Origin of the sequence: Streptomyces sp. NBC_01506 (genome assembly GCF_045040295.1) — a bacterium.
Taxonomy (GTDB): Bacteria; Actinomycetota; Actinomycetes; order Streptomycetales; family Streptomycetaceae; genus Streptomyces.
The window spans coordinates 173,015-230,232 of the sequence record NZ_CP109422.1 but is presented as its reverse complement, the minus strand read 5'-3'; the positions used below and the strand labels follow the sequence as shown (position 1 = coordinate 230,232).

50 protein-coding genes and 1 pseudogene are annotated in these 57,218 nt (G+C 71.2%); 26 read left to right on the top strand and 25 right to left on the bottom strand.

The annotated features are described in order from the left end of the window. Window positions 1-102: 102 nt before the first annotated feature. Both OG329_RS01015 and OG329_RS01010 read right to left on the bottom strand, forming a co-directional pair. On the bottom strand, window positions 103-1,449 hold the full coding sequence (locus OG329_RS01015) for a hypothetical protein (protein WP_405791828.1): 1,347 nt from the start codon (window positions 1,447-1,449) through the stop codon (window positions 103-105). A gap of 158 nt (window positions 1,450-1,607) precedes the next feature. Next, window positions 1,608-2,402: a nucleotidyltransferase domain-containing protein gene (locus tag OG329_RS01010; protein ID WP_405791826.1), complete on the bottom strand. Its 795-nt coding sequence runs from the start codon at window positions 2,400-2,402 to the stop codon at window positions 1,608-1,610. A gap of 225 nt (window positions 2,403-2,627) precedes the next feature. Here OG329_RS01010 and OG329_RS01005 point away from each other — a divergent pair, with 225 nt between their 5' ends. After that, entirely contained in the window at window positions 2,628-3,716 is a 1,089-nt protein-coding gene (locus tag OG329_RS01005) for a glutathione S-transferase family protein (RefSeq protein WP_405791824.1), read from the top strand. A gap of 112 nt (window positions 3,717-3,828) precedes the next feature. Here the strand turns inward: OG329_RS01005 and OG329_RS01000 are convergent, their stop codons facing one another. From OG329_RS01000 to OG329_RS00970, 7 genes and pseudogenes are all read right to left on the bottom strand, one after another. After that, on the bottom strand, window positions 3,829-4,551 hold the full coding sequence (locus tag OG329_RS01000) for a Clp protease N-terminal domain-containing protein (protein WP_405791822.1): 723 nt from the start codon (window positions 4,549-4,551) through the stop codon (window positions 3,829-3,831). 9 nt (window positions 4,552-4,560) lie between these two features. Beyond that, a complete protein-coding gene (locus OG329_RS00995; protein WP_405791821.1) occupies window positions 4,561-5,859 on the bottom strand; it encodes an epoxide hydrolase family protein in 1,299 nt (432 codons plus the stop codon). Next, window positions 5,856-6,296 carry a hypothetical protein gene (locus OG329_RS00990; protein WP_405791819.1) on the bottom strand — a complete coding sequence of 147 codons (441 nt, stop codon included), beginning with the start codon at window positions 6,294-6,296 and terminating at the stop codon, window positions 5,856-5,858. The genes OG329_RS00995 and OG329_RS00990 overlap by 4 nt, the downstream gene beginning before the upstream one ends. A gap of 68 nt (window positions 6,297-6,364) precedes the next feature. Continuing rightward, window positions 6,365-7,252 carry a sigma-70 family RNA polymerase sigma factor gene (locus OG329_RS00985; protein ID WP_405791817.1) on the bottom strand — a complete coding sequence of 296 codons (888 nt, stop codon included), beginning with the start codon at window positions 7,250-7,252 and terminating at the stop codon, window positions 6,365-6,367. A 138-nt stretch (window positions 7,253-7,390) separates the two neighbouring features. Then, a pseudogene (locus OG329_RS00980) lies at window positions 7,391-8,092 on the bottom strand (nucleotidyltransferase domain-containing protein); the annotation flags it as partial. 5 nt (window positions 8,093-8,097) lie between these two features. After that, window positions 8,098-8,817: a TetR/AcrR family transcriptional regulator gene (locus OG329_RS00975; protein ID WP_405791816.1), complete on the bottom strand. Its 720-nt coding sequence runs from the start codon at window positions 8,815-8,817 to the stop codon at window positions 8,098-8,100. Window positions 8,818-8,845: 28 nt separating this feature from the next. Beyond that, window positions 8,846-10,051, bottom strand: coding sequence for a Cmx/CmrA family chloramphenicol efflux MFS transporter (locus tag OG329_RS00970; RefSeq protein WP_405791814.1), 1,206 nt, complete (start codon window positions 10,049-10,051; stop codon window positions 8,846-8,848). 459 nt (window positions 10,052-10,510) lie between these two features. Here OG329_RS00970 and OG329_RS00965 point away from each other — a divergent pair, with 459 nt between their 5' ends. From OG329_RS00965 to OG329_RS00950, 4 genes are all read left to right on the top strand, one after another. Next, window positions 10,511-11,506 (top strand): phosphotransferase enzyme family protein, encoded by a 996-nt coding sequence (locus OG329_RS00965; protein WP_405791812.1) that lies wholly within the window; start codon window positions 10,511-10,513, stop codon window positions 11,504-11,506. Between the two features lie 63 nt (window positions 11,507-11,569). Further along, on the top strand, window positions 11,570-11,881 hold the full coding sequence (locus OG329_RS00960) for a hypothetical protein (RefSeq protein ID WP_405791810.1): 312 nt from the start codon (window positions 11,570-11,572) through the stop codon (window positions 11,879-11,881). Between the two features lie 87 nt (window positions 11,882-11,968). Then, entirely contained in the window at window positions 11,969-16,444 is a 4,476-nt protein-coding gene (locus OG329_RS00955; RefSeq protein ID WP_405791808.1) for a HEAT repeat domain-containing protein, read from the top strand. Next, on the top strand, window positions 16,441-16,980 hold the full coding sequence (locus tag OG329_RS00950; protein ID WP_405791806.1) for an AAA family ATPase: 540 nt from the start codon (window positions 16,441-16,443) through the stop codon (window positions 16,978-16,980). Before OG329_RS00955 ends, OG329_RS00950 begins: the two co-directional genes overlap by 4 nt. Before the next feature lie 33 nt (window positions 16,981-17,013). On the opposite strand, the gene OG329_RS00945 is transcribed toward OG329_RS00950, so the two are convergent. After that, complete coding sequence (locus tag OG329_RS00945; RefSeq protein ID WP_405791804.1) at window positions 17,014-17,649, bottom strand: histidine phosphatase family protein; 636 nt, start codon at window positions 17,647-17,649, stop codon at window positions 17,014-17,016. A 183-nt stretch (window positions 17,650-17,832) separates the two neighbouring features. Here OG329_RS00945 and OG329_RS00940 point away from each other — a divergent pair, with 183 nt between their 5' ends. Then, a complete protein-coding gene (locus OG329_RS00940; RefSeq protein ID WP_405791803.1) occupies window positions 17,833-18,927 on the top strand; it encodes a medium chain dehydrogenase/reductase family protein in 1,095 nt (364 codons plus the stop codon). 22 nt (window positions 18,928-18,949) lie between these two features. Here the strand turns inward: OG329_RS00940 and OG329_RS00935 are convergent, their stop codons facing one another. Next, window positions 18,950-19,816 (bottom strand): alpha/beta fold hydrolase, encoded by an 867-nt coding sequence (locus tag OG329_RS00935; protein ID WP_405791801.1) that lies wholly within the window; start codon window positions 19,814-19,816, stop codon window positions 18,950-18,952. 67 nt (window positions 19,817-19,883) lie between these two features. Then, entirely contained in the window at window positions 19,884-20,912 is a 1,029-nt protein-coding gene (locus OG329_RS00930; protein ID WP_405791799.1) for a LacI family DNA-binding transcriptional regulator, read from the bottom strand. A 272-nt stretch (window positions 20,913-21,184) separates the two neighbouring features. Here OG329_RS00930 and OG329_RS00925 point away from each other — a divergent pair, with 272 nt between their 5' ends. From OG329_RS00925 to tpg, 6 genes are all read left to right on the top strand, one after another. Then, the gene (locus tag OG329_RS00925) at window positions 21,185-22,579 is read left to right on the top strand and encodes an extracellular solute-binding protein (RefSeq protein ID WP_405791797.1); all 1,395 of its coding nucleotides are present in this window, start codon (window positions 21,185-21,187) and stop codon (window positions 22,577-22,579) included. 121 nt (window positions 22,580-22,700) lie between these two features. Further along, on the top strand, window positions 22,701-23,771 hold the full coding sequence (locus OG329_RS00920; protein WP_405791795.1) for a carbohydrate ABC transporter permease: 1,071 nt from the start codon (window positions 22,701-22,703) through the stop codon (window positions 23,769-23,771). 18 nt (window positions 23,772-23,789) lie between these two features. Then, on the top strand, window positions 23,790-24,719 hold the full coding sequence (locus OG329_RS00915; protein WP_405791794.1) for a carbohydrate ABC transporter permease: 930 nt from the start codon (window positions 23,790-23,792) through the stop codon (window positions 24,717-24,719). A 106-nt stretch (window positions 24,720-24,825) separates the two neighbouring features. Then, on the top strand, window positions 24,826-26,289 hold the full coding sequence (locus OG329_RS00910; protein WP_405791792.1) for a GH1 family beta-glucosidase: 1,464 nt from the start codon (window positions 24,826-24,828) through the stop codon (window positions 26,287-26,289). Between the two features lie 136 nt (window positions 26,290-26,425). Further along, window positions 26,426-28,579 carry a telomere-associated protein Tap gene (gene tap / locus OG329_RS00905; protein ID WP_405791790.1) on the top strand — a complete coding sequence of 718 codons (2,154 nt, stop codon included), beginning with the start codon at window positions 26,426-26,428 and terminating at the stop codon, window positions 28,577-28,579. Between the two features lie 5 nt (window positions 28,580-28,584). Then, entirely contained in the window at window positions 28,585-29,142 is a 558-nt protein-coding gene (gene tpg / locus OG329_RS00900) for a telomere-protecting terminal protein Tpg (protein ID WP_405791788.1), read from the top strand. Window positions 29,143-29,206: 64 nt separating this feature from the next. Here tpg and OG329_RS00895 read toward each other — a convergent pair whose 3' ends face one another. Beyond that, entirely contained in the window at window positions 29,207-30,037 is an 831-nt protein-coding gene (locus OG329_RS00895; protein WP_405791786.1) for an oxidoreductase, read from the bottom strand. 90 nt (window positions 30,038-30,127) lie between these two features. Here OG329_RS00895 and OG329_RS00890 point away from each other — a divergent pair, with 90 nt between their 5' ends. Continuing rightward, entirely contained in the window at window positions 30,128-31,048 is a 921-nt protein-coding gene (locus tag OG329_RS00890) for a LysR family transcriptional regulator (protein WP_405791784.1), read from the top strand. A gap of 11 nt (window positions 31,049-31,059) precedes the next feature. Further along, entirely contained in the window at window positions 31,060-31,707 is a 648-nt protein-coding gene (locus tag OG329_RS00885; protein WP_405791782.1) for an HAD-IA family hydrolase, read from the top strand. Window positions 31,708-31,734: 27 nt separating this feature from the next. Here OG329_RS00885 and OG329_RS00880 read toward each other — a convergent pair whose 3' ends face one another. Together OG329_RS00880 and OG329_RS00875 are read right to left on the bottom strand one after the other, a co-directional pair. Beyond that, the gene (locus OG329_RS00880) at window positions 31,735-32,421 is read right to left on the bottom strand and encodes a class I SAM-dependent methyltransferase (RefSeq protein WP_405791781.1); all 687 of its coding nucleotides are present in this window, start codon (window positions 32,419-32,421) and stop codon (window positions 31,735-31,737) included. 67 nt (window positions 32,422-32,488) lie between these two features. Further along, window positions 32,489-33,460 (bottom strand): NAD(P)/FAD-dependent oxidoreductase, encoded by a 972-nt coding sequence (locus OG329_RS00875; RefSeq protein WP_405791779.1) that lies wholly within the window; start codon window positions 33,458-33,460, stop codon window positions 32,489-32,491. An 83-nt stretch (window positions 33,461-33,543) separates the two neighbouring features. Here OG329_RS00875 and OG329_RS00870 point away from each other — a divergent pair, with 83 nt between their 5' ends. After that, window positions 33,544-34,134 (top strand): helix-turn-helix domain-containing protein, encoded by a 591-nt coding sequence (locus tag OG329_RS00870; RefSeq protein ID WP_405791777.1) that lies wholly within the window; start codon window positions 33,544-33,546, stop codon window positions 34,132-34,134. Here the strand turns inward: OG329_RS00870 and OG329_RS00865 are convergent. After that, window positions 34,073-34,870, bottom strand: a complete 798-nt coding sequence (locus OG329_RS00865; RefSeq protein WP_405791776.1) for an SGNH/GDSL hydrolase family protein — start codon at window positions 34,868-34,870, stop codon at window positions 34,073-34,075. The genes OG329_RS00870 and OG329_RS00865 overlap by 62 nt on opposite strands. A gap of 65 nt (window positions 34,871-34,935) precedes the next feature. Here OG329_RS00865 and OG329_RS00860 point away from each other — a divergent pair, with 65 nt between their 5' ends. Together OG329_RS00860 and OG329_RS00855 are read left to right on the top strand one after the other, a co-directional pair. Continuing rightward, a complete protein-coding gene (locus OG329_RS00860; protein ID WP_405791774.1) occupies window positions 34,936-35,505 on the top strand; it encodes a PadR family transcriptional regulator in 570 nt (189 codons plus the stop codon). A gap of 101 nt (window positions 35,506-35,606) precedes the next feature. Then, on the top strand, window positions 35,607-36,806 hold the full coding sequence (locus OG329_RS00855) for an SUKH-4 family immunity protein (RefSeq protein ID WP_405791772.1): 1,200 nt from the start codon (window positions 35,607-35,609) through the stop codon (window positions 36,804-36,806). Between the two features lie 21 nt (window positions 36,807-36,827). On the opposite strand, the gene OG329_RS00850 is transcribed toward OG329_RS00855, so the two are convergent. The 3 genes from OG329_RS00850 to OG329_RS00840 all read right to left on the bottom strand — a co-directional run bounded on the left by OG329_RS00850 (window position 36,828) and on the right by OG329_RS00840 (window position 38,741). Continuing rightward, on the bottom strand, window positions 36,828-37,124 hold the full coding sequence (locus OG329_RS00850; RefSeq protein ID WP_405791771.1) for a hypothetical protein: 297 nt from the start codon (window positions 37,122-37,124) through the stop codon (window positions 36,828-36,830). Continuing rightward, window positions 37,121-37,312 carry a toxin-antitoxin system HicB family antitoxin gene (locus OG329_RS00845; protein WP_229701224.1) on the bottom strand — a complete coding sequence of 64 codons (192 nt, stop codon included), beginning with the start codon at window positions 37,310-37,312 and terminating at the stop codon, window positions 37,121-37,123. The genes OG329_RS00850 and OG329_RS00845 overlap by 4 nt, the downstream gene beginning before the upstream one ends. A 91-nt stretch (window positions 37,313-37,403) precedes the next feature. Then, complete coding sequence (locus OG329_RS00840) at window positions 37,404-38,741, bottom strand: PLP-dependent aminotransferase family protein (protein ID WP_405801603.1); 1,338 nt, start codon at window positions 38,739-38,741, stop codon at window positions 37,404-37,406. Between the two features lie 337 nt (window positions 38,742-39,078). Here OG329_RS00840 and OG329_RS00835 point away from each other — a divergent pair, with 337 nt between their 5' ends. After that, window positions 39,079-40,104 carry an alpha/beta fold hydrolase gene (locus OG329_RS00835; protein WP_405791768.1) on the top strand — a complete coding sequence of 342 codons (1,026 nt, stop codon included), beginning with the start codon at window positions 39,079-39,081 and terminating at the stop codon, window positions 40,102-40,104. A gap of 295 nt (window positions 40,105-40,399) precedes the next feature. Further along, window positions 40,400-41,410, top strand: a complete 1,011-nt coding sequence (locus OG329_RS00830) for an iron-containing redox enzyme family protein (protein ID WP_405791766.1) — start codon at window positions 40,400-40,402, stop codon at window positions 41,408-41,410. A gap of 79 nt (window positions 41,411-41,489) precedes the next feature. Here OG329_RS00830 and OG329_RS00825 read toward each other — a convergent pair whose 3' ends face one another. From OG329_RS00825 to OG329_RS00810, 4 genes are all read right to left on the bottom strand, one after another. Further along, window positions 41,490-41,759 carry a DUF6296 family protein gene (locus OG329_RS00825; RefSeq protein ID WP_405791765.1) on the bottom strand — a complete coding sequence of 90 codons (270 nt, stop codon included), beginning with the start codon at window positions 41,757-41,759 and terminating at the stop codon, window positions 41,490-41,492. A 102-nt stretch (window positions 41,760-41,861) separates the two neighbouring features. After that, window positions 41,862-42,647: an SAM-dependent methyltransferase gene (locus OG329_RS00820; RefSeq protein WP_405791763.1), complete on the bottom strand. Its 786-nt coding sequence runs from the start codon at window positions 42,645-42,647 to the stop codon at window positions 41,862-41,864. 103 nt (window positions 42,648-42,750) lie between these two features. After that, window positions 42,751-43,617 (bottom strand): helix-turn-helix domain-containing protein, encoded by an 867-nt coding sequence (locus OG329_RS00815; RefSeq protein WP_405791762.1) that lies wholly within the window; start codon window positions 43,615-43,617, stop codon window positions 42,751-42,753. Window positions 43,618-43,787: 170 nt separating this feature from the next. Further along, the gene (locus OG329_RS00810; protein WP_405791761.1) at window positions 43,788-45,422 is read right to left on the bottom strand and encodes an alkaline phosphatase D family protein; all 1,635 of its coding nucleotides are present in this window, start codon (window positions 45,420-45,422) and stop codon (window positions 43,788-43,790) included. A gap of 113 nt (window positions 45,423-45,535) precedes the next feature. Here OG329_RS00810 and OG329_RS00805 point away from each other — a divergent pair, with 113 nt between their 5' ends. Continuing rightward, entirely contained in the window at window positions 45,536-46,897 is a 1,362-nt protein-coding gene (locus OG329_RS00805; protein ID WP_405791759.1) for an NAD(P)/FAD-dependent oxidoreductase, read from the top strand. A 112-nt stretch (window positions 46,898-47,009) separates the two neighbouring features. On the opposite strand, the gene OG329_RS00800 is transcribed toward OG329_RS00805, so the two are convergent. Further along, window positions 47,010-50,249, bottom strand: coding sequence for an alpha-L-rhamnosidase (locus OG329_RS00800; RefSeq protein WP_405791757.1), 3,240 nt, complete (start codon window positions 50,247-50,249; stop codon window positions 47,010-47,012). 210 nt (window positions 50,250-50,459) lie between these two features. On the opposite strand from OG329_RS00800, the gene OG329_RS00795 reads away from it, so the two are divergent. Further along, a complete protein-coding gene (locus tag OG329_RS00795) occupies window positions 50,460-51,611 on the top strand; it encodes a DUF475 domain-containing protein (protein ID WP_405791755.1) in 1,152 nt (383 codons plus the stop codon). 7 nt (window positions 51,612-51,618) lie between these two features. Then, window positions 51,619-52,188 (top strand): hypothetical protein, encoded by a 570-nt coding sequence (locus tag OG329_RS00790; protein ID WP_405791753.1) that lies wholly within the window; start codon window positions 51,619-51,621, stop codon window positions 52,186-52,188. A gap of 66 nt (window positions 52,189-52,254) precedes the next feature. Here the strand turns inward: OG329_RS00790 and OG329_RS00785 are convergent, their stop codons facing one another. Continuing rightward, the gene (locus OG329_RS00785; RefSeq protein ID WP_405791751.1) at window positions 52,255-52,797 is read right to left on the bottom strand and encodes a GNAT family N-acetyltransferase; all 543 of its coding nucleotides are present in this window, start codon (window positions 52,795-52,797) and stop codon (window positions 52,255-52,257) included. 310 nt (window positions 52,798-53,107) lie between these two features. Here OG329_RS00785 and OG329_RS00780 point away from each other — a divergent pair, with 310 nt between their 5' ends. The 4 genes from OG329_RS00780 (at window position 53,108) to OG329_RS00765 (ending at window position 57,108) form a co-directional block, all read left to right on the top strand. Beyond that, complete coding sequence (locus OG329_RS00780; protein ID WP_405791749.1) at window positions 53,108-54,343, top strand: ROK family protein; 1,236 nt, start codon at window positions 53,108-53,110, stop codon at window positions 54,341-54,343. Between the two features lie 290 nt (window positions 54,344-54,633). After that, on the top strand, window positions 54,634-55,137 hold the full coding sequence (locus OG329_RS00775) for a flavin reductase family protein (protein ID WP_405791747.1): 504 nt from the start codon (window positions 54,634-54,636) through the stop codon (window positions 55,135-55,137). 110 nt (window positions 55,138-55,247) lie between these two features. After that, entirely contained in the window at window positions 55,248-56,591 is a 1,344-nt protein-coding gene (locus tag OG329_RS00770) for an LLM class flavin-dependent oxidoreductase (protein WP_405791745.1), read from the top strand. A gap of 58 nt (window positions 56,592-56,649) precedes the next feature. Next, a complete protein-coding gene (locus OG329_RS00765; RefSeq protein ID WP_405791743.1) occupies window positions 56,650-57,108 on the top strand; it encodes an RrF2 family transcriptional regulator in 459 nt (152 codons plus the stop codon). The last annotated feature ends 110 nt before the right edge of the window (window positions 57,109-57,218 follow it).

Genomic DNA, 57,218 nt, shown 5'->3' with positions numbered 1-57,218 from the left:
TGACTCGTCAGTTGGACCCTTGGTATGCGCGTGACGCGACCGTCCCCCGCTCGTGGCCGGTGACAGACCGCGAACGGGGGACGGGGTGTGAGGTGCGGTTTCTCAGGCGTCGTTGATGGCGCCCGACGCCGGTGAAGACCTCCGCGGCGTCTGCCGTCCGGTCCCGCGCGCCGTCTTCCGCACCGTCTTCTGACGGACCGTCAGCGCCGTGCCCGCCAGCGCCAGGGTGACCGCGGCGCAGCCCACCGCCACGAGACTCGCCCAGGCGAAGTCGGCGCCCAGACTGCTCCGGAGCAGATCGACGGTGCCGAGGCTCGACAGCGTGTGGGCTGCGATGATCCCGACAGCCGTGGCCGCGCTCGCGGCCCAGATCCGCGCCGAGTCGGCCACCGCCAGCCAGAGGCCGAACACCAGACAGAGCAGGGTGACGACGAGGGAGACCGCGTCCGCGTACCCGCCGGACCGCATACCGGCGAAGTCCGTCGGCAGATGGATCACACCGCACGCCAACAGCGCGGCGGCGGCGGGCCAGCGCAGCGGGGAACGCAGGGCGGTCGTGACCGTACGGGCTCCGGGCCGGGCGGCGGGCCGACGGTCGGCGGCCGGAGCGAGGCGCGGGACCTCGGGCGGCGGACCGGCCGGGGCGCTCGTCCACGGCGCGACGCGCTCGGGCTCGGGGTCGGGCTCGCGGTCGCGCGCTGCTTCGGGCTCGATCTCGGGCTCGGGGGGACGAGCCACGTGGGCCGCCTGGTCGGCGTGCTCCGCCAGACGGGCGGATACGTCGCGCGGGTCACGGGAGTCACGGGCGTCGCGCAGGTCGTGGAGGCTGCGCGGGTCGCGCGGGTCGTACGCGTCGCGACGGCCGTGCTCGTCGGGGAGCCGGAACAGTGTCGGCGCCGGCTCCTCGCGGTTCGGCTCGTTCTCCGGCACCTCGTTCTCCGGCTCGCCCTTCGGTTCTTCGCGCTTCGGCTCTTCGCGGTTCGGCTCCCGGCGCGCCGGCCTCCGGTGGGCGGTCGCGAAGGGCGGCTCGTTCTCGTGCGTGCCGAGGTAGGACACCAACTGCGCCACTTCCTCGATCGGCCTGCCGACGGCGGCGGCGCGCAGTGTCGTGTCGGCCTCGTCGATCTCGTGCGGCGGCTCGTTCAGCATGGCGACGAGTTGCATGACCTCGTCCACGGGGCGGGCCACGGCGGCGACCCGCAGCGCCTCGTCACCGGGGTTGGGCACCTCGCCGGTCCGCTTGAGCAGCATCACCAGCGCGGCCACCTCCTCCAGCGGCCGGTGCGTGGCGGCCGTCCAGAGCAGCGTGCGTATGGGTTCCTCACCGGAGTCGGTGATCGCGTCCCGCGCCCCGGCGCGCTCCGGCGCGCCCGGTCGAGGCAGTTCGTCGTGGTGGTCGTACTGGTCGTAGCGGTCGTTGTTGATGGGGGTGGTGGGGTCGAGCGGCATGGCGCGGCTCCCTTGGGTCGAACTTCACGGGTGGGCACACACCGTGTTGGTCACGGTGCGTGGTCAGCACGCACGCGTTGCTACAACAAACCCACACCTGTCGGTGTTGCGCCATCCGGGACGGAGATATGTGCGGCATAAGGGGGTCCCCGGCCGCCTCAGTAGGCGGACACCGAGGCGAACAACGCCTCGGCCTCGGCGATCGAACCCGCCAGCTCCCCGGGGTCCGTGCTCAGCTCCGCCGTGATCATGTCGAGGTCCCGCAGCCCCGCCCGCCGCAGCAGCGTCTTCTCGTTCGTCACCCACTCACCGCGCGCCGCCAGCACGGCGTGCGCCGTCTGCGTCGCGGCGATGGCGAGATTGCCGACGACCTCCGTGAGCCGGCCGTGCGGGACATGGTTGGCCTTCGTGTACGCGAGCGTCATACGCGCGTCGCCGAGCCAGCGCTCGGGTGCCGTCTCGCGCAGTGCCGCCGGATAGTCGGGACCGGGGAGTTCACCTCGTAGCACCCGGTTGATGCCCAGCTCGGCGACGACCAGATAGCTGGGGATACCCGCGAGATGGAACATCAGCGGCTCGACGTGGAAGCGGCCCTGCTCCGCCTCGGCCAGTTCATGCCTGACCACGGCGAGATCGCGGTAGTGCACGTCGACCGCCCGCCCCTCGATGGTCAGCCACGCGCCGCCGTTGAAGACCCCGCCGCCCCAGGCGCCGATCTCAAAGACCTCGCCGGGCCAGTCGACGGCCCGCAGATCGGCCGGGTCGAACACCTCCGCGCCGCCGACTTCGTAGTAGACGGCCAAGTCCCAGTCGCTGTCCGGCCGTTCGGTGCCCTGGGCGCGTGAACCGCCGAGCGTCACCGCCTTGACGGCGGGCAGCGCGGCGAGACGGTCGGCGGTGCGCTCGAGAAAGGCGCGGTTGTCGTCACTGGTGGCGTCACTTACGGCGTTCATGGGACGGGAAACCTCTCCGAGGTGCGTGAGGTGGGAACGATCAAGCACTGTAGAACGTACGCGCGCTCGAGCCGTCTGGCGCCCGGTTTTTTCCGGACCGGCGCCCCCGTACGTGTGTTTCCGCACGTGCTGGACAGCGTGGAACAGAGCGTACGAGAACGGTCCGCCGATGATCGAGGTCCGGCCCCGGGCTCTCAGCCAGGGCCCTACCGGGGAAGGATGGCCATGAGCGACGCAACCGGCGCCACGGGAGCCGACGGAGCGGGCGGGAAGGGTGCGGGCGGGAAAGGCGCGGCCGGGAAAGGCGCGGAAGGAAACGCCGCGTACGGCAAGAAGGCGTTCAAGCGGTCCAGGAGTCACTTCGCGGACCGCGTCACCGCCGACGCCCAGGACGGCTGGCCGGTCGAGGCGGGCCGCTATCGGCTGGTGGTGAGTCGTGCCTGCCCGTGGGCGAGCCGCGCGCTCGTGTCGCGTCGGCTGCTCGGCCTGGAGGACGCGATCTCCCTCGCCGTCACCGATCCCATCCAGGACGACCGCAGTTGGCGCTTCACCCTCGATCCCGGTGATCGCGATCCGGTCCTGGGCATCCGCTATCTCAGCGAGGCTTACGACGCACGCGAGACGGAGTACCCCGGTGGTGTCAGCGTGCCGGCGCTCGTGGACGTACCGAGCGGGAAACTCGTCACCAACGACTACCAGCAGCTCACGCTCGACCTCGCGACCGAGTGGACGGCGCTGCACCGGCCCGGGGCGCCCGACCTCTACCCGCAGCCGTTGCGCGACGAGATCGACGAGGTGATGGAGGGCATCTACCGGGACGTCAACAACGGTGTCTACCGGGCCGGTTTCGCGACGGAGCAGAGCGAGTACGAGCGCGCGTACCGCGACGTGTTCCGCCGCCTGGAGCTGGTGTCGGAGCGGCTGGCAGGGCAGCGGTATCTGGTGGGGGACACCATCACCGAGGCCGACATCCGGCTGTTCACCACGCTGGTGCGCTTCGACGCCGTCTACCACGGACACTTCAAGTGCAACCGCTTCAAGGTGGCCGAGGACCCGGTACTCAACGCGTATGCCAAGGACCTCTACCAGACACCCGGCTTCGGCGACACGGTCGACTTCGACCACATCAAGCGGCACTACTACATGGTGCACACCGGCGTGAATCCCACCCGCATCGTCCCCCTGGGACCCGATCTGTCCGGCTGGCTCACCCCTCACCACCGCGAGGAGCTGGGCGGTCGCCCCTTCGGTGACGGGACACCGCCGGGACCGGTGCCCGCGGGCGAGGAGGTCCCGGCGGCGGGACGCCCCTGACGGCCGCGCCCCCGGCCCCGGCACGCCCTTCGTGGGCGGTGCCGGGGCCGGGACGTGCAGCCGTACTGCCTTCTCGTCTTGAACCGGTCGCCTGGAACCACCCGCTGAGGAGCTACTTGTCTTCTTGTGCCGCGACGAAGGCGGCCAGCGTCTCGGTCGTGAACGCCTCGGCGGCCGACTTGTCGATACCGAGACCGCTGAGCACCCCCTTGCCGTCCTCCAACTCCAGCAGGGCGAGCAGGATGTGCTCGGTCCCGATGTAGTTGTGCCCCATGCGCAGGGCCTCGCGGAAGGTGAGTTCCAGGGCCTTCTTCGCGCCCGCGTCGTACGGAATGAGTTCGGGCACGCTCGGGACGGCCGGCGGCAGGATCGCCTCGACCGCTTCGCGTACGGCGTCCGGGGTCACGCCCTGCGCGACGATCGCCCGCGCGCCGATGCCCTTGGGCTCGCTCAGGAGTCCGAGCGCGAGGTGCTCCGGCCGGGTCTGGTCGTTGCCCGCCGCGCGGGACTCCTCCTGAGCGGCCATCACCACGTTCCTGGCCCGGTCGGTGAAGCGGCTGAACTCCTGACTGGTGTCGAGGTCCGGCCCGTCGCCGGGGGTCTTCGCGACGAACCGCTTCTGCGCGGCCTGCCGGGTGACTCCCATGCTCCGCCCGATGTCGGTCCAGGAGGCGCCCGAGCGTCGTGCTTGATCGACGAAGTGACCGATCAGGTGATCGGCCACGTCGCCGAGATGGTCCGCGGCGATGACCGCGTCGGAAAGCTGGTCGAGGGCATCGGTGTGAACCTTCTTGATGGCTTCGATCAGATCGTCGAGCCGGATGGGGTGCGTCATGCGTCAACCTTAGGTTGACACATCTGAGGGTGTCAACCCGACGTTGACACTTGCTTGGGCCGGGCGTGCGGGCCGGGCATGCGGGTCGGCGCCGGGCCGGAATCGGCGGAAGAACGCGCGGACGTCGCCGACGAACAGATCGGGTTCCTCCATCGCGGCGAAGTGGCCGCCGCGGTCGAACTCCGACCAGTGGACGACGGCGTTGTCCCGCTCGGCGAGCCGCCGCACGGGGCGGGCCGGATCTCCCGCGAAGACCGCCACACCGGTGGGCGTCGTGAGCCGTTCGGTGCGCGGCGGGCGGGACGGGTGGGCGGCCTCCCAGTAGTGACGGGCGGACGATCCGGCGGTCGCGGTGAGCCAGTACAGCATGACGTTCGTCAGGAGCCGGTCGCGCGGCACCGCGTCGTCGGGCGTCGTCCCGGCACCGTCCGTCCACTCCTTGAACTTCTCCACGATCCAGGCGAGTTGACCGACCGGAGAGTCCGTCAGGCCGTACGCCAGTGTCTGGGGCCGGGTCCCCTGGATCTTCGCGTAGCCCGACATCTCCGGTTCGGCGGCCATCAGTTGGGCCAGTCGTTCGCGATCGTCGTCGGTGAGCGCGGCGGCTTCGGCCGGGTCGTCCGGCGGGAGCGTCAGCAGCGTGTTGAGGTGGATCGCGACGACGTGTTCGCTGTCGACAGCGGCGAGTTCGCGGGTGATCGCGTGCCCCCAGTCGCCGCCCTGCGCGCCGTACCGGTCGTACCCCAGCCTCCGCATCAACTCGGCCCATGCCATGGCGACTCGGCGCACGTCCCAGCCACCGTCGCGCGTCGGTCCGGACAGGCCGTAACCCGGAATCGACGGGATGACGAGATGGAACGCGTCGGCCGCCTCGCCGCCGTACGCGCGAGGTTCGGTCAAGGGGCCGATGACGTCGAGGAATTCGACCACGGAGCCCGGCCAGCCGTGGGTGATCAGCAGCGGCAGCGCGTCGGTCCCGGAGTCGGCCCCCGTGGAACGGATGTGCAGGAAGTGGACGGTGGCGCCGTCGATGACCGTCGTGAATTGCGGGAATCGGTTGAGATACGCCTCCTGCGCCCGCCAGTCGTAGTCCGTGCGCCAGTACTCGGCGAGGTCCCGGAGATAGGGCAGCGATACGCCCATGGACCAGTCGGCGCCCGGGAGTTCGTCGGGCCAGCGCGTCGCTGCGAGCCGGGCGGCGAGATCGTCCAGTTCGGCCTGCGGGATGTCGAGGACGAACGGTTCGACGGTGGAGGAGTCGACGGCCTTGGAGTCGACGGCGTGTGGGTCGACGGCGGGCTCGTTCATCGGGTGCCGCCGCCCTCCGGCTCGCCCGCGAGCGCGCGGGCAGCCGCCACCTCGTCCGCGTCCCAGCCCCAGTGCCCGTCGCCGGACTCCTGGGCCTGCTCGTCGATCCACCGGTTGTGTGCCTCCCAGGCCGCCTGCTTGCTGGTGCCCAGGGCCGCGCCGATCTGCGACCACGAGGCGCCGGCCCGGCGCGCGGACCGTACGGAGAGCTGCCGCCCGTATCCCGCCTTGCGTGCGATGACCTCGCCGAGTGCGAGCAGTTCCAGCGACTCCTCGCGCGTGAGCGCGTCGGCGTCGGGGCGGTCGGCGGGGCCGCCGCGATCGGCCTCGTCCTCGTCGGCGGGGGACGCCAGGGCGTCGCGGGTGCGCAGCGCGTCGTAGCGCGCGACGGCGCCGGGCAGCGTGAACCGGCGTTCCAACTCGTCAGGTGTGGACATGGCTCCATCCTGTTCGTCAGGCTGCCTTGACGTCAAGCCTGCCTGACGAAGAGGACGCGGCCATCCGTCTATCCGTCCAGGACGGTGAGATCGAGCTGGTCCAGGCGCTCGCGGTCGCTGAGGATGACGATGGAGGCGATCCTGCCGTTCGTGATCGTGAACGCCAGGACCGAGATCGGCCGTCCGCCCGCCATGCCGACAACTCCCGCCGTGCCGTTGACGAGCGCGGGCCGCGCCGCCCCGGCCAACTGAGCCCCGATGATCGCCCCGCCCGCGACGGCCGCCGCACCGCGCACCACCCCGCCAGGAGGCAGCGTGCCGCTGCTGTCCGAGCGCAGCACGACGTCCGGGTCGAGCAGTGCGACGAGCGCGTCGAAGTCGCCCTGGCGCGCCGCCGCGAGGAACGCGTCCACGATCTCGCGCTGTTTGGCGCCATCCGGATCGGGAGTCGGAGCCGCCCCCCGCACGCGCCGCCGGGCCCGGCTGGCGAGCTGCCGCGCACCGGCCGGAGTGCGCCCGAGGACGGGGGCGATCTCGTCGAAAGGCACGGCGAACAGGTCGTGCAGGACGAAGGCCAGCCGCTCCGCGGGAGCCAGCGCCTCGAGTACGACGAGCAGCGCCAGGCCGACCGAGTCCGCGAGCAGCGCCTCGTGCTCGGGGTCGACGCCGTCCACGCTGCTGATGATCGGGTCGGGCAGCCGTACGCGCTCCTCCAGCGGGTCCTCACGCCGCGTGGCGCGCGAGCGCAGCATGTCCAGACAGACGCGGCCCACGACCGTCGTCAGCCAGCCGGCCAGGTTCTCGACCTCGCTCGTGTCGGAACGGTGGAGCTTGAGCCACGCCTCCTGGACCGCGTCGTCCGCCTCGCTCAGCGAGCCGAGCATCCGGTAGGCGACCGCCCGCAGATGGGTGCGGTGCGTCTCGAAACGCCTTGCCAGGAATTCGTTCTCGTCCATCGCCGTACCTCTCGACCCACCCCGTCGTTACGTTCCTTCACCGTGATGACGGATGGGACGGGTCCGGTGTGACAGGGAAGTGGGGGTCACTTGCACCGGTCTACGGGCTGCCGCCCAGCCCGCCCGCCCGCCCGCCTGGCGCAGTCGCGCGAGCCAGGGATGCGGGCCTTGGCCGCCGGCGGCGTCGTACGTGTCGTACGTGTCGTACGTGTCGTACGTGTCGTACGTAAGAGAGATCGCGTCGGCGAGCCAGCGCGCCTGCTCGCCGGTCAGCAGCGGCAGGACGGCGGTGAAGTCCTCCTCGTCCTTGGGGCGCGGCTCCTTGGCCTTGTAGAAAAGCTGCACCTCGGGTGCCAGGTAGGGCACACCCTCGGCGGAGGTCACGCCGAGGCCGGCGACAGGGCGGCGCACGCGGGGATCGCGGTGCGACGTCCACTGCGTGCCGTGCGATTCGTCGAGCATGACCTGGATGCGCCAGGGCGCGTCGGGTCCGGGGCGGCACCAGATGTCGTGGACGCCGGCCGGCAGGATCTCGCCGGGCGCCCACGGGCGCAGCCTGCCCGGCGGATCGGCGGCCCACCACTCCCAGCCCGCCAGCGCCCGCTGTGCCTCGAGCTGGTCGCGGCGCAGGAGCAGGACGTCGATGTCGCCGTGGCCGCGGAAGGCGTGGCCCACGGCGAACTCGATCGCGAAACCGCCCGCGATCCACCAGGGGCGGCGCAGGGGAGAGAACAGCCGCACCACCTCGGCCGGCGGCGCCGGTTCCCACCTCCCGAGCGGTGGGTCCGGCGTTCGGGTCGGCTCCGGCTTCGGCTCCGGCTGCGCGCCCGCGCCCGTCATACCGGTCAGCCCTTCGGGCGCGGCGGCAGCCCCAGCGCGTCGGCGAGGGCGTCGATCTCCGACGTGAGCAGGGTGCTGCCACGGTGGCCCATGCCCCCGAACTGCCCCTGGATCTCCAGGCTGACCACTCCGTGCAGCCGCGACCAGACGGTGACCGACGCCGCGAGGACCGGGCCGGGATCCGCGTCGGGGGCGTACTGCCGTACCCACTCGGCGACCGCGGGCGTGCTCCGCGCCCAGGCGCGCAGCTCCGCCTCCAGGGCGTCGGCCGCCGGCCGGGCGGACCCCTGCGCCAGCACCGCCAGGAACGGGCCGAGGACGGCCCGCGCGCTGTCGACCGTCTCGGCCGGGGCCTCGTAGCCGGGCGACGGCGCGCCCGCCAGCAACTGATACAGATGCGGGGCGTCCACGGCCCACTTCCGGTACACGGCGGCCAGCGCGTGCAGCCGCTCCCGCGCCGGCCTCTCGGCGGTACGGGCGCCCTCGGCCCGCACCGCCGCGGCGACACTCTCGTAACCCTCCAGGATCAACTCCGTGAGCAGCGCGTCCCGGCTGCCGAAGTACTTGTACAGCGCCGGTCCGGTGACTCCCAGCTCCCTGGCGATCGCGTTGAGGCTGAGCGACGCGGGCCCGCCCGCGCCGATCTGCCGCAGCGCGGCCTGCTTGATCTCCGCGCGTACGTGGTGGCGGTAGCGCTGCCGAGGAGTGTCCTTGCCGACCGGCACGGGTGCGGCCTTTCGTTGCTTAGAGGCTCTAGCTTTTCACCACGACAGTAGCTTTTGTGAGTCGGGGCAGGCAACCGAGCCGGATGACGGCGGCCGTGGTCAGGGCGAGAGCCATCAGTGCCGCGCTCACCCATACCGGTGACCGGAAGCCGAAGCCGGCGTCGATGGTGAGCCCGCCGAGCCATGGGCCGGCGGCGGCTCCGATGTTGAAGGCCGCCGTCGCGAACGAACCCGCCAAGGTCGGTGCGCCGGGAGCCAGTTGGAACACCTGGGAGATCATCGCCGATCCGGTGCCGAACGCGAGCAACCCCTGTACGAAGACGAGCGCGATCGCGGCCACCGGGCTCGCCGCGCTCAGCGCCAGCGCGATCCAGCCCAGAGCCAGGGACGCCATGCCGGCCACGACGAGCGTGCCCCGGCGCGCGTCGGCGACGCGGCCCGAGAGCGTAACGCCGATGAGCGATCCCACCCCGAACAGGGCCAGCAGGGCGGGCACCCATCCGCTGCCGAGTCCGGTGACACGGGTGGCCAGCGGTTCGAGGTAGGAGAAGGCGCAGAACGTGGCGCCCTGGACGAGTGCCATCGTCAGCAGCGTGAGCAGCACGCGCCGACCGGTGAGCGAGCGCAACTCCGCACGGACCGAGGGGTTTTCGGACGGCGTGGACGCGTCCGCGTCCGATGTCGCGGGCCGCTCGTCCGGGACCGACGTCACGATCGCCACGAGGGCGGGCAGCGATACGAGGGCCACCGCCCAGAACGCGGCCCGCCACCCCAGATGTTCGCCGAGCAGCGCGCCTGCTGGCACGCCCACCACACAGGCGACGGTGACCCCGCCGACCACGACGGACGTGGCGCGCGCCCGCGCCGCCGGTTCGACCATCGCGATCGCGGCGACCAGGGCGACCGCCCAGAATCCGGCGTTCGCCAGCGCCCCTACGATCCGGGTCGCGAGCAGCACCTCGTAACTGGGGGTGACGGCTCCGACGATGTGCGCGGCCACGAAGGCGGTCAGGAAGATCAACAGCGCGCGGCGGCGTGGCCACTTACGGCTGAAGAGTGCCATCAACGGCGCGCCGATCACCATCCCCACGGCGAACGCCGAGGTCAGGAGCCCGGCGGCGGGGATGGACACATGCAGATCGGCGGCGATGCCCGAGACGAGCCCGGACAGCATGAATTCGGAGGTGCCCTGGGCGAAGACGGCGAGCCCGAGCACGTAGACAGCGAATGGCATGAAGAAACCCCAAGGAAGGCTGAGGGAGTTGACGGGACGGTGGGTGGCGCGGAGGGGGGAGGTGGGCCGGGCCCGTACGGCATGACGGTCCGTCACGGCGTACGGCGATACGGCAGAGATCCGCCAACCGCCAGGTGTGTCCGGGGAGTTCACGAACGGTCGGCCAGGCGGCGGCCGGGACGGATCAGGAGACGCTGAAACGCGGGACACGGAGCGTGCCGGCGTTCAGAAGCGGCCCACACGACGGTGGACCGGCGGCAACAGCCCTACCGAGCGCTCGCCCACGACCGGCGAGGTCGTACGGCGTCAACTCGACAGCGGATCAGCCACCGGCGACCGGTGGCCTGAGTCTGTCGGACTCGGGGCTGCTCATGATCGGCAAACTACCAGCCCCCGCCCCCTGCCCTCCACCCGTTTAACGATGTGCGCGCACGGCGGCGGACGGCTACCTTCACCGGCATGGAAGAGCGACCCGCCGGTATCCAGGACTCCGACGTACGCGACGCCCTGCGTGGGTGGGGCATCGAGCCCGTCACCTGGGAGTATGCCCCCGTAGGCTTCGGCGACTACCACTGGACCGCCACCGACACGCGTGAGCGCCGGTGGTTCGTGACCGTGGCCGACCTGACGCACAAGAGCTGGTACGGGGACGGGACCGAGGCCGCCTTCCACGGTCTGCGGGACGCCATGGACACCGCCGTCGCTCTGCGTGACGCAGAGCCGGACGGCCTGGATTTCGTGGTCGCGCCGCTCCGGACCGCCGAGGGCGAGACCGTACGCGAGCTGGGGGCGAGGCACGCGGTCAGCGTGTTCCCGCTCGTGCCGGGCACGGCGGGCCACTTCGGCGAACCCCTCACCGCGCACGAGCGTGGCCTGGTCGTGGACCTCCTCGCCAGGCTGCACCGGACGGCCCCGCCGGCCTCGGCCCGCGTACTGCCGCCCGAGTTCGCGACGCGCCCCCAACTGGACGGCGCACTGGGGGAGTTGGGCGGCCCCTGGGACGGCTTCGGACCGTACGCCGAACCGGCGCGACACCTGCTCGCGGACCATGCCGCCGCCCTGCGCCGGCGGCTCGACGAATTCGACCGGCGGGCCGGGGAGTTGAGGACCGCGAGCGCCCCGCTCGTCGTCACCCACGGCGAACCGCACCCCGGCAATCTGCTGCGCGCGGGGGAGCGGCGACTGCTGCTCGACTGGGACACGGTGGGCCTCGCGGTCCCGGAGCGGGACCTCTGGCTGGTCGCGGACGGCCCGGACGACCTCGTACGGTACGAGGAGACGGCCGGTCGCAAGCCGGACCCCTCGGCCCTGGCGCTCTACCGCCTGCGGTGGGCCTTGAACGACGTCGCCGAATTCCTGGCCGTACTGCGCGCACCGCACGACAGGACCCCGGACACGCGGCAGTCGTGGGACGCCCTCGCCGACACGGTCAAGACTCTGGCGGCCGAGGCGTAGCCGGTTCGGCACGGAGCACCATGCCGGGCGCGGAGCGGAGCGGGGTGGTGATCTGCTGGACCCATGCGCCTTGAGCACTGTGTGACGCGGAACCACATCGAGGTGTGGAATGAACGTGTGCTGCCGCCCGGCGCGGTACGCGTCACGTTCTGGAAGATTCTGCGTGGCTCGCTGCTGCCGATTGCGGTCTGGGCCGGCGTCGGGTGCTTCGTCTCCTTCGTCTACCATCCGGTCGCGGCAGCGGTCCTCGGTGGGTTCTTCACGGCCTTCTTCCTGTTGGGGGTGGTGCTCCGCCGAAGGGCAAGGCACTCCGTGCGGTGCAGCGTCTACGGAGCGGTGGCTGGCGTGTTCGACAAGTCGATGCACGTGTTCTGAGGCGTCGTCGGCTGCCGCCGATCCTGACCACCGTCGCTTCGAATTCCGCTGGTGAGGCCGCCGAGGCCGCGTCTAGTATCGACCGGGATGACACCCGGGGACGAAGTGCTCGACCATGCGCTCCGGCGGGCCGACGTCCGTCGGATGTTCGAGCTGCTTGACCCGATGGGCTGCCCGCCGGACGTCTTCGAGCGGCTGGTCGGGCACGCGGACGCGCGCGTACGGTCGCTGGGGCTGGCGCTCCTCGGAGAGCGGGTCGCCCTCGTCGGCGCCGACGCCGACGCGTGCGCGCGGCTCGCCGTTCTACTGCCCGCCGCGATGTCGGCGGCGAAGCCCGCCGACCGGCCGGCGGAGGACGCGCTCGCCCTGGCCGACTTGTACGCGCGGCTCGGACCGCACGTTCCGACGCCGTACGCCCTGGCCGGCCGCGTCCCCGCGTGGCGTACGGCCGGGCTCCCCGTACGCGTACAGATCGCCTGGCTGCGCGCCGAGATCGCCAACGATCCGACGACTGTCCGCCGGGAGCCCGCGAGCGAACTGCTCCACCAGGCCGTCCGGGAGACGGGTATCGCTGCTGCCCGCCGGCCACCGCGACTGGTGGCTGAGCTGCTGGACAGCGGCGATCAGGTGCTGGTGGGGGAGTCGTTGAGGCTGGCCCGGGAAGGGCTGCACACCGGGGTACTGGCGGTCGCGCCGGTCCGCGCGCACCTGTCGCGGATGCTCGATCTCGATGCCGGGGGCGTCGTCGCCGCGCTGGTCGAACTCGCCGAGCCCTGGGCGACGTTGGAACCTCTGCCGCCACATCGTCTGTCCGTCTTCCTGACCGCCGCCGAGGCGACCGTACGACCCGAGGTGCCCGAAGCCGCCCTCACCGCCCTCGCCCGGCACGGCCACAGCGGTGCGCTGCGGCAGGCCATCGACGACCCGGACCTGCCGCCCCGACTGCGGCGCCGCGCCCTGGAACTGCTCGGCCCGCTCGCGACACGCGACGACATCCGCGAGCTGATCGCCGTCGCCGCGCGCGACCCGTTGCTGTTCGGCGAACCGGCCGTCGCCTGTCTGCGCGGGCTCCACCGGCGAGGCCACTTCGTGACCGGACAGGACGTCCCCGCCGTCGTCGCGCTCGCCCTGGCCGACCACGCCATCGAACCGCACGATGTCGCGACCATCCTGTTCACCTGCCGCAAGGACATGTTGCGGCTGCTGATCGACGCCCCGGCCGACGATCCGAGTTGGCCGCGCAGGCTCGCCCTGCTGGTCGCGCTGGCCGGACAGGGCACGGGCGGCTCGGATGAACTTCCTGTCGCGGACGCCATCACCCGTACGCTCGTGGCGACTTCGTCCCCCCGGCCGTTCCTCGAAGCGCTGCGCGCGCTGCGTCACACGGCCGCCGAAGAGGCCGTACTGGCACGCCTGGCCACCGAGCCCACGACCGTTCTCCACACCCTGGAAGCCATCGGGGGACAGCGGACCGTGGCGGCGCTGCGGGACGGGCTCGGCCTCACCGACGCGCAGGGCGAGAGCGTCATCGCGCCGCACCTGCGCGCCGTACGGCACCGGGCACTTGAGCTGCTGTGGCAGCTCACCGAGGACACGGCGGAGCGGCGCGCCCTCCTCGTACGTCTCGATCCCGCCGATCTGCCCGCCCGGATCGCCGCCGATCTCGGCGGCCCCGACGAGGGTGAACTGGCCCTGCTCGGGGCTCGCGTGAACCGGGACGAACCAGTGGCCGCGCTGTGCGCACTGGCCGCCCACGGCGGCGCGGGCACGCTCCCGGTCATCGCGGACCTCCTCCTGCGCGTCGTCGCCGAACTCGCCCTCACGGAACGGACGTTGACCGAGCAGCAGCCGTCGACCGGTGAGCCCGTCGTTCCCGAGGAAGTACTCGAAGCCGTACGCGAACTCGGCCGCCGGCTCCACGCGCGGCGCAGGATCCGGCCGATCTGTCTGCTCGACGCCGCCGACGCCGAAGCGGCGGGCAACGCGCTCGCCGCCACCATGGTGCTCGACCTTCTCGAGCGGCCCGAGCCGACCGACGACGAGCGGGTGATCCTCCTCGAACTGCTCACCCGCATCCCGTACCCGCACACCCGGCCACGTGTGCACCGGCTGCTCCGCCACCGCGACCCCCACCTGCGTAAACACGTGATCGAGCTGCTCGCCAAGGACTCCGACGGCGCCGACGCGCAGGCGCTCTCGGCGAGCCTCATCACGCTCACCACCGCCGACGACATCCAGACCGTACGGCAGGCGCTCCTCGCCCTCGGGCACGCACGGGCGCGCTGGGCGGCGGGCGCGATCGCCGCGTGTCTCGACCACCCGAACATGAACATCAAGAAGACCGCCGCCGGAGTGCTGGCCGAGGCGGGCACGGCGGTCGCGGTGCCCCAGCTCCTCAACTGGCTCGGCCGACACGACAATCCGGGACTCAGGACCGCGCTTGTCGACGCGCTGCGCGCCATCCTCGGCGACGCCTACGAGGCGACCCTGCGCGCCGCCGTGGAGCGTACGGAGGAACCTCGCGCCCGCCGATTGCTGAGCGGGTGCCTCGCGGAGCGCCCGCCGGACAGCGCGCCGCTCTCCGACATCGACGCGCTGGCGTCGGGCGGCTGGCGGCCCGCGATCGCGCTGCGGATCGCCGGGCAGCCGGAACTGCCCACACGCCACGACCCGCACGGGCTGCGGCCGACGCTCACGGACTGGCTCGCCCTGGCCGACTCGGCGCGGAACTCGTCGGACACGCGGACGCGATTGGTGCGGACAGCGGTCCGGCTGTGCCCGAGCCGACTGTCGGACGTCGAGAAGCGGACCTACGCGCGCTACACCCGGCTTCTGCTCATGTGCCTGACGGACAGGGCGACTTCGGGCGACGACGCGGCGGGCATCGTGTCCGTGCTCGCGGAGCTGGCACCGACGCTGCCGACGGTGGAGAAGCGGGCCGTGGCCGACGCCGTACGCGCGCTGCCGGGCACCGTACCCGCGCCGACGCTCACCCTGCTGCGCCACTGCGGCGCGGTGCTCACGCGCGCCGACCTGGACCGGGCGCTCGCAGCAGCGGGCTCCGGGCGGGCGACCACCGCGCGGGCCGAAGTCGCCGTGCTGCGCGAGGCGTTCGGAATCGCGGACGTGGTCCTCTCGGTCGACGGGCGGGCCTGGCGGATTCCATTGGCCGCCGCCGTAAGCGCACCGGCCGAAGCGGAGGCGTTCCGCCGCGCTCGGAAGCCGGGGCCCAACTCCCGTGAGCGACTGGTCGCGTTGGCCGACGCGTATCCTGCCGCCGACCCCGCGACCCGGACCGTTCTCCTCGACTGGATGACGGCGCTCCAGCCCTTGGACGCGCCGCCCTGGACCCTCGGTGAGACCGTCGCCGACGTCTCCTCGCACCGGACGGTACGCGCGGACGACCTCGACCAGCCCCGTTCGGCGGCCCTGCGCGCGCGGCTGCTGGACATGCTCGACGCGCCTGACCCGGACCGGCGCCGTACCGCCGCCACCGCACTGCTCAAGTGGCCTGATCCCGAGGTGCGTTCGGCGGTACTACGCGCGTATCTCCACGGCCGTGTCGACGTCGACGTCCCTGCCGATGCGGCCGCTCCGGCCGATCCGGCCGACCTTCTGGCCACACTGGAGGAGCTGGAGCGGGCTGGCGCCGAGATCCGGTACGAGCGGCTGGCCCACCTGGCCGTACAACTCGACCCGTCCGCGCTTCGACCGCTCGTACCGCGACTCCTGGAGTGGTGGCAGCAGGCTCCGGAAGCCGTCCGTCCCGCCCTGGACGCCATACCGGCGGATACGCTCGCCGTGATCCTCGGCGACCGCGTCGCGTCGGGCGCGTGGGGATTCCTCGACCTGCTCGCCGGCCGTACGCTGCTCCGTACCCCCACGCTCATGGAGATCCGCCGCCGACTGCGCGCCGAGGGCCGGGACCGCGAGGCCGACAGCCTGTTTCTGGTCGAGGGGCCGCTGCGCGACCCGGCCGCCGATCGCCAAGGCGCCCACGAACAGGCCCGGTTGACGGCACCGGCGGAAGTCTCCGGTGAGCCGTCCCGGCAGGAGCTGCTGCGTCTGGCCCGTACCGGTGGCCCCGAACAGATCCGCCGGGCGCTCACCCGTCTCACCGAGGAACACGTCGGCGCGAAGGCGACCCCGACCCCCGACGACCCCGAACTGCTGGCGCTGATAGACGAGTTGTTGCACCACCCCCGCCCTCGTGTCCGTCTCCACGCCCAGCGGACCTCCCGCGCGCTGTTCGACCGGTCGACCTATCTGCACCACACGTCGACGCTGTTGCGCGATCCGCAGCCGGACGTGGTGCGTTCGGCCGTCCGGACCCTTACCCACGCGGCGTGGGAGCCCGCCGTCCCCGCGATCGTCGGCCTGCTCGACCACCCCCACCCGGTCGTGCGCGGATCGGCGCTGGACGGTCTCCTGCGCATGGGCCGGCGGGCGGTCCCCGCGCTTCGGCACGCGGCCGACCACGCACGACCCGACAAACGGTCCGTCTACACCGCTGTCCTCGACCGGATCACGGCGATAGGCATCGAAGAGGAGAGAACGACATGATCGTCTGGGTGAACGGCTCCTTCGGCGCGGGCAAGACGACCCTGGTAGCCGAACTGCACAGCCGCTGGCCCGATGCGCTGGTGTACGACCCGGAGCAGGTCGGCCTGCTCCTGGGGGACATCGTGGATGACCCGACCGGCGACTTCCAAGATCTGCGCCTGTGGCGCCGCCAGTTGGTGTCGCTGGCGCTGGGGCTGCTGGAGGAGTACGAACGCCCGGTCCTGGCGCCGATGACGTTGGTCGACCCGCTCTATGTGAGCGAGGTCTTCGGCGCGTTCGCGGCGGCCGATGTCACCGTGCACCACTTCTTCCTCAAGGTCCCCGCGACCGTGCTGGAGCGCCGCGTCGGCGCCCGCGCCGCCGCACCGGGGAGTTCCGGGCGCAACGCCGCCGCCCACGGGTGGGTCGTGGACCGGGTTGCGCGCTGCGTGGCGGCTGCGGACACCATGCCCGCCGGGACTGTCTTCCTGGACGGCGAGCGGCCGACGACGGAGCTGGCCGACGACGTGCTGAAGCATGTGGGCGTCCAGGTCTGAGGCCGCGCCGCGAGCGTGAGACCGGCTCTCTGATCAGACGCGCGCTTCGTCCGGAAAGCCCGTCCAGCGAAGCTCGGCGGGCAGATGCGCCATGTCGTTGTAGAGCAGCACGGACGACGGCCTGTCCGGCGGGTAGCGGATGACGGTCAGCGCCGCGTTGCAGTGATTGAGCCCCATCCACCGCCAGGGCGGGGCGTCCAGGGCGTCGCGGACCAGCCAGCCGATCAGGAAGTTGTGGGTGACGACCAGCTCATGGCGCGGTTCGTCACCCGCCACCGGCCCCGTGTATCGCGCGAGGGCGTCCTGCGCCAACTTCGGACCCCGCAAGCGATCTTCGGCGGGAAACTCCGCCAGTCGTCTCAGCATGGCGCCTGCCGAGTCCGGTGGCAGCTCCCGCTCCCGCGGCACGTAGGGGATGTAGTCGCCGACCGCCTCCGACCGCCTCAACTCGCATGGAGGGTTGCCCAGTTGCTCCCGGACCAACTGGGCCGTCCGCTCCGCCCTCGGTAGCGGCCCGTGCTGGATCGCCGAGAGCGGACGGCCCCGTAGCCGCTCGCCGAGCAACGCGGCCTGTCGCCGACCGTTCTCGGTCAGATCGCTCTCGTCGGCCGAAGCCTCACCGTGCCGCGCCAGATAGAGGTAGCGGGTGGCTGTGGCTGTCCCAGGCATGCGTGTGGTCCTCCGACGGTGTGTGATCTTGCCGATTCCCCCTACGGACGCGTGTCTCGCCAGGCCCGGTTCCTGGCCTGGGTTCCACCGTGCCACGCGTCCGCTTGACAGGGCGTCGCAATGCCTAGACACTTCAGTTATAGCTTCTAACTCAAGCGTGAAGAGCTAAAGGGGTTGATCGTCATGGGCGAACTGCGGCAGGCCAGTGATCGGGCAGTGATGACCGAGGTCGTCCTTCCCGGCGTTGTCGAACCGGGCGGACTTCAGGTCCGGCAGCAGCCCGTGCCCGCCCCCGGGCCCGGCCAGGTTCTTCTGGTGATGGAAGCCTCCGGTGTCTCCTTCGCCGAACAGCAGATGCGGCGCGGGAAGTACTACGACCAGCCGCCGTTCCCCTTCACCCCCGGTTACGACGTGGTGGGCACCGTCGTGTCGGTCGGGCCCGGTGGGGACGGCGCTCTCGTCGGGCGTCGGTTCGCCGTGCTGATCAAGACCGGTGGCTGGGCCAGTCACCTGCTCGTACCGGCGGCCGATCTGGTCGAGGTGCCCGAAGGCGTCGACCCGGCCGAGGCCGAGACCCTGGTGGTGAACGGCATCACCGCGATGCGGATGTTGCACCGCGTCGCCCGCGTACGGCCGGGCCGGACCGTGCTCGTACTCGGAGCGAACGGCGGCGTCGGATCCACCCTCGTCCAGCTCGCCCGTCACGCGGGCCTCCGCGTCATCGGGACCGCTTCGCTCCGGCACCAGGAGGCCGTGCGGGAACTGGGCGCCATCCCCATCGACTACCGCACGCCGGACCTCACCGCCGAGGTCCGGAAGATCGCCCCGGACGGGGTGGACGCGGTCTTCGACCACATCGGCGGCGAGGGGATCGTCACGTCGTTCCAGCTTCTCGCGCCGGGCGGCACACTCGTCTCGTACGGCACGGCCTCGACCCGCGATGTGGAGGGCTCGTCCAAGTGGCCCGTCCTGAAGGTCGTCGGACGGCTCCAGCTCTGGAACGCGCTGCCCAACGGCAAGCACGCCCACTTCTTCAACATCTGGGCGGGCAGGCGGCGCGCCGACGCGTTCCGGTCCCGGCTCCGGGCCGATCTCACGCAGGTGCTGACCCTGCTCGCGGACGGGGCGATCACGCCGCAGGTGGCGGCGCGCGTACCGCTGTCGCGGGTGGCCGACGCGATGACCCTGGCCGAGTCGGGCACGGTGACGGGAAAGGTGGTGCTCATCCCGGACGCCGCACGGGACGGGAGCGGCGACACGGGCGGGAGCCCCGCGTAACTCACCACCGCCCGGCCGCCGTTCAGGCCAGGAACGCCGCCGTGGCCGCCACGAACCGGTCCGCGTCGTCGCGCCATGGGAAGTGCCCGGCGCCGGGCTGGACGACGAGTCGCGCGTTCGGGAACAGCCCGGCGAACTCGGTCACGACGGCCGGAGGGGATCCGGGATCGACCTCGCCCGCGAGCAGCAGCACCGGCCGCTCGAACCGGCCGAGCGCCGCGCGCGTGGACTCCGCGTCGAAAGCCCCCTCACCGGCGAAGACTGCTGCGGCCTCGTCGTTGCGCCGCGCCTCCCCGGCCGCATCGTAGGCCCGCGCCTCCTCGTCCCAGCGGCCGTAGGAGAACGGCGTGATCGCCTGCCACATCTCGGCGGTGGCACGGCCCTCGGTGATCGCCTCCAGCGCCGCGTACGCCGCCGGGAACCACGGCTCGTCGTGGCGCGGCCGCACCGTCTCGCGCCGTACCTCGCCCGAGATCGGGAGGCCGACCGCCCACATGCTCGGCGTGATCAGCGCGAGTCTGCCGACGCGTTCCGGGTGGCGGCCCACGTACAGCGCCGCCAGATTCACCCCGCCGGAGTGGCCGAGCAGGTCCATCCGGTCGAGACCGAGATGCGCGCGCAACGCCTCCACGTCGTCCACGAGCCGGTCGCACCGGTAGGAGCCGGTGTCCTGCGGAACGGCCGAGCCGCCGGTGCCGCGAGGATCCAGCATGATCAGTCGCCGGTGTGCGGAGAGACCGCCCAGCTCGCCGAGATAGTCGCTGGACTGCATCGGCCCGCCGGGCAGACAGACCAGGGGAGGGCCCTCGCCGAACACCTGATAGGCGATCTTCGTGCCGTCGGGTGCGGAGTAGGTGGAGTTGGTGGACCCGGCGCAGGAGGTAGGCATGGCGTGGACCTTGTCAGCGGCCTCGACCAGGGGCAACCAGATTTCCCCCCTGCCCTTGCCGCCGCCGTCACGCCGAGCCCCGCACCACCAGCGTCGTCGGCAGCACGAGCTGTCGGCGGGCCGTCGTCGGCTCGGCGATCTCCTCCAGGAGCAGGCTCGTGATCGAGCGGCCGATCGCCTCGATGGGCTGCCGCACGCTGGTCAGCGCCGGTGCCGTGTGCCGGGCGATGACCGAGTCGTCGAAGCCGATCACCGCCACGTCGTCGGGCACCCGGCGCCCCCGTTCACGCAGTTCGGCCAGCGCGCCCGCCGCCATGACGTCCGACGCGGCGAAGACGGCGTCGATCCCGGGGACGCGATCGAGCAGGTCGCGCATCGCCGTACGCCCGCCCTCCTCGGTGAAGTCCGAGACCGCGACGAGTCGTTCGTCCGCCGCCGCGCCCCGCTCGGCCAGGGCCTCGCGCCAGCCCCGGAGCCTGCTGTTGCCGACATCCATGTCGAGCGGCCCGGTGATCGTCGCGATCGTGGTGCGTCCGCCGTCGATCAGATGCCGTACGGCGGTCGCGGCCCCGCCGACGTTGTCGGAGTGGACATGGCTCAGGGATTCGTCGGGCGAGCGCCGGCCCGCCAGAACCGTCGGCATACGCATCTCCTCGAGCAGCCCCGGCAGCGGGTCGTCGTCGTGGATCGACACCAGCAGGACGCCGTCCACCCGCCGCGCCGCCGCGAAGCGCGTCAGCCGGTCCAGCTCGCGCCGGTCGCGCACCAGAATGAGCAGCAACTGCATCTCGGTCTCGGCCAGTTCCGTACTCACACCGCGGATCACGGCGGAGAAGTACGGCTCCGCCGCCAGCCGGCTCTCCGACTCGGGGATCACCAGCGCGACGCAGTCCGTCCGGCTCGTGACGAGACTGCGCGCCGCCGGGTTGGGTATGTAGTTCAGCTTCGTGATGGCCGTCTCCACCGCGGCGCGGGCCTTCGCGCTGACGCCCGGCGCACCGTTGACGACCCGGGAGACCGTCCCGCGTCCCACTCCCGCCAGTTGGGCGACGGCTTCAAGAGTTGGCCGCTGACCTTGGTGTTTACGGCTGTTCATCGCTTCTCCTGACTTCTGCCCCGATGGGCGGTCCTGTTCCCGCCTGTACAGGGCACTTGACCCGCGACGTACCGCTCGGCCCCGGTCGGCGCCGGACATCCCCGGGCAACGGAAATGTCTTCAACTCTTGACACGGTGCGACGTTCTCCGCAGAGTCTTCCACAACCGACTGGGAGCGCTCCCATTCTCCCGTTCGCCGGATGACGGGCCCGCGTCCGGTGTGTTCAGTGAGTCACTTTCGGCGCTTGAGGCGCCCCGCAAGGAGGAAGCACATGGGCACCGCCCGTCATCGCTTCGGATCCACCCTCTCCACCCTCTCCGCACTCTCCGGACTCCCGTCCCGCTTCCCGAACCGATTCTCCAGTCGGTCTCCGGGGCGTTTTCCGACCCTCGCCGCCGTCGCGGCGGCCGGTCTGTCCCTCGTACTGGTCGCCGGCTGCGGAGGCGGCGGTGACACGGGCGACGCGAAGACGAAGGACGGCAAGACCGTCATCAGCATGGGGTTGTTCGGCGTCATGGGGTTCAAGGAGTCGGGGCTCCTCGACCGGTACATGGAGGAGAACCCCGACATCGTCATCGAGGCCGACGTGGCCGGCGACGAGCAGACGTACTACACGGCGCTCCAGACCCATCTCGCCGCGGGCAGCGGCCTCAAGGACATCCAGGGCATAGAGATAGGCCGGGCGAAAGAACTGGTCGACACCCGGTCGGACAAGTTCGCCGACCTGTCCAAGATCCCCGGCCTCGACCATTTCCTGCCGTGGAAGTCCAGCCAGGTCACCACCGGCGACGGCAAGCTGCTGGGGCTCGGCACGGACATCGGCCCGATGGCGGTCTGCTACCGCAAGGACCTGTTCGAGCAGGCCGGACTGCCGACCGAGCGCGCCGAGGTGGAGAAGCTGTGGGCGGGGGACTGGGCCAAGTACGTCGACGTCGGGCGGGACTTCAAGGAAGGCAACAAGAAGGACAAGGTCGCCTTCATGGACAGTTCGAGCGGCCTGTTCAACGCGATGATCTACGGCGATGAGAAGCAGTTCTACGACAAGGACGGCGAACTCATCTACGACGACAACCCCGTCGTCAAGGACGCCTGGAAGCTGGCCGCCGACGCCGCCGAGTCCGGACTGACCGCCAAACTGCGGCAGTTCCAGCCCGGTTGGGACCCGGGGCTTGCCAACGGCACGTTCGCCACGGCGGTCTGTCCCGCGTGGATGCTCGCGCACATCAGCGAGAAGGCGGGACCGGCGAACGAGGGCAAGTGGGACGTCGCCAGGGCGCCCAAGGGGGCCAACTGGGGCGGCGCGTTCCTCGGGGTGATGGACAACAGCCCGGTGAAGAAGGAGGCCGCCGACCTCGTCGCGTGGCTGACCGCGCCGGAGCAGCAGGCGTACATCTTCGAGAAGCTCGGCAACTTCCCGTCCTCGAAGACGGCGCTGGACATACCCGAAGTGGCCAACGGCACGTCCGAGTACTTCAGCGACGCGCCGATCGGCCAGATCTTCGGTGACGCCGCGAAGGAGATCCCGGACGACCAGATCCTCGGGCGCAAGGACGGCACGATCAAGGACACCTTCTCGGCGGGGCTCCAGTTGATCGAGGGGCAGGGCAAGAGTCCGGACGAGGCGTGGAAGACGACGGACGAGCGCATCAAGAAGCTCACGCGCTGAACCGGCGGGGCGGTCCCGGCGGCCGGCGGCCGGGCCGGTGTCATGCGACCGGTCCCGGCCGCCCGGCCCCCCGCCCCCACGCACCTCATGGATCTCACGACCTCAAGGAAGGACGCCCCGCGTGGCCACCTCCACCCCGGCAGCCCGCTCCGACGGGCAGCCACCCCCGACACCGGACGGCTCCGCCGGGAAGGGCGGCGCCGGCCGCGAAGCAGACTCCGGCCAGTCGCGACGCACCATCCTGCACCGGCTGGACGTCCGAGCGGTGCCGTACGCCTTCATCGCTCCGTTCTTCCTGATCTTCGGCGCCTTCGGCCTCTACCCGCTCATCTACACCTTCTGGATCTCGCTGCACCGCGTCGAGCTGTCCACCATGGACATGATGGAGTGGCGGGGGCTCGCCAACTTCACCGAACTCATCGACGACGACCGCTTCTGGAACGCGCTGACCAACACCTTCACCATCGGTGTCATCTCCACGGTCCCGCAGTTGCTGATGGCGCTGGTCCTCGCCCATCTCCTCAACTACCGGCTCCGTGGCTCGACGTTCTTCCGGGTCGCCGTCCTCACCCCGTACGCCACCTCCATCGCCGCCGCCGCGCTCGTCTTCACCATGCTCTTCGAGCGTGACTTCGGCATGATCAACTGGGGACTGAGCTTCTTCGGGATCGACAACGTCGACTGGGAGAACCAGAAATGGCCCGCCCAGTTCGCCATCTCCGCCATCGTCATCTGGCGCTGGACCGGCTACAACGCCCTGCTGTATCTGGCGGCGATGCAGGCGATACCGAGAGACCTGTACGAGGCCGCCGCCATCGACGGCGCGTCGCGCTGGCAGCAGTTCCGCCAGGTCACCGTCCCCGGCATCAGCGCCACGATCGTCTTCACCATCGTGCTGTCCACGATCGGCGCGACCCAACTCTTCGGTGAGCCACTGATCTTCGGGCAGGGACCGAACGGGATCAGCGGAGGGGCCGACAACCAGTACCAGACGCTGGGGCTGCTCCTCTACGAAGAGGGCTGGAAGAACTACCAGATGGGCCGGGCCGCGACCATCGCCTGGGCCATGTTCCTGATCCTCGTCCTCGTCTTCGTCCTCCAGCGCGTCGCCGCCCGCGTCAAGGCGGGCCGGCCGGCACGGGCCGCCACGGTCACGAAGAAGGCCAAGTCCACGCCGTCCGCCACGTCCTGACCAGGGAGCAGCAGCCGTATGACCATCGACACCGCACCCGTCCTGGCGGACGCGCGCGAGCGGGCACGCAGAGCCCCCACCCGCTCCGGCCGCCGCCGGACACGTCTCGCGCTGCGCCCCGGCGCGGGCCGCCAGCACCACGCCGGACCACTCGCCTATCTCCTGCTCGGCATCGCCGCGCTCGTCTCCCTCTTTCCGCTGTACTGGACGGTGGTGGCCGCGTCCACCGACAACACCCGCGTCTCGCAGAGCCCGCCGCCCTTCCTGCCGGGCCCGAACCTGCTCAAGAACCTCGGGATCGCCTGGCAGGACGCCGCCATGGGCAAGGCGATGCTCAACAGCCTGATCGTCGCCGGCGCCATCGCGCTGTCGACGGTCTTCTTCGCCACCCTGGCCGGCTTCGCCTTCGCCAAACTGCGCTTCAGGGGCCGGAACCTTCTCCTGCTGCTCGTCATCGGGACGATGATGGTGCCGCCGCAGCTCTCAGTCGTACCGCTGTTCATGATGATGGCCGACCTCGGCTGGGGGCAGACACTCCCGTCCGTCATCTTCCCGACGCTGGTCAGCGCCGTGGGGGTGTTCTTCATGCGGCAGTACCTCAAGGAGGCGCTGCCCGACGAACTCATCGAGGCGGGGCGCCTGGACGGTGCGCACTCACTGCGTATCTTCTGGAGCATCGTGCTGCCGATCGCCCGGCCGCCGATGGCCGTCCTGTTCATGATCACGTTCGTGCACGCGTGGAACGACTTCTTCTGGCCGTTCATCGCGCTCGACATGACCAATCCCACGGTCCCCGTCGCCCTCACCCAGCTCAGCGCGGGCTATGTGCGCGACCAGTCAGTGATCATGGCGGGCGCTCTGCTCGGCACCCTGCCGCTGCTGGCGATGTTCATCGTCTTCGGCCGCCAGATAGTCGGCGGGATCATGCAGGGAGCGGTCAAGGGCTGACCTCCGCCCCCGCACCCCACCCACAGCGGCCGAGCACACGACACACGACACATAACACGCAACACACGGCACACAGCGCACAGTTCAACTCCTGAAAGGGACCTTCGTGGCCACATCCCCCTCCGTACGAGTCTTTCCGCCCGAGTTCCTTTGGGGCACCGCGACAGCCGCCTACCAGATCGAAGGCGCCGCACGGGAAGCCGGCCGCACCCCCTCCATCTGGGACGTCTACTCCCGCACGCCGGGCAAGGTCCGCAACGGCGACACCGGTGACGTCGCCGCCGACCACTACCACCGCTGGCGCGAGGACACCGCTCTCATGTCCGACCTGGGCGTCGGCGCCTACCGCTTCTCGGTCTCCTGGCCGCGCGTGCGGCCCACCGGCAGCGGCCCCGCCTCCCAGGAGGGCCTGGACTTCTACCGCCGTCTCACCGACGACCTGCTCACCAAAGGCATCGAACCGGTCGTCACCCTCTACCACTGGGACCTGCCCCAGCATCTGGAGGAGGCGGGCGGCTGGCCGGAGCGCCGTACGGCCGAGCACTTCGCCGAGTACGCCGCGCTCGTCGCCGACGCGCTCGGCGACCGGGTCAAGACCTGGACGACACTCAACGAGCCGTGGTGCAGCGCCTTCCTGGGTTACGGCTCCGGGGTCCACGCCCCCGGCCGTACCGACCCCGTCGACGCCCTGCGCGCCGCCCACCACCTCAACCTCGGGCACGGGCTCGCCGTACAGGCGCTGCGCGACCGGCTCCCGGCGGACGCGAAAGTCTCCGTCACGCTCAACCTCCACCACGTACGGCCCCTGACCGACAGCGCGGCGGATCTCGACGCGGCCCGCCGGATCGACGGGCTCGCCAACCGGGTCTTCACCGGGCCGATGCTGGACGGCGCCTACCCCGAGGACGTCATCGCGGACACCTCGGCTCTCACCGACTGGTCCTTCGTCCAGGACGGCGACACCGCGCTCATCAACCGCCCGCTGGACTTCCTCGGCGTCAACTACTACTCACCGACCCTCGTCTCCCACCATGAGGGACCGCCCGCCCACCGGTCGGACGGACACGGCGTGAGCGACCACAGCCCGTGGCCGGCCGCCGACAACGTCGCCTTCCACCAGACGCCCGGCCCCCGGACCGCCATGGGCTGGACGATCGACCCGGACGGTCTGTACGAACTGCTGATGCGGGTGCGCCGGGACCATCCGCAACTGCCGGTGATGATCACCGAGAACGGCGCGGCGTTCGACGACTACGCCAATCCCGAGGGCGAGGTCCACGACCCGGAACGGATCGACTATCTGCGCGACCACCTCGCCGCCGTGCACAGCGCCATCGAGTCGGGAGCCGACGTGCGGGGCTACTTCCTGTGGTCGCTGCTCGACAACTACGAGTGGGGCCACGGCTACAGCAGACGCTTCGGCACGGTGTACGTCGACTACGCCACCCAGCGGCGCATTCCCAAGGCCAGCGCCCACTGGTACGCCAAGCTCACCCGCAGCGGCAGTCTGGCCGCCGTCACCTCCGTCACCTCCGTCACCTCGGGGGACGAGGTGACCGACGGACGATAGAACCTCGTTACGCGCGCTACGATCCGGTTCATGTACCGGATCGTCGTCGCCCCGTCGCACCGCACCTCCACAGCTACCGACACCGCCACCGACACCGCCGTCGACCAGGGCTGACGCGCGAAGGAGCGAGTGCCGGATGCCCAGGAAGCCCGACCCCGTCGACGCCCTCCTCAAGTCGGGGCCACGCCGTACGCATCTGCCCGAACCGGCGGAACGGGCGAGGCTGCGCGGCGACTACGGTCTCACGCAGGCCGAGGTCGCCGCGGTGCTCGGTGTGACACGCGCGACCGTCGCGGGGTGGGAGTCGGGCCGCAGCGAACCGCAGGGCGCCACGCGCGCCGCGTACGCGAAGCTCCTGGAGGGCATCGCGGCGCAACTGGCGCCCCCGGAGCCGGACTCCGGGCCGGACCTGGACGCGGCCCCGGTCCCAGCCCCGGTCCGGGCCCCGGCCCCGGCGCCGCCCACACCCCGGAGGCCCACACACCAACGGCCCGCCCCCGCACGCACCCCAACCCCAGCCCCAGCGCCCGCCTCCGCGTCCGAACTCCCGGCCCCCGACCCTCAGTTCGCCAACGGCCCCCTCGCCGTCCTCGACGGCGACGCGAGCGCCTACTGCGTCGGCGGCCTCGTCCTGCGCTGCCCGGCCGACGACATCCCCTCGCTCGTCGAGTGGGCCCTCACCGACGCCAGGCTCGGCGCGCCCCGACTGGACCGCAACGGCCGGGACTCCGACCCGCTGATCGTCCTCACCGAGTCCGCCGCGCTGCGCCTCGGCCTGCCCGCCGTACTGGAAGACCGGCGCGGTCTGCGGCTGCCCGACGACCACAAGGTCAACCAGCAGCTCGCCAGAGCCAAGTGGACATTGACCAAGCGGGGCTTCGGCCCATGGGCCCGTATCTACCGTCCGGCACGCGACGGGCGCCGCCAGTGCGTGCAGTTGGCCGTCCTCCCCTGGGACGCGCTCGACCCGCGCGGCTGGCCGGGCACGGTGGCCCTGCCGCCCGCCGAACTGGCCCATGTGCTCGGCACGTACGCCGCGCGGGTCATCACCCCGTGCGGCTCCACCGCCGTCACCGGTCTGGAGCTGATGACCGCCCTGCGCCCGCCGACCCGGCCGGTGAGGGACGCGGCCACCGGCACCTGGGCGTCCGGCCCGGTGCCCGGCTCCCTCACCCGGGCCGTGGACCCCGCACCGCCCGAGGCACCGGACGAGCACCCCGTCGTCGCCGCGCTCCGGCCGCGCGGCCACCTTCGTGCTCCCGACGAGGTCATCGACGAGGAGGCCCACGACTGGATCCGCGATCCACAACTGCTCACCGACGCCGAGTGCGCCAGGAAGTACGCGGTCGGCATCGACGTGAACACCGCCTTCCTCGCCGCGGCGAACCGCCTGCCCGTCGGCCTCGGCGAGCCCGTCCACCTCACCTCGCCGGACTTCGACAAGGCGCTGCCCGGCAGTTGGCTGATCGACCTGTCGGCCATCGAGATGGACCCCCGCCTGCCGTCCCCGTTCACCCCGCGCGGCAGCCGCCCCACCGGACCGGCCTGGTACGCCACGCCGACAGTCGCGTACGCGCACGAACTCGTCACCACGTACGGGCTGCCCGTCGCCCTTCGCCCGGTCGAAGCGTGGGTGCGCCCGGACAGCGGCCCGTATCTGGACCCCTGGTACAAGCGTCTCGCCGACGCGTACAAGACGACGATGGCCGAACTCGGCGTCACCCCCGACCTGGACGGGCACGCCTTCCTCACCGCGATGGAGGACCACAAGCGGTCCGACCCCGGCACTGCCGCCGTACTCGCCGCGATCAAGTCGACGGTCAAGGGCGGGATCGGCAAGCTCCGCGAGCGACCTCAGGGCGCCGCGTACCGGCCGGGCGAGCCCTGGCCCGCACTCAAGCGCCCCACCTGGCGCCCCGACATCCGCGCCGCCGTCATCGCCGCCGCGCGTGCCAACATGCACCGCAAACTCCTCAAGACCGCCGTCGCCACCCAGTCCGCACCGCCGCCCACCGGCCATCTGCACTTCGGCGACGACGCGCTCCTGCCTATCGCGCTACTCTCCGACGGCGTCGTCTTCCTCTCCGACAGCCCGAGCCCGCTCGACCTCCTGCCCCACACCCCCGAGGGCCGACCGGTCCCCGGCGCCTTCCGGCTCGGCGTCAGCCCCGGCATGGTCAAGCACGAAGGCACCAAACCACTGTTGTGGGCGGCCCAGTTGCTGGACGAGGGCCTGAACCCGGCCCGGCACATCAAGGACGGCGTCGACGTCGTCGCCGAAGGGGAGTGAGAGCCGTGGGCATCATCGGCGACAGCATCACCAAGGCCGCGCAGAACACCGCCACGCGACCGATCCCCAAGTCGGCGGGCGCCCGGATGCGCTTCCTCCTGAAGAAGGAGAAGGGCTCGACCCGCGCGGTCGCGCGCCGACTCGGCTGCTCGCAGCGCACCGTCGAGCGCTACCTGAAGGGCGACCTCAGGCGCCCCCGTCCCGCGCTCGCCGCGCAACTGGAGGCGGAGGTACGCAAGGACTGGCAGCCCCGCATCCGTAAGGAGGCGATGACGAAAGCCGCCACGAGTACGGGCATCGTGGTCGAGACGCGCGCCCGCTTCGGCTTCACGGCGGCGGCCGGATCCACCGACGACCCCCGGATGCGGCGCATCACCGAACTGCTCCCGCCCCAGGTCACAGCCCGCCTGCTGGCCGCGCACGAGACGGGCGCGAACGAGGGCGAACTGCGCGGGATCGTCGCCGAAGGTCTCCAGGAGCAGTACTTCAAGGACAACGGCCGCCGCGCGACCGGCCTCCAGGTGGAGTTCACCGATCTGGACTATGTCGAGATGGGCCTCTGAGACCGTTCACCACCAGGCACGGTGCCGCTTCACTGCTTCACCCGCCTCGGCCTGCGGGGCGGGCTCAGTTGTCGAACGCCGTGTCCCGGGCGACCTTCTCCCACGTGGCGACCTCCGTACGGACGCTGTCGAGATGGCCGATGACGGCGTCGACCGCGTCCGGACCGAGGGGCAGTCGCAGCGGAGTGTTCTCGGCGGCCGGCGCGGTGAGGATCGCGGCGGCGGCCTTGGCGGGGTCGCCGGACTGGGTACCGTCGCCCGTGTCGATCATGTTCCTCGTCGGGCCGACGGTGTCCGCGTACGCGTCGATCTCCGCGTTCGCGCTCCGGGCGTCGCCGAACAGCCCCGTACGGAACGCGCCCGGCTCCACCACGAGCACCGTGATACCCAGCGGCCCGACCTCGGCGGCCAACCCCTCGGACAGACCCTCCAGGGCGAACTTGGTGGCGCTGTAGGCCGAGACTCCGGCGAACGACATCTGGCCGACCATGCTGCTGAGCTGCACGATCGCGCCCGGGCGACGGGCCCGCATATGCGGCAGTACGGCGCGGGTCAGCGCCGCCGGGCCGAAGACGTGGACCTCGAACAGCGACCGCAGTTCGGCTTCCGTCGTCTCCTCCAGCGCGCCGACATGGGCCCGCCCCGCGTTGTTGACGAGGACGTCGATCCGGCCGTGCCGGGCGGCGACGTCCGCCACCACCGCGTCGATCCGCGCCGTGTCGGTGACATCCAGGCGCACCGCGTCGACCTGGTCGGGATACCGGGCGACGAGTCCGTCCAGCGTCGCGGTGCGGCGGGCCGTCGCGACGACGGTGTCGCCGGCGGCGACCGCGGCCTCGGTGATCGCGCGGCCGAAACCGCTGTTGGCGCCGGTGACCAGCCATACCCTGCTCATTGGTTCGCTCCTGTGTCGGTGGGGGTGTGGGCACGGCCCTGCCGCCGGGCACCCTCGCGGGTCCAAGACCCTCCGTGATAACCATTGGTTATGGATGTGCATGGGCGCGACCTCCGCTACTTCGTCGCCGTGGCGGAGGAGCTTCACTTCACGCGCGCCGCCGAGCGGCTGTTCGTCTCGCAGCCCGCGCTCAGCAAGCAGATCCGGATGCTGGAACGGACGCTCGGCGCGCCGCTGTTCGACCGGGACCGGCACGGCGTACGGCTCACGTGCGCGGGCGCGGCACTCCTGCCGCACGCCCGGCGGGTGCTGGCCGACTGGGACACGGGCCTGCTGGCGTTCGAGGAGGCGAGGGACGCGCAACGGGCCACGCTGGCCGTGGGGATGAGCACCGGTCCGGGCCGCGGCGGGCTGCTGCCCGCGATCAGGTCGCGCTTCACCGCCGCGCGCCCGGCCGCCATTCTGACGTTCCATCAGGTCAGTTGGTCCGACCCGACCGCCGGGCTGGCCGGCGGCGCGAGTGACGTGGCCTTCGTCTGGTTGCCGCTGCCCGACGCCGACCGCTACCGGTGGATCGTCATGGCCGAAGAGCCCCGACTGGTGGCGATGGCCGAAACCCATCGCCTGGCGGAGCGGGAGACCGTCCCCTTCCGTGACCTGCTGGGCGAGCCGTTCCTCGCCCTGCCCGACAGCGCCGGACCCCTGCGCGACCACTGGCTCGCGAGCGATGCGCGTGACGGCCGGCCGGCGTTGATCGGCGCCGAGATCGCGAGCCCAGACGAGACGTACGAAGCGCTTGTCGGCGGGCTCGGCGTCTGCCTGCTCGCCCGCGGGAACGCGCCGCTGATCGCGCGCGCGGGCGTCGTCACCCGCCCGGTCACCGGCATCTCGTACAGCCAACTCGCCCTGGCCTGGCGGGCCGACGACAACCGTCCCCTTGTCCGCGCGTACGTGGAGGCGGCACGCTTGACGAGGGGGCCCGCGCGGGCGGGGGAAGCGAAGTCACGGTGAGGGGTGGGGTCATGGGGACACGGACACAGCCCTTCGACGCGGTGCTGTGCGACATCGACGGCGTCATCCGCTTCTTCGACACGTCCGAGGTGACCCGCCTCGAGCGGGCAGCGGGACTGCCGGAAGGCACTACGGCGTCCGTCGGATTCGCGCCGGAGAACGATCTGCCGTTGCTGCTCGGGCGGATCACCCGCGACGAGTGGGCGGACTCGATCGTCCGGGGCCTCGTTCCGCGCGTGAAGCCGCATGAGGCACAGGCCCTGGCGCGGGCGTTCGCCCTGGCCGACTTCTGGGTGGACGAGACGGTCGTGGAACTGCTCCGGATCGTCCGGGAGCACTGCCCGCTGGTGCTCGTCAGCAACGCGACGCGGTGGCTTGACGAGGACCTGGCCCGGCTCGGGCTGACCGACCTCGCGCACAGTGTCGTCAACAGCTCCCTCGTGGGCGTGGCCAAGCCGGACCGCCGTATCTACGAGATCGCCGTGGAGCGCGCGGGCGTGGCCCCGGACCGCTGCCTGTTCGTGGACGACCGGCAGGAGAACGTGGACGCGGCCGTCGCACTCGGCATGACCGCGGTGCTCCACCGCGACGCGTCCGATCTGCGAACGGCGCTGCTCCCCCTCACCGGGCGGGCCGGAACGGGCCCGCCCGGCGACTGAGAGCACACCGCCGCGGCGCGCGGCGCGTCACATGGCGCGGCGGCGTCGGAGCTTCAGGACGTTGTCCGTACGCGTGCCCGGCTGCCCGTCCGGCCGGGTCTGGATACGCTCGTGCTCCTCGCTGAGCAGCACTTCCCACTCTCCTTCGGGCAGTTCGAGCGATTCGAGGACTTCGGCGGGCGTCGGGAGGTGCACCTCGGGGTGCGGGTTGGGCTCCCACGGCGGGAGTCCGGCATGCCCCCCGATCAGGAGCACCCCGCCGGGCGCGACGGCCGACGCCGCGGTCCGCAGAATCCGCTCGCGCGGCATGTCGCCAGGTGAGTGCAGGAACTGCGCCGAGACCAGATCGAACGTCCCGGCGGGGAAGGAGATCGCCAGATCGTGCCGCTGCCAGTCGATACGGTCACCGACGCCCGCGTCCGCGGTGGCGGCGTGCCGCTCCGCCTTGGCGAGGGCGACGCCGGAGATGTCACTGGCGGTGACCTGCCAACCCTGGCCGGCCAGCCAGATCGCGTCGGCGCCCTCACCGCAGCCGAGGTCCAGGGCCCGGCCAGGCGTCAGCCCGGTGACCTCTCTGACCAGGACCGTGTTCGGGTTCCCGCTCCAGATACGGTCGCTCTCGTTGTAACGAGAGTCCCAGAACTCCTGGTTCGTACCGCTGTCGGTGCTCGCGGTGCCGTCGCTGCTGTCAGCGCTGTTGTTGCCGTTGGTCATGGATGTGTCTCCTTCGTCGCTTCGATACCACTCGCGCCGCCTGCTCCACTCGCGCCGCCCGTGCCGATCACCGCTCGCCGCGCCGCGCCTCCACCGCCTGTCGGGTGTCCTCGGCGATCAGATCCGCGTTGACCGCGGCCGCCGCCCGCAGCCCCGCCGCCGCGGAGCCGATCACCGTCTCCGTCGGATCAGCCACGTTGCCCGCCGCCCAGACGCCGGGCACGGTCGTCGCGCCGGCCGGGTCGGTGGGGATATGACGGCCGACGACCTGACCGGCCATCTCCCGATCGACCGTCTTCGCGCCCAGGTCCGCGAGGATGCCCCCACGCGCGTTGAACAGCGGCGGAACCACCACCGCGCGGACCGCGACCACCCGGCCGCCGGCCAGTGAGACGCCACTGAGCCGGTCGTCGGTCACCTCCAGGGCGACGACATCCCCGTCCACGACGGCGATGTCACGCGCGGCCAACTGCTCGTACTCCTCGTCCCCGAACTCGGGCGCGGTGTGCCGGAACAGCGTCACGTCCTCGCTCCACTGCCGCCACATCAGGGCCTGCTGTACGGCGAGCGGCCCGGTCGCCAGGATGCCGAGGGGCGCGTCGCGCACCTCCCACCCGTGGCAGTACGGGCAGTGCAGCACCTCGCGCCCCCACCGCTCGGCGACACCCGGAACCGGCGGCAGTTCGTCGACCAGACCGGTGGTCACCAGCAGCCTGCGCGCGGTGACCGCCGCCGCGCCCTCCTCCAGCACGACACGGAATCCCTCGGCCACCGAACCCTCGACCGCCACCACCCGGCCGGCCAGGAACTCGCCGCCGTAGCCGGCCACTTCCGCACGTCCCACGGCCACCAGCTCGGCCGGCGCGACGCCTTCACGCCCCAGATAGCCGTGGACATGGGACGCCGGGGCGTTGCGCGGCTTGCCGGAGTCGATCACCAGCACCGAGCGGCGCGCCCGCGCGAGGGTCAGCGCACCGCTCAGCCCGGCGGCTCCGCCACCGATCACCACGACTTCGAAATCTACTTTTTGTACCTTCATGCGACACACCTCCATCTGCTGGAGATGGTCCGTCCACGGCTCTCGGATTGACAAACCTTCTTGCCGAGGTGGCAAATGGAGGGATGGCTGACGACGACCTCTCGACTGTCCTGAACGGCGTGGGACCGCGCCTGCGCGTCCTGCGACGCGATCGTGGTACGACACTGGCCCAGTTGAGCGAGTCGACCGGGATCTCGGTGAGCACCCTGTCCCGGCTGGAGTCCGGCGGACGTAAACCGACCCTGGAACTGCTCCTGCCGCTCGCCAAGGCGTACGGCGTGCCGCTCGACGAACTGGTGGACGCGCCCGCGACCGGCGACCCCCGGGTCCATCTGCGCCCCTTCCAGCGCCACGGCATGACCATCGTGCCGCTGACCCGCCATCTCGGCGGGCTGCACGCGTACAAGCAGATCATCCCGGCCGGTCGGGAGCAGACGGGCGAGCTGGAACAGCGGGTGCACGAGGGCTACGAATGGCTCTACGTCATGGCCGGCCGGCTCCGGCTGCGCCTGGGCGAGCACGATCTGGTGCTGGGCGCCGGGGAGGCCGCCGAGTTCGACACCCGCACCCCGCACGGGTGGGCCAGCGCCGGCCCGGAAGCGGTGGAATACCTCAGTATCTTCGGTCAGCAGGGGGAGCGGATTCACGTACGCGCCCGGCCCGCCGGGAAGTGAACAGCGCCCCGACCAGGGGCGGTACGAGGTGCCGGCCGACCCAGAGCGTGTGCCGCGCCCCGGACGCGATCCGCTCGCGCAGCGGATCCGCGTCGGGGAGCGCCACCCCCGGCCCCGGCACGACGCCGCCGCGTGCGCTCAGGACCTCACCGGCGAGCGCGGCGAGATAGCGGTGGCCACGCCGGTTCGGATGCAGCCGGTCCACACAGACGATGCCCGCCCAGTCCAGGCCGGCCACCGCCCGCGCGTCGACCATCCACGCGCCATGGCGTCGTGACACCCGCTCGATGACCTCGTTCGCCTCGGCGATCCGGCGCCGCAACCGCGCGCGTCCGGTTCGCGGCAGGGGCAGCGCGGCAGCGACGTCGTGCAGCGTCATCGTCAGGACGCCGACGCTCGCCGCCGCGCTCAGTTCGGCGATCACGTGGGCGTAGTCGTCCTCGAAGCGCGCGACGTCGAAGCGTCCGGCGATCACGTCGTTGACCCCGATCACGCACGTGATGTACGCGGGCGCGAGCTCGACGGCGCGGTCCAGTTGATGGCGGCGCAGCGTGGCGACAGTGGTGCCACTGCGCGCCAGATTCGCGACGAGTTCCAGACCGGGCCGCTCCATGGGCTCCGCCGTCAGGTAGTGGACCCATCCCTTCAGTGCGCCGCCCCTGTGCGGGTCACCGACTCCCTCACTGACGCTGTCGCCGACCGCGACCAGGCTCCTGAGCTCCGTACTCATATTCATGACTAATAATGTAGATGAGTAATCGCGCTCCCGATAGCCCGAACCGCCCCGGATAAGGTGACGCCATGTCTCTGCGGCACGCCGTCCTGGCAGCCCTGATCCAGGGCGAGGCCAGCGGCTACGAACTCGCCAAACGCTTCGACGTCGGGGTGGCCAACTTCTGGCACTCCCGGCCCCAGCAGCTCTACGCGGAGCTGACCCGGCTGCACGGGGAGGGGCTTGTCCGGGCCACCGAAGTGGTGCAGGAGTCACGGCCGACCAAGCGGCTGTACTCGCTCACCGATACGGGCACCCAGGCGCTCGTCGACTTCGCCGCCGGAACGCTGCGGCCGACGAACCTGCGGGACGAGCTGACCGTGGCCGTACAGTGCGCCGACGTGGTCGAGCCCGACGCACTGATCGCGCATCTCGGGCGCCGCGCGGACGAGGCCCGGGAGAAACTGGCCGTCCTGCGCAGGACGGAGACCTCGATCCTGTCCGGCCGCGACGAGGAGGAGTTCGTACGGACCACGGGCCACCTCGGGCCGTACCTCACCTGTCGGCGCGGCATCCGCTTCGAGACCGACACGGAGAAGTGGTGCGAGTGGGCGGCGGGCCTGATCCGCGCCAAACAGCGGGCGGCGCGCACCTCGTGACATCCCGGTCGGCCGTGCGGGCATCGCCGGCTCTCGTTGTCAGTGGTGCCGCGTACTGTTTTCGAGCGGGGAGAGACCAGCACCAAAAGCACGGGGGAAGCATGACGACGCTGAACGACGGCACGGTGGATGACACGGTGGGTGACGTCTTGGGGGACAGCGGCGCGAGGGAGGGCGGCGCGGGGGAGGGCGGCCTGTTGTGGTTCCGGCCGCCGGGGGACGAGCCTGCGGTGATGGTCCCCGCGCTACTCGCGGACTCGGCGGATCCCGCCGAACTCGACCCGCACGTACGGGGACTGCGGGTGATCGGCCATCTCCTGGCGGAGGGCCACGAGGCCGACCGGATCGTGTTGGACGAGGCCACGGGGCGGGTCTTCAGCATGTATCTCTTCGAGGACCGTCCGGACCTCATCGATGTCCTGCCGCTCGCCCCCTCCGTGGAAGCGCTGACGCGCTACACCGAGGCGATGGGCCAACTGGCCACCACGCGGGGCCGGTTCGCCGACTTCGCGGGGCGCTTCGGAGAGGCGGCGGTGACCGAGGCGACCGCCCGGTTCCTCTCTATCCTGGCCGAGGAGGAGTGGGACGGCGGAGGCTGGGGAAGCGCGGGCGAGCGGAAGGCATGGGACCACCCACTGCCGGCGTTCTGGCGGATCGCCGCGCTGATACGGCCGTTGGCGCTGATCGCCGAGCCCGGCCGGGGACTGCTGCTCGACCTGCCGGAGGGTCTGCTCCCGGCAGAGTTCGGAGCGCGGCAGGTTGTCCGGTTCGATCCCGCCGCGCTGCCGGCCGCGCTCGTCCACGAGCCGACCCGGCGCTTCCTCCTGGAGACGGGGCTGCCCGTGGACGCGTCCATGTTCACCCTGTTCAGGGAGGAGCCCGTACTGCTCACGCTCGCGCGGTACCGCGAGCGCAACGGCCCGGCGGAGGGCGAGCCCGACGACTACCCCGAGGGCATGGCGGTCCCACCGGACCGGCTGTTCTCACTGGGGTGGCTCATCCATGACACGGAGGTCGTCATCGACGGGCACACCGGCCGCATCCACGGCTGGACGGGCGGCCGACTCCATCCGTTGAACGCGGACATCTCCACGCTCGCGTTCTCCCTCTGGATCCTTGAGCGGGAGCGCACCCTCGACACGACGCACCGGCTGACCGACGACATGTACCAGCAGTTGGCCGACACCATGGCCGCCGTGCTCCCCTCGGTCGACCCGGTGGCCTGCGAGCCGACGGGCGAGAAGGACGACTGGCGGTACTGGCCGGAGGTGTTCCACGACCAGGCGGGCGACGTCCTGTGACGGCGTGAACCCGTCTGAGCGTCAGAGGTCGAGCACCGCGCGCAGAGCCTGGCTGACACGCTCCATCACCGCCGTGTCGACAGGACCGAGCAGCTTCGCGCCGTCGAAGCGCGTGACCCTCAACTGCTGGAGGTTGACCGCGACGGCCGTGCAAGGCAGCGGATCGTCGATGACCACCGACATCGCGGTGTCGGGGTAGCGCCCGGCGTCGTGCAGTACGACGGTGAGGACCGCTCCGTACGCCTCCTCCAGACCGTCCAGCGAGACGATCAGGACGTTTCGCCCGTCGCCGAGCGCCCAGATCTCACCACGCTTCACAGGGCGTCGCCCTCGCCGCCCAGGTCCTCGCCAAGCCCCAGCGACGCGAGCCGGCGGGCGGAGTCGAGCACGGCCTGCCGCTGAGCGGCACGGACGATATAGGCATTCAGGGACAGACCGGCCGCTGCCGCCCCCGCCTTGATCGATGCGTTGATCTCGTCCGGGATACGGAGCGTCATGGCGGTCATGCGAGCGACCATAGCAACCGGACTCCGGTTGCACCATGTGGTGTCACATCGGAGATCCATGAATGGGTTGTCCAGGGGCGGTTGGGGGGGTCTACAGGGCGGGTGGCAGCGCCTCGCAGAGGGCCTGGAGCGCGCCGTTGAACGCGTGATCGGGCGGGGCGCCGAAGCCGATCACCAGCCCGTCGCGCGGTGGCATCGGGCTGTCCGGATGCCGGAAGTCGCCGAGCCCCGCCAGCGCGAGGCCCCGCCGCCGGGCCGCGCGCACGGTGTCGTGCTCGGTGCCGGGCGGCAGGTCGAGCACCGCGTGCAGCCCGGCGGCGATGCCGCTGACCTCGATGTGCGGGGCCCGTTCGGCGAGTACGGCCACGAGCCGGTCGCGCCGTCGCCGGTACGTGCGCCGCATGAGACGCACGTGCCGGTCGTACGCGCCGCAGGCGATGAAGTCGGCGAGGGTGAGCTGGTCAAAGACACCGGTCCACAGCTCGCGGGCACCCTTCACGGCGAGGACGTCGTCCACCAGCGAGTCGGGCAGCGCCAGCCAGCCCAGCCGCAGGGCGGGGGAGAGGCTTTTGCTGGTGGAGCCCAGATAGATCACCCGGTCGGGATCGAGACCCTGTACGGCACCGACCGGTTCCCGGTCGTAACGGAACTCGCCGTCGTAGTCGTCCTCCAGCACCACCGACCCGTTTGCGCGCGCCCAGTCGACGGCGCCCGTCCGCCGCCGCGCCGACAACGGCCCCCCGGTCGGGAACTGATGGGCGGGCGTGAGCAGTACGGCACCGGCGTCGAGGACTCCCAGCTCGGCGGTCCGCGCGCCGTCCGCGTCCACGGCCAGCGGTACGGTGCGCAGCCCGGCGCCGGTGAGCAGCGAACGGTGGAAGGCGAGCCCGTACGACTCGACGGCGACCGTGGCGCCGACCTCGCCGCCGAGCACAGCTCCGAGGATGCGCAGCGCGTGGGCGAAGCCGGCGCAGACGACGATCCGGTGGGGCGCGGTGCGTACGCCCCTGGCGCGGGCCAGGTATTCGGTGAGCGCGGTGCGCAGTTCGATACGGCCCCGAGGGTCGCCCACGCCGAACGCGTCGTTGGGCGCGCTGTTGAGCGCGCGCCGCGCGGAGGTCAGCCACGCGGACCGGGGGAACGCGGACGCGTCCGGCGAGGTCGGCATGAAGTCGTACGCCGGGCTCCGCACCGGCGGCGCCGAGCGGTGGGCGCGGTCCTCGGCGGCGGGCAGCGGCGTGGCGCGCGGCGCGACACGCGTGCCCGAACCCTGGCGTGCGGTGAGCCAGCCCTCGGCGACGAGTTCGGCGTACGCCTCGCCGACGGTGTTACGGGCCAGGCCCAGGTCCACGGCGAGCGCGCGATACGCGGGCAGCCGGGTGCCGGGCGCCAGCCTCCCGGACGTGATGGCGTCGCGCAGAGCCTGCATCAACCGCTCACGACGCGATCCCCGCCCGCTCAGCTCCAGATGCAGATCCGTCCCCACAGCGGTCCCTGGACCGGCCCCGGGGCCAGGCCCAGGCCCAGGCCCAGGCCCGGTCCCGGGGGCTGGGGCCGCGTCAGCGGAATTGACCCGTCGATCCGACATGGAAACGCACCCTACCCGGGGTCCACTCGCTCCCGGCCCGGCCCTCGGGGCAGCACCCGAACCCCCGCCCCGGACCCCGGCCGGAGAGTGATTTGCCGACTCGGCAAGTTCACTTGGCCCGGATGTGACGGGCGCCGAATGATGGTGAGCGGAAGCGATCAACCCCTGAGGAGAAGCCATGTCGGAGCGCACCACGCCGTCCGCAGCAGCCCCCACCGTCACCCCGCCCACCGCCCAACACCGTCTGGTGGACGTCCCCGGCGGCCGAATCCATCTCGTGGAACAGGGCACCGGCCCCCTCGTCCTCCTCGTCCACGGCTTCCCCGAGTCCTGGTACGCCTGGCGCCACCAGCTCCCGGCGCTCGCCGCCGCCGGGTACCGCGCGGTGGCCATCGACGTACGCGGCTACGGACGCTCCTCGAAGCCCTCGGCCGTCGAGGACTACCGGATGCTTGCCCATGTCGCCGACAACGTCGGAGTCGTACACGCCCTCGGTGAGGAGACGGCGACGGTCGTCGGCCACGACTGGGGATCGAACATCGCCGCCTCCTCCGCGCTGCTGCGCCCCGACGTGTTCACCGCGGCGGCCCTCCTCGGTGTCCCGTACGCGCCGCGCGGCGGCCCCCGCCCGACCGAGGCGTTCGCGCACATCGGCGGCGACGAGGAGTTCTACGTCAGCTACTTCCAGACGCCCGGCCGCGCCGAGGCCGAGATCGAGCCCGACGTCCGGGGGTGGCTCGCCGGGTTCTACGCGGGAGTCTCGGGCGACACCATGCCGCCGGAAGGTGAGGCGAGCCTGTTCTTCCTACCGCCGGGCGGCCGACTGCGCGACCGGTTCCCCGCCGGCCGACTGCCCGCCTGGCTCTCCGAGGCCGATCTCGACTACTACGCGGGCGAGTTCGAGCGGACCGGACCGACCGGAGCGCTCAACCGCTACCGCAACGTCGACCGCGACTGGGAGGACCTGGCCGCCTGGGACGGCGCCCCGATCACCCAGCCCTCCCTCTTCATCGGCGGCGGCCTCGACGCCTCCCTCGCATGGATGGCGGACGCCGTGAAGAACTTCCCGACCACCCTCCCCGGACTCATCGCCTCGCACATCATCGAAGGCTGCGGGCACTGGGTGCAGCAGGAGCGCGCGGACGAGGTCAACGCGATCCTGACCGAGTGGCTGGACGAACTGCCCGCGCCGCCCGCGCGCTGACCACCGGCGGCGGGCGGCACCCGCTGCGGGCCGGTCCGGCCGACCGGCCCGGATCACCCGAACAGCGGCACGTCCGCGCCGCGCCCGGACCGAGGAGGGCGGGCCACCCGGCCCACCGGAAACGGACGGAAACGGACGGAAACGGTGGCCGGTTACGAGGCGCGGCCGGATGTTACCCACGGTCCGGGAGCAGTCACGGACGAGGTGCCCACGAAAGGGGACAGGTCGGGCAAAGCGGCGAGAATGATCGAACCGAGCACGCTGATCAGTTCGATCAGGTCAAGGAGTGAAGTCAGTGGAGAACGCCGACGTCCGGCCGACCGGGCCCGCTCTGCCGACGGGCCGTGGCGACCTCAGTTACGGAGTCGTACGTGCCCTGCGTGGCCGCCCCGGTTCCGGGACCCCCCTTCCGTCGACCGGGACGGCGGACGACGCCGACCCGTACGGCGAGGACCTGCACCTCGCGCTCTACCTCTGCTACGAACTGCACTACCGCGGTTTCTGCGGCGTCGATCCCGCCTGGGAGTGGGATCCCGCGCTGCTCGCCGTCCGCGCCGATCTGGAGAACCGCTTCCTGGACGCGCTGCGCGCGGACACCAAACGCCGCACCGACATCGACGAGGCGCTCGCCGACCTCCTGGTCGAGCCCCTGGACGGCGCCAGTACTTCCCACTACCTCAGGGACGAGGGCGAGCTGTGGCACCTGCGTGAGTACGCCGCCCAGCGTTCCGTCTACCACCTGAAAGAGGCCGACCCGCACGCCTGGGTGATCCCCCGGCTCCGGGGCCGGGCCAAGGCCGCCATGGCCGCGGTCGAGTTCGACGAATTCGGCGCGGGCCGGGCCGAGCGGATGCACTCGCGCCTGTTCGCCGGCCTCATGACGGACCTCGGTCTGGACACGACCTACGGCCGGTACGTCGACGCGGCGACGGGGGAGATGCTGGCGAGCGTCAATCTCATGTCGATGTTCGGTCTGCACCGCGCGCTGCGCGGTGCCCTGGTGGGGCACTTCGCCGCCGTCGAGGTGATGTCCTCGCCCACGTCCCGCCGGCTGGCGGAGGCGATGCGCCGCACGGACGCGGGAGATGCGGCCGTGCTGTTCTACGCCACCCACGTGGCGGGCGACGCGGCCCATGAACAGCTCGTACGCCGCGAGGTCGTCGGCGGGCTGCTGGAGGAGGAGCCATGGCTGGAGACGGACGTGGCCTTCGGCGTCGACGCCACCGGCGTGCTGGAGGCCCGCCTCGCCGACAAACTGCTCCCCGCGTGGCGCGACGGCCTCTCCGGCCTCCGCAAGCCCCTGTGAATCGCCCTGTCCGCCGACCCCTGTCCCCGCCCTCCTCACCAGGAGGGCGGGGACAGGGGACGGGGGACAGGGTGAGACGTCACGAGCCGAGCGACCTCGCCGTCACCGGCGTGCTGAGCGCCTGCTGGCCCCCGCTGGCCAGCATCCGTACCTCGCCCCGGTCGCTGATCTCCGCGCGCACGATGCCCGTCTCGTCCTCGTAGACCGGAAATCCGCCCGCACCGACCCTGGCGGTACGCCGGACCGTCACCACGTCCCGTTCGACGTCGTTCAGTGGGACCGGCGGCCCGGCCGGGTCCGCCGGGGCCGGTTCCTGGAACACCAGCTCGTAGCGTTCCGGATAAGCCATGGGGGGCCTCCTCCCGCGATAGGCACCACCCCCCATCGTCACCCCGTCCGGCGATCCTCGCCTCCGGCGTGGCCTGGCCCGGCCACGCCGCGCGGCCGGTGGTCAGCGGACGCGCGCGACCCCGGCATAGACCGCGTTCTCCTCGGGCTCCGGGGCGGCCGTGTCCTTGTACCAGTCCGGGCCGGTGACGAGTCCGGGCTCGACGAGGTCCAGACCGTCGAAGAACCGCGCGATCTCGTCGCGCGTACGGAACCGCAGCTCGATACCGCCCTTGCCGTACGTCCCGGTGATCTGCGCCTCCAACTCCTTGTGGAAGTCGAAGGTGCCGTGCGACAGCACCAGATAGCTGCCGGGCGCCAGGGCGCCGAGGAGGGTGCGGGTGATGTCGTACGGGCCGTCGCTGTCCGGGATGAAGTGCATCAGCGCGACCAGCGACACGGCCACGGGCCGGTCGAAGTCCAGATGCCCCCGCGCGTGGTCCAGGATCGCCAGGGGCTCGCGCACATCCGCCTGGATGTAGTCGGTCGCGCCCTCCGGCGTGCTGACCAGCAGCGCTTCGGCGTGCCGCAGCACGATGGGGTCGTTGTCCGTGTAGACGACACGGGCCTTCGGATTGACGCCCTGGACTATCTGGTGGAGGTTCGGCGCGGTCGGGATGCCGGTACCGATGTCGAGGAACTGGTCCACGCCCTGCCCGGCCAGCCACCCGGACGCGCGGTGCATGAAGGCGCGGTTCTGCCTGGCGCTGCGCTTCCCCAGGTCGGGCAACTGCTCCCCGACGGCCCGGTCGACGGGGTAGTTGTCCTTGCCGCCCAGGAGCCAGTCGTACACCCGTGCCGGGTGGGGCCTGCTCGTGTCGACCTGTGTCTTGGGTGTACCTGCGTTCATGGGGCGCTCCGTTGACTGTCTGATCCGGACAGGGGGGTGGCGGGATCGGGGGGTACGGGCCCGGCGACGGACCCGGCGAGCGGCCGGTGCCGGCTACCGGCGGTCACAGCGCGTCGCGGAAGTCGGACAGCAACTGCCTCGTACGGCTCGCGGACTCCGCGTGGGCCACCATCCGGTCCATGGCCTCCATGTGCTCGGAGACCTCGTCGTCCTCGTCCAGATAGAGCGCGCCGGTCAGATACTCGATGTAGACCATGTCCGGCACCTCGGGGATACCGAAGCGGAACAGCACGAAGGGGCTGTACGTACCGGGGTGGTGGCCGGCGGCGAACTCGGCGATCTGGAGCGTCACGTTCGGCAGTTCGCTCGCTTCGAGCAGCCGGTCGATCTGTGCGCGCATCACATCCGGCGAACCGACGTGGCGCCGCAGCACGGTCTCGTCCAGTACGGCCCAGAAGACGGGCGCGTCGGTACGGGTCAGCAGCGCCTGGCGCTCCAGCCGCAGCGCGACCTGGCGCTCGACACGCGCCGGGTCGGACAACTGAAGGCCCAGGGCGCCGGTGGTCAGGATATGCCGGGCGTACTCCTCGGTCTGGAGCAGCCCCGGCACGAAGTGCGGTTCGTAGCAGCGCATGGTCACCGCGGCCTCTTCGAGGCTGACATACCCGCTGAACCAGTCGGGGAGCACATCGTGGAACCGCTGCCACCAGCCGGGCTTGTTGGCCTCGTCGGCCAACTGGAGGAAGACGTCTATCTCGTCGTCGGGGACGTCGTACGCGGGCAGGAGGATCTGTAGATACGGGACCTTGAGCCCGACCTCCGCCATCTCCATCCGGCGTACGGTGGCGGCCGTGACCCGCAGGAGCTGACCGGACTGTTCGCGGGTGAGCCCCGCCTTCTCGCGCAGCGCCAACAACTGTCTGCTGAGCACGATCTGACCGATCGTCGGAGCCGACCGTGGCTCGCTCATTCCGCACCCCCGAGCCACGCCCCAGCAGTTACGGCCGCCAGTCTGCCACAGCAACTCACCCGTGTAACAGGTCTGTTGATCTTTCGCGGTGTCCGGGCGGCCGGTCCGGCCGCCCTGCTCCGTATTCTCAAGCCCTCAGCTCGATTCTCGCCCGTACGGGCGCGACCCGGTCACGCGGGCTTGAGTCCCGGATTGCCCGCCTCCGTGACGAAGGACGCCGCCCTGGTGAGCGCGGAGCCCGGTTTCGTCACGGCGGTCAGTGTATTGAACGTGACCGTCGCCCGGTCCTGCGTGAGCGTGAACGTGCTGTAACCACGGCGCCCGTTGTAGTACTTCATATGCGGGTTGGCGGTGGTGAGGTTGGACCAGTTGGACGGCTTCTGGGCGCCGTCCATGCCGCTGCTGACCGATGTCGTGGCGATCTCCGTACCCACGACGCGGGACTTCGGGTCGTCGAAGTTCTCCTTGAGGTCGAAGCCGTAGCCGACGTGTACGTCCCCGGTCAGCACCATCAGATTGTCGACACCGGCCGCTTTCGCACCGTTCAGGACGCGGGTGCGGGAGGCCGTGTAGCCGTCCCACGCGTCCATCGACAGTTTGAAACCCGAGCCGGGCACGTCGCGGCGCTGGGCGAACGTCACCTGCTGGGCCAGCAGGTTCCAGGTGGCGTCCGAGCCCTTCCAGCCGTCGAGGAGCCATCGCTCCTGGGTCTCGCCGGTCATGGTGCGCCTGGGGTCCTTCGACTCCGGCCCGGGGACCTGCCAGTTGGCGCCCTGCACCTGGTTGGAGCGGTACTGGCGGGTGTCGAGGATGTCGAACTGGGCTAGCTGCCCGAAGTGCAGCCGGCGGTAGAGCCGCATATCGGGTCCGTCGGGCCGCTGCGGGGTGCGCAGCGGCTGGTTCTCCCAGTACGCGCGGTAGGCGGCGGCCCTGCGCAGCAGGAACTCCTCCGGCGGTACGTCGTTCTCGGGCGTCTCGTCCGCGTAGTTGTTCTCCGTCTCGTGGTCGTCCCACGTGACGACGAACGGATGGGCCGCATGCGCGGCCATCAGGTCCGGGTCGGACTTGTACAGGCCGTAACGCAGCCGGTAGTCCTGCAACGTGAGCGTCTCGAAGTTGTAGTGCGCGGGCAGTTTGCGGTCGGTGTACTCGCGGGCGCCGCCGACCGCCGTCACCGCGTACTCGTACAGGTAGTCGCCGAGATGGACCACGACGTCGAGGTCGTCCTCCGCCAGATGCTTGTACGCGGTGAAATAGCCGTGGTAGTACGCCTGGCAGGACAGCGTGGCGAACTTGAGGTCGGTGATCCTGGCCCCGGCGGCGGGAGCGGTACGGGTGCGGCCGACCGGGCTGATCCACTTCCCGGCGCGGAAGCGGTAGTAGTAGACGCGGTCCGACGACAGCCCCGGGACCTCGACGCGCACGCTGTGGTGGAACTCGGGATGGGCGGTCGCGGTGCCGCTCGTGACGAGCACGGCGAAACGCTCGTCGTGGGCGACCTCCCACTCCACCTCCACGCGCTCGGCCGGCAGGCCGCTGTCCGCCGTGTACGGCTCGGGTGCCAGCCGGGTCCACAGCAGGGCCGTGCCGGGGTGCGGGTCACCGGAGGCGACGCCCAGGGTGAAGGGGTTCTTGGTGATGGCCCTGGGGTTGAGCCGGCGGGCGGTCGCCGCGCCGGCGGTGGGCATGTTCGCCGCGAAGGCGAGCACGGCGGCGGCGCCGGCGCGGGTGACGAAATGGCGGCGGTCGATACGGCGCGCGGCAGCGCGGAATTCCGGCAGATGATTTCCCATGGTGGTCGTCATATGCCCTGTTATGTACGTCCGCTGACGCCGCATCAGAGTGAACGCCCCCGTGAGAGAAATCGGTCCCGGGGAAGGTGAAGGGCGACCCAGCAGGACCGGAAGGGACGGACACCGTGGCACGATCGAGGATTCTCGTAGTGGGCGCAGGCTTCGGCGGCGTGGAGTGCGTGCAGCGCCTGGAGCGCAAGCTGGGGCCGGCGGAGGCGGAGATCTCGCTGGTCACGCCGCTGTCGTATCAGCTCTATCTGCCGTTGCTGCCGCAGGTGGCGGCGGGCGTGCTGACTCCGCAGTCGGTCGCCGTCTCGCTGCGCCGCAGCAGGCGGCACCGCACGCGGATCATCCCCGGCGGGGCCATCGGAGTGGATCCCAAGGCGAAGATCTGTGTCATCCGGATGATCACGGGCGAGATCGTCGACCAGCCGTACGACTACATCGTGCTGGCTCCCGGCAGCATCACCCGCACCTTCGACATCCCCGGACTTGTCGACAACGCGCGCGGCATGAAGACGCTCGCCGAGGCCGCCTACGTACGCGACCACGTCATCGCGCAGCTCGATCTCGCCGACGCGAGCACGGACGACAAGGAGCGCGAGGCGCGCCTGCGGTTCGTGGTGGTCGGCGGAGGTTACGCGGGCACGGAGACGGCCGCCTCGCTGCAACGCGTCACCAGCGGCGCGCTGCGGCGCTACCCGAGGCTGGACCCGAAACAGATCAAGTGGCACCTCATCGACATCGCCCCCGGGCTCATGCCGGAACTCGGCGGCAAGCTCGGCGCCACCGCCCTGGGCATCCTGCGAAGACGCGGGATCGAGGTCTCGCTCGGGGTGTCGATCGCCAAGGCCGGCCCGCATGAAGTGACGTTCACCGACGGGCGGGTGCTGCCCTGCCGCACGCTGATCTGGACGGCGGGCGTCGTCGCCAGCCCGCTGATCGGCACGCTCGACGCCGAGACGGTGCACGGCCGGCTGAAGGTCTCGCCCGAGCTGCGGGTGGCCGGGCTCGACGGCGTCTTCGCCCTCGGCGACGCCGGGGCCGTGCCGGACCTGACGAAGGGCGGCGACGCGATCTGCCCGCCGACCGCTCAGCACGCCGAGCGGCAGGGCCGTACGGCGGCCGACAACGTCATCGCCACGGTACGGAACCAGCGGCTGAGGCGCTACGAGCACAAGGATCTGGGTCTCGTCGTCGATCTCGGCGGCAAGGACGCGGTCTCCAAGCCGATGGGCGTCGAACTGCGCGGGCTCCCGGCGCAGGTCGTCGCCCGTGGCTACCACTGGTCGGCGCTGCGGACGAATGTCGCCAAGGCGCGGGTCCTCACCAACTGGGTGCTCAACGCCGTCGCCGGGGACGACTTCGTACGGACCGGCTTCCGGGCGCAGAAGCCGGCCTCGCTGCACGACTTCGAGTACACCAAGATCTATCTGACGCCGGAACAGGTGCGGGAGCGCACGGCGGCGCTGACCGTACGCGGCTGACCGGCGTCTCCAGGGTTCGCCGGCCGGGCACGGGAAGCCCCGTACCCGGCCGCCCTCGTCGCGACCGATCTCGCGACCGATCTCGCGACCGGTTCCGCTACCGGTTCCGCGATCAGGTGGTGAACCGGTGCCGTCCCGACCCCACCGAGTACACCGCGCACCCGTCCGCCATCCGCAGGAACTTCGCGCTCGCTCCCTTGTGCCGGACGTCGCTCGCCCGCCGCGCGGGCACCCACACCTCGGCGGTCGTGTTCGGCGGCACCGAGCACTCCAGCTCGAAACCGCCCGGCCCCGTCTCCCAGCGGGTGGTGATCGGCCCGTGGACCGACGTGTACCGGCCGCCGGCCCGCTTCACCTCACCGCCGGGCCGCGGCCTGATGACGATCTCCTTGAACCCGGCCCGGCCCGGCGCGATGCCGCAGATGTTCGCGTACATCCACTCGCCCACCGACCCGTACGCGTAGTGGTTGAAGGAGTTCATCCCCGCGTCCTGGAAGCTGCCGTCCGGCCTGATCGAGTCCCAGCGCTCCCACATCGTGGTCGCGCCGTTCTCGATCTGGTACCCCCAGCCCGGGAATGTGCGCCGGTGCAGCAGCCGGTAGGCGACATCGGTGCGGCCGGCGGCGGTGAGCACCGGCAGCAGCCGGGGTGTGCCCAGGAATCCGGTCGACAGATGCCAGTCCTTCGCCTCGATCAGCGCCACCAGCCTGTTGGCGGCGGGCTTTTGGGCCGCCTCGGGCAGCAGATCCATGGACAGCGCGAGCACGTACGCCGTCTGTGTGTCGCCCTTCACCCGGCCGTCCGCCGTCACGTACGCCGCCCGGAAGGCGTCGCGGACCTGGCCGAACAGCGTCTCGTACGGGGCGGGATCCCTGCCCAGCACCCGGGCCGTCCGCGCGGTGAGATCCGCGACATGCGCGAAGTAGGCGGTGCCGATGACGTCCTTCGGTGTCTCGTCCTCGATGTTCAGCCAGTCGCCGAAACCGTCCGCCGGGCGCAGGAAGCCGGTGCTGTGCGCGCGCAGATAGTCCAGCCACTTGACCATCGAGTCCCACGACACGTCGAGTATCCGCTCGTCGCCGTACGCCTGGTACAGCGCCCACGGCACCGTGACACCGGCGTCGCCCCAACCGGCCGAGCCGTCACCGACGCCCGCGATGTCCGGGGCGACGTGGGTGAACGAGCCGCCGCCGGTCTGCGCGTCGCGCAGGTCCTGGAGCCACTTGGTGAGGAAACGCGCGGACTCCATGACGTACGAGGCGGTGGGGGCGAAGACGTTGATGTCACCGGTCCAGCCGAGCCGTTCGTCCCGCGCGGGGGTGTCGGTCGGTATGGAGAGGAAGTTGCCGCGCTGGCCCCAACTGATGTTGCTGTGGAGCTGGTTGAGCATGGGGACGTCGGACTCGAACTCGAAGGTGAACGGCGCCGACGTGTGCATGACGCGGCCGGTGAGCGCGCTCGCGCGCGGCGTGCCGGGGAATCCGGTGACCTCGACATAGCGGAAGCCGTGGAACGTGAAGCGCGGCTCGAACGTCTCCTCGCCCCCACCCTTGAGGGTGTACGTGTCGGTGGCCCGCGCCGAACGGAGGTTGGCCGTGTAGAGCGAACCGTCCGGATTCAGCACCTCGGCGTGCCGCAGCCGTACGGTGGTGCCCGCCTTGCCCGACACCCGCAGCCGTACCGAACCGACCATGTTCTGCCCGAGGTCGAAGACGAAGACCCCCGGAGCGACGCGGGTGACCTTCTTGGCGGGCAGCTCCTTCGTCACCCGCACCGGGCCGTCCAGCTCCGCGACGATCTCCGTGTCCACGCCGTCGACCGGCTCGGCCGGGAGCCAGTGGGCGTCGTCGAACCCCGGCGACGTCCAGCCCTTCGTCTCGAGCCTGGCGTCGTACTCCTCGCCCGCCTGCATGTCGGTCGACACGATGGGCCCGGCGGCGGCCCGCCAGCCGTCCCCCGACACGACCCGCTCGCTCGTCCCGTCCTGGTACGTGACCTCCAACTGGGCCAGCAGCGCGGGCCGGTCACCGTAGTGGTGCGGCCCGAACATGCCGAGATTGCCGCCGTACCAGCCGAGCGCGAGATGCGCGCCGAGCGCGTTGGCGCCCCGCCGCACCAGGGCGGTGACGTCGTACGTCTGGTACTGCACCCGCTTGCGGTAGTCGGTCCAGCCGGGCGCGAACTGGTCCTTGCCGACCCGCTGTCCGTTGATGTGCGCCTCGTAGTGCCCGAGCGCCGTCGTATGCAGCCGGGCGCGGGCGACGGGCTTGTCGGCCAGCCGGAAGCCGTGCCGCAACTGGGTGGCGGGGAAGAACGCGGGCGCCACCGCGCCCCACGGCCCCGAGCCCCACGCCGGGCCCCTTTTGGCGGCGGGCCAGGCGCTGTCGTCGTAACCGGCCTGGCGCCACGCGCCGTCGGCGCCGGACGGTTCCTCGTTCGCCGCCTTCCACGCGTCGTCGGACGGGACGGTGGTCGTGCCGTCCGCCGAGGTCAGCTCCAGCACGGCGATGAGACCGGCCGGGCTGGGCGTGGCGTTGACGGCGGACGCCGCCAACGCGTTGGCGCCCGCGCGCAGTTGGGCCGTGACATCGATGACGGCCGGGCGGCGCCAGTTCTCGGCGGGCCCGTCCGGTTCGGTGCGGGCCACCTCGGTGCCGTTCACATACACGGTGTACGCGTCGTCGGCGCTGATGACGAGCCGGGCGCCGGTGACACCGGCCGGAACGTCGAGGGCCCGGCGGAACCAACGTGTCCCGGCGGGCAGATTGCTGGTCGGCTCCCCCTCGGGGAACCAGATCCAGGACGCGCCGCGCAGGCTCGGGGCGCCACCGAGCGCCGCCGGCGCCGCGATCCACTTCGCGGACCAGGCCGCCGTGCTCATCAGCCCGGTCTCCCACCAGGCGCTCTCGCTCCAGTCCGAGACCTCACCGGCCGCGTTCCAGACGCGGACCGACCAGTGATACCGCGTCAGCGGCTCGAGCGCGGGCCCCGCGTACGCCACGAGGACCGACCGGTCCGACACGACCTTGCCGCTGTCCCATACGTCGGGCTCGGCCAGTTGACCGGGGCTCGACGCGACCCGGATCTGATACGCGCTCTGCGCCTGGTCCGGCGCGTCGGACAGCAGGGGCCAGCTCAGCCGGGGCTTCGGGGTGTCGAGGCCCAGCGGATTGCGCACGTACTCGACGGTGGGCGAGCTGACACGGAGCGAACCGGCCGGGCCCGCGCCGACGGCGGCGGCGCCGGCCGGGGTCTGCTCGGCGGCCCGCGCCGACGGCGTGTTGGCCGTCGCGAGGGTGGTGCCCAGCGCGGCTGCTGTGGTGGTGGTGAGCATGCGGCGTCTACTGATCACGTCAACCCCAGAACAATTCGACAGTGAATCGATTCATCGCGTGAACGTAGGGGTGACTCTCTGACCCGTCAAGGTGTCGCGCTCACATTGCTTGTTCGGGCATATGATCCGGAGGTAGTTGCTGAACCCTTTCAGTCGGGTCCGTCCGCGGCCTGACGGGGCGTCCGGCCGTAGATCGCCTAGCATGTCCGGCGGAAGGCATGGTGAGTCGTGGTACTGAAAACATTCGGCTGGGCGTTCGGTTTCACCGTGCTCGGTCTTGTGGCGGCGGTGTTCTACGACGGCTGGGCCGCGCTCGGGGTCGTGGCGATCCTGACCGTGCTGGAGGTCTCGCTGTCCTTCGACAACGCGGTGATCAACGCCGGGATCCTGAAGAAGATGAGCGCTTTCTGGCAGAAGATCTTCCTCACCATCGGTGTGCTGATCGCCGTGTTCGGCATGAGACTCGCCTTTCCTGTCATCATCGTCGCGGTCACCGCCAAACTCAGCCCCGTCAAGGCGGTGCAGTTGGCGGTCAACGACAAGGACCGGTATCAGCAACTGGTCACCGACGCCCACCCGTCGATCGCCGCCTTCGGCGGCATGTTCCTGCTGATGATCTTCCTCAGCTTTGTTTTCGAGGACCGCGAGATCAAGTGGCTGGGCTGGATCGAACGCCCCTTGGCCAAGCTCGGACGGGTCGAGATGCTGTCCGTCTGCCTCTCGTTGATCGTGCTGCTGATCGCCTCCATGACGGTGGCGACCCACGCCCACCAGCATGGCGGCGAGCACGCGGACAAGGCGCAGACGGTGCTCACCTCGGGACTCGCCGGCCTTGTCACCTATCTGATCGTCGGCGGGCTCTCCAGCTTCTTCGAGAACCGGCTCGCGGACGAGGCCGACGCGCAAGCCGCCGAGGAGGGGGAGGCGGGTGAGGCGGGGACGCAGTTGGCGTCCGGGCGCGGTGGCAAGAGCGGTCCCTCGCTCGTCGCCGTCACCGGCAAGGCCGCGTTCTTCATGTTCCTCTACCTCGAGGTCATCGACGCGTCCTTCTCCTTCGACGGAGTCATCGGCGCGTTCGCCATCACCAACGACATCGTGCTGATGGCGCTGGGCCTCGGTATCGGCGCGATGTACGTCAGGTCGCTCACCGTCTACCTCGTCCGCCAGGGCACCCTCGACGACTACGTCTACCTGGAGCACGGCGCGCACTACGCGATCGGCGCGCTCGCCGTGATCCTGCTCGTCACCATCCAGTACCAGATCAGCGAGATCATCACGGGCCTCATCGGGGTCGTCCTGATCGGCCTGTCCTTCTGGTCGTCGGTCCGGCGCAACCGACGCATCGCGGCGGGCGAGGCGCGCGCGACGGACTTCGCGTGAGCCGTACGTGACCGCACGGACCGCCCGCCGGATCACCGACGTGCTCCAGCCCCGCAACGCTCTGCTCGCCGGAATGCTGGGTATAGGCGCCGCGGCGGCGGGCGACTGGACCGGCGTCCCCTGGGGGCTGCTGGGCGCGCTGTGCGCCGGGATACTGCCCGCCGCGTACATCGAGTGGGAGCGCGGGCGCGGCAGATGGGGCGACCGGCATGTCGTGGACCGGACGCAGCGGGCACCGATCTTCCTCGTGATCCTCGGCTCGATCGGTGCCGGCGCGCTGGCGATGATCGCCGGCCGGGCACCGACCGGCATCCTGGTCGCGATGACCGCGCTGTGGGCGATGACGGTCGTCCTGCTGGCGGTGAACACCGTATGGAAGATCAGCGTCGACTCCGCCGTGGCGTCCTCGGTCGTCGCGATGCTCGCCGCCGTCCACGACCCGTGGTGGGTCGTGGCGTACGCACTCGTCGTCGCCGTGTGTTGGTCGCGGGTACGGCTCGGCTACCACTCCGCCGCCCAGACGGCGGCGGGCGCCGCGCTGGGCGCGGCCACGGCCGCCGCGTTCCTGCCGCTGTAGGGGGGCTCCGGCGTGAGTGGGCCGGGCCGGAGCCGTACAAGACGACGTCACCGACGCCGAGCCGGCCTACGCCTTCGGGTCCGGCTTCCAGTCCTCGACGAGGAGACCGAGCAGCACCTCGTCCAGGAACTCGCCCATCACCCAGGCCGCGGAGCGCAGCACACCTTCGCGTACGAAGCCGTTGCGCTCGGCGGAGCGCAGCATCGCGGCGTTGTCCGCGAGCGTCTCGATCTGCAACCGCCGCAGGCCGCGCACGACGAAACCGTAGTGGCACAGCACCGCGACGACGTCGGTGCCGTAGCCCTGGCCACGGGCCGACGGCAGCAGTCCGAGGCCGATGTGCGCGGACCGGTTGTGGTTGTCGATGTCCCACAGGTTCGCGATGCCGATCAGCGTGCCGCCTTCCAGCTCCACCACGGAGAACGGGACGCGCCCTTCCTCCGTGTCGTCCACCACCAGCCGTGAGTCCTTCGAGCCGGGGGTGATCGGCCGCCACGGCCGGCTGTCCGCCCGCGAACCGTTGACCACGTCGTCGTACAGCTCGGTCAGCAGGATGGGGATGTCGTCCTCGTACCGGGCCCTGAGCCCGACCTTGGTGCCTTTTAGCATGCGAGTTTCCTATCCGACCGGACTCGCCGGCGGCAAACGGATAAGGCAGCCGCATCGGCACCCCAGCGCCCGTGCCCGTGCCCGTCCAGGATGCGGCCGGTCATTGACCCCGTTCGGCCGCTGCGGTTACGTTGCCCGACATGCAGCGATCCGCGCACCTGACGACTCGAGGTCATATCGATCTCAAGCGCGTGTGCTCCGCGGCGTGTCACCAGGGCTGACGTCACAGCGCCCACGCGGTCCGGCCGGCTCTCGACGGGACATGTCCCCGAGGTCGCCGCCGCTGCCATCCAGGATCTGGAAGACACCCGTGAAGAAGCCGCCGGTGCCCGTCCGTCGCCGACCCACCCCCGTACGCCGCGCGGACATCCCGCCGGCCACCGCACCGCCACGCCGCGCCCCCGCCCCCGGCACGAGGACCGTGCTGAACGCCGTCCTCGACCACGGTCCGATCGCCCGTAGCACCGTCGCACGACTTACCGGCCTGTCCCCGGCCTCTGTCACCGGACACAGCGCGCGACTGCTGGCCCGAGGGCTGATCCGGGAGAGCCCGGAGACCGCCGGGCCGCGCGGACTGGGCCGGCCGCACGTCCCCGTGGACATCGACACCGGCCGCTATCTGGTCGCCGGCGCGCATATCGCCGTCACCAACTCGACGCTGTCCCTGATGGATCTGCGCGGCCGGATCGTCGCCGAGGAGCGGCAGTCGCACCGGGAGATACGTCCGCGGCCACGCCCGGTGCTGGACTCGCTCGCCGAGCGGCTGCCCCGGTTGGTGTCCGCCCACGCCGGCGGCCGTCCGGTGCTGGCCCTCGGTGTGGCCACCGGCCACCGGGTGGACCCCGGGGCCGGAGTGATCGTGCGGCATGCGCGACTGGGCTGGCGGAACGTCGCCGTACGGGACCATCTCGCCGCGGCGACCGGGCTGCCGGTCCATGTGGACAGCCACGCACGGGCGTTGGCGCGGGCCGAGCAGTTGGTCGGCGAGGCGTCGACTCGGGGCAGCGCCGTGCTGCTGTTCGTCGGCGCCGTGGTGGACGCCGCGTTCGCCACCGCCGGCGAGGTGCACCTCGGACCCCGGCACGGCGCGGGAAGCATCGCGCGGCTGCCGGTCGGCGGTGGCGGCGGCCTCGAATCGGAGGTCTCGGAGCAGGCCATGATGCGGCTCGCGGCCGAACAGGGCGACCCCGTACGGTCGTTCCCCGCCCTGCTGGAACGCGCGCTGGCGGAGGAGCCCCGCGCGCTGGGGCTGTTCCGCCGCAGAGCCCGGCTCGTCGGCAGGGCCGTGGCACTGCTGCTGGACATGTTCGATCCGGAGGTCGTGGTGGTGGTCGAGCCGGGGACCGGACTGCTTCCGAGCTGCCTGGCCGATCTGCGGACGGAGGTCGCGGAACGCTCCCTCGTCTGCGACGACCCCGAACAGGCCGTCGTGGCAAGCAGTTTCACCGGCAGCGTGCTGTCCACGGCGGGCGCGGCGGTGGCGCTGGGCGCGCTCTACGCGGATCCGCTCGGACGGCCCTGGCCCACGCTGACGGCCGTGTCCTGACCTGCGGGTCGAGTGACTTAATTCAAGGAGTTGCATTGTTGACCCGGCCCGTACGTGCGCAGGACAATCAATTCATGACCATTCGGCGGCGGATTCCGCGTCACGTGCCCTGCCCCTGTTGTCGCGCCTGAATTCTCCTCGCGCCACGGTCCACCGATGAATTCACCGGCGATCGCGTCCGGCCCGCCTCGCGCGCCCCGAACCACGCGGTTCTGACTCGTCCCACAGCTCTGTGCGTGGCCACTGCCTGCCCTTTTTCCGTTGCTTCACCTCTCTTCCTGGGGGAGACGTTGACTGTCACCGCGTCGTCGCATCTCGCTGCGGGCATCGCCCCGGAGCGCTTCAGAAAAGTGTTCCGCCGATATCCGGCGGGAGTGGTCGTGGTCACCGCCGACGCCGGCCACGGGCCGGTCGGATTCACCGCCACCTCGCTCACGTCACTGTCCCTCTCCCCACCGCTCGTGTCGTTCGGTATCGCGCTCTCCGGTTCGTCATGGCCGACGATCGAGCGCGCGTCGTCGGCCGTCGTGAACTTCCTCGGCGCCGAACAGGAGCCGCTGGCAAGGACGTTCGCCACCAGCGGCATCGACAGGTTCGCCGCGCCGACCGCTTGGCGGCGACTGCCGGAGGGGGAGCCCGTACTCGACGGCGTGGCGGGCTGGCTGCGGCTGAGCGTCCAGCAGATCGTCCCCGCCGGGGACCACCGGATCGTCGTGTGCCGCGTCGAGGACGCCGAGCACGACGAGGACCGGCGCCCGCTGCTGTTCCACGACGGCCGCTACCTCGCGCTCTGAGCGTCGCGAGCACCAGGCGCCAGGCGCGGAGTGCCAAGCGCCAAGCGCCAAGCGCCGAGCACCGACTGCCACTCACCCACCCGTCACCCCGCCCCGGGAGAAGAACGCCCATGTCACGCGATCCGGACCGCAAGCCCCTGCACCTCAACGCCTTCCTGATGACCGTCGGCCACCACGAGGCCGCCTGGCGGCTCCCGCAGAGCCCCGACGACGGCACGGACGTCGAGCACTACAAGAACCTGGCCCGCATCGCCGAGCGCGGCAAGCTCGACTCCCTCTTCCTCGCGGACGGCCCCGTCCTGCACGGCGACCCGGGCCGCCGCCCCGCCAGCATCCTGGAACCCACCGTGCTGCTGACCGCCCTGGCCGGTGTCACCAGCCGGATCGGCCTCATCGCCACCGCGTCCACCAGCTACAACGAGCCGTACAACCTCGCCCGCAGGTTCGCGTCCCTCGACCATGTCTCGGGCGGGCGCGCCGGCTGGAACATCGTGACGACGGCGGGTGCCGACGCCGCCCGCAACTTCAATCTGGACGACACCCCGCCGCACCACGAACGCTATCTGCGGGCAGCCGAGTTCATCGACGTGGCCACGAAGCTCTGGGACAGTTGGGCCGACGACGCGGTGGTGGCCGACAGGGCGCGCGGCGTGTACGCGCTCGCCGACCGCGTGCGCCGGATCGAGCACCGGGGACCGCACTTCCGGGTCGACGGGCCGCTGAACGTACGGCGCTCCCCGCAGGGCCACCCCCTCCTCGTCCAGGCGGGATCCAGCGAGGACGGCAAGGACTTCGCGGCGCGTTACGCGGAGGCGGTGTTCACCGCGCAGCAGACCCTGGAGGAGGGCATCGCCTTCTACAAGGACGTCAAGCAGCGCGCGGTGACCCTCGGGCGCGACCCGGACGGCATCAAGATCCTGCCGGGGATCGTGCCGGTCGTCGGCGACACGGAGGCCGACGCCCTGGAGCTGGACGCGGAGCTGGACCGGCACATCGTCCCCGAGTACGCCCGGCGCCAACTGGCGACCTTCCTCGGCGTCCCGGCCGAACGACTGGTCCTGGACGAGGAATTGCCCGACGACATTCCCACCGAGGACGACATCGAGGGAGCCAAGAGCCGCTTCACCCTGGTCGTGGAGCTGGGCAGGCGCGAGCGCCTGACGGTACGTCAACTCATCGGCAGGCTCGGCGGGGGACGCGGGCACCGCACCTTCGCGGGCACCGCCGAGCAGGTCGCCGACACCATCGAGCACTGGTACGACAGCGGCGCCGCCGACGGCTTCAACATCATGCCGGCGCTGCTCCCCTCCGGTCTCGAGGTCTTCGTCGACCAGGTCGTGCCGATCCTCCAGGAGCGTGGCTTGTTCCGCACGGAGTACGCCGGTACGACGCTGCGCGAGCACTACGGACTGGCGCGCCCGGCCAACCGGCTGTTCGACGCTGTCGGCACCTGACCGGGGCGGTTCACCGGCTCCGCCCGGACGGGGCGGAGCCGTGCGCGATACTGCGCACATGCGCATTTCAGCCAGAGCGGACTATGCGGTACGTGCCGCGCTGGAGCTCACCACGTCCCGCGACGAGGCCCCGCTGAAGGCGGAGGCGATCGCCGCCGCCCAGGACATCCCGCACAAGTTCCTCGAAGGCATCCTCAACGACATGCGCCGCGGCGGGCTCGTGGTGAGCCGGCGCGGCGGCAACGGCGGATACCGGCTGGCCAGGCCCGCGAACGCCATCACGGTCGCCGACGTCATCCGCGCGGTGGACGGACCCCTGGTCTCGGTGCGCGGGGTCCGCCCGCCCGAGCTGTCCTACACCGGGCCCGCCGAGTCGCTGCTGCCGCTGTGGATCGCGCTGCGGGCGAACGTCCGCCAGATTCTGGACGTGGTGACGCTGGCCGACGTGGCCTCGGCAGGGCTGCCGGAGGACGTGTCCGCGCTCGCCGCCGACCCCGAGGCCTGGACGAATCCCTGAGGTGAACGGGCCTGCGTACCGGCCCGCCGCGGTTTCGCCGACCGGAACGCAAGTCCACCATATGAACACGCACTTGGGGTGAGGATGACTCCGTGCCAGTATTCCTACTA

Excerpts from the sequence above, each read along its gene's own strand:
- OG329_RS00855 (WP_405791772.1), top strand. The coding sequence starts at position 35,607 with ATGACGACGCTGAACGACGGCACGGTGGATGACACGGTGGGTGACGTC.
- OG329_RS00990 (WP_405791819.1), bottom strand. The coding sequence starts at position 6,296 with ATGTCCACACCTGACGAGTTGGAACGCCGGTTCACGCTGCCCGGCGCC.
- OG329_RS01015 (WP_405791828.1), bottom strand. The coding sequence starts at position 1,449 with ATGCCGCTCGACCCCACCACCCCCATCAACAACGACCGCTACGACCAG.
- OG329_RS01010 (WP_405791826.1), bottom strand. The coding sequence starts at position 2,402 with ATGAACGCCGTAAGTGACGCCACCAGTGACGACAACCGCGCCTTTCTC.
- OG329_RS00950 (WP_405791806.1), top strand. The coding sequence starts at position 16,441 with ATGATCGTCTGGGTGAACGGCTCCTTCGGCGCGGGCAAGACGACCCTG.
- OG329_RS00785 (WP_405791751.1), bottom strand. The coding sequence starts at position 52,797 with ATGCTAAAAGGCACCAAGGTCGGGCTCAGGGCCCGGTACGAGGACGAC.
- OG329_RS00970 (WP_405791814.1), bottom strand. The coding sequence starts at position 10,051 with ATGCCATTCGCTGTCTACGTGCTCGGGCTCGCCGTCTTCGCCCAGGGC.
- OG329_RS00810 (WP_405791761.1), bottom strand. The coding sequence starts at position 45,422 with ATGACGACCACCATGGGAAATCATCTGCCGGAATTCCGCGCTGCCGCG.
- OG329_RS00935 (WP_405791801.1), bottom strand. The coding sequence starts at position 19,816 with ATGCCTACCTCCTGCGCCGGGTCCACCAACTCCACCTACTCCGCACCC.
- OG329_RS00845 (WP_229701224.1), bottom strand. The coding sequence starts at position 37,312 with ATGACCGCCATGACGCTCCGTATCCCGGACGAGATCAACGCATCGATC.
- OG329_RS00880 (WP_405791781.1), bottom strand. The coding sequence starts at position 32,421 with ATGACCAACGGCAACAACAGCGCTGACAGCAGCGACGGCACCGCGAGC.
- OG329_RS00955 (WP_405791808.1), top strand. The coding sequence starts at position 11,969 with ATGACACCCGGGGACGAAGTGCTCGACCATGCGCTCCGGCGGGCCGAC.
- OG329_RS00865 (WP_405791776.1), bottom strand. The coding sequence starts at position 34,870 with ATGAATATGAGTACGGAGCTCAGGAGCCTGGTCGCGGTCGGCGACAGC.
- OG329_RS00815 (WP_405791762.1), bottom strand. The coding sequence starts at position 43,617 with ATGAGCGAGCCACGGTCGGCTCCGACGATCGGTCAGATCGTGCTCAGC.
- OG329_RS00995 (WP_405791821.1), bottom strand. The coding sequence starts at position 5,859 with ATGAACGAGCCCGCCGTCGACCCACACGCCGTCGACTCCAAGGCCGTC.
- OG329_RS00885 (WP_405791782.1), top strand. The coding sequence starts at position 31,060 with ATGGGGACACGGACACAGCCCTTCGACGCGGTGCTGTGCGACATCGAC.
- OG329_RS00985 (WP_405791817.1), bottom strand. The coding sequence starts at position 7,252 with ATGGACGAGAACGAATTCCTGGCAAGGCGTTTCGAGACGCACCGCACC.
- OG329_RS01000 (WP_405791822.1), bottom strand. The coding sequence starts at position 4,551 with ATGACGCACCCCATCCGGCTCGACGATCTGATCGAAGCCATCAAGAAG.
- OG329_RS00860 (WP_405791774.1), top strand. The coding sequence starts at position 34,936 with ATGTCTCTGCGGCACGCCGTCCTGGCAGCCCTGATCCAGGGCGAGGCC.
- OG329_RS01005 (WP_405791824.1), top strand. The coding sequence starts at position 2,628 with ATGAGCGACGCAACCGGCGCCACGGGAGCCGACGGAGCGGGCGGGAAG.
- OG329_RS00825 (WP_405791765.1), bottom strand. The coding sequence starts at position 41,759 with ATGGCTTATCCGGAACGCTACGAGCTGGTGTTCCAGGAACCGGCCCCG.
- OG329_RS00840 (WP_405801603.1), bottom strand. The coding sequence starts at position 38,741 with ATGCAGGCTCTGCGCGACGCCATCACGTCCGGGAGGCTGGCGCCCGGC.
- OG329_RS00940 (WP_405791803.1), top strand. The coding sequence starts at position 17,833 with ATGGGCGAACTGCGGCAGGCCAGTGATCGGGCAGTGATGACCGAGGTC.
- OG329_RS00925 (WP_405791797.1), top strand. The coding sequence starts at position 21,185 with ATGGGCACCGCCCGTCATCGCTTCGGATCCACCCTCTCCACCCTCTCC.
- OG329_RS00770 (WP_405791745.1), top strand. The coding sequence starts at position 55,248 with ATGTCACGCGATCCGGACCGCAAGCCCCTGCACCTCAACGCCTTCCTG.
- OG329_RS00890 (WP_405791784.1), top strand. The coding sequence starts at position 30,128 with ATGGATGTGCATGGGCGCGACCTCCGCTACTTCGTCGCCGTGGCGGAG.
- OG329_RS00895 (WP_405791786.1), bottom strand. The coding sequence starts at position 30,037 with ATGAGCAGGGTATGGCTGGTCACCGGCGCCAACAGCGGTTTCGGCCGC.
- OG329_RS00965 (WP_405791812.1), top strand. The coding sequence starts at position 10,511 with ATGGAAGAGCGACCCGCCGGTATCCAGGACTCCGACGTACGCGACGCC.
- OG329_RS00870 (WP_405791777.1), top strand. The coding sequence starts at position 33,544 with ATGGCTGACGACGACCTCTCGACTGTCCTGAACGGCGTGGGACCGCGC.
- OG329_RS00915 (WP_405791794.1), top strand. The coding sequence starts at position 23,790 with ATGACCATCGACACCGCACCCGTCCTGGCGGACGCGCGCGAGCGGGCA.
- OG329_RS00835 (WP_405791768.1), top strand. The coding sequence starts at position 39,079 with ATGTCGGAGCGCACCACGCCGTCCGCAGCAGCCCCCACCGTCACCCCG.
- OG329_RS00875 (WP_405791779.1), bottom strand. The coding sequence starts at position 33,460 with ATGAAGGTACAAAAAGTAGATTTCGAAGTCGTGGTGATCGGTGGCGGA.
- OG329_RS00820 (WP_405791763.1), bottom strand. The coding sequence starts at position 42,647 with ATGAACGCAGGTACACCCAAGACACAGGTCGACACGAGCAGGCCCCAC.
- OG329_RS00960 (WP_405791810.1), top strand. The coding sequence starts at position 11,570 with ATGCGCCTTGAGCACTGTGTGACGCGGAACCACATCGAGGTGTGGAAT.
- tap (WP_405791790.1), top strand. The coding sequence starts at position 26,426 with ATGCCCAGGAAGCCCGACCCCGTCGACGCCCTCCTCAAGTCGGGGCCA.
- OG329_RS00765 (WP_405791743.1), top strand. The coding sequence starts at position 56,650 with ATGCGCATTTCAGCCAGAGCGGACTATGCGGTACGTGCCGCGCTGGAG.
- OG329_RS00930 (WP_405791799.1), bottom strand. The coding sequence starts at position 20,912 with ATGAACAGCCGTAAACACCAAGGTCAGCGGCCAACTCTTGAAGCCGTC.
- OG329_RS00945 (WP_405791804.1), bottom strand. The coding sequence starts at position 17,649 with ATGCCTGGGACAGCCACAGCCACCCGCTACCTCTATCTGGCGCGGCAC.